The sequence below is a fragment of the Dyella japonica genome (genome assembly GCF_040545895.1).
Classification (GTDB): domain Bacteria; phylum Pseudomonadota; class Gammaproteobacteria; order Xanthomonadales; family Rhodanobacteraceae; genus Dyella; species Dyella japonica_D.
In genome coordinates, this window is sequence record NZ_JBEPMU010000002.1 from 170,410 (window position 1) to 227,338 (window position 56,929).

Consider the following 56,929-nt stretch of genomic DNA (forward strand, 5'->3'; position numbering starts at 1 on the left):
GCGGGTCAAAACAGGGGTCCAAAACGGGGGTCTGAGTGGACCTTTATAAAGTGCACTCTGACCCCTGTTTTGCCCTTGGTGGAGATATCTTCCAAAATTCGACTGGTATTCTTCCGTCGTCACCAGGGCAGGTTTGGTATGAGGCGGACATTGGCCTAACTAACACGATGTCCCGCTCGAACCAGCTTGGTACCAGGCTTTTGTATTCAAATGATGGCTTGTTGTACGTGACGCCTGACCACTATCAAACTGTGTTCCCCATTGGTACTTGGAAGTAAGTTGGAGATTTGCATGAATGTTTCTATTGATGGCGCATTTATCCGAAGTGAGGCTGATTTTCATGCAGTGCTCGCCGAAGAATTAGGCCTTCCAAGCCACTACGGGAGGAATCTTGACGCAATGTGGGATGTGTTAAGTACCGATGTCGAAAGGCCCGTCGTTTTGGTTTGGAAAAATTCAAGGCTTTCATCTGATGCTCTCGGAGGAAAGTTCGCCCAGATCGTTGGAATCTTGGAGCGGGTCAAAGCTCAAGATGCTGCTTGGAATTTGCCCGAGCGATTCGACTATTTTCTTGAATAGTTCACATATTTGTCGTTCCAAACACGGAAACACCCATCGTCAATGATGTTTTGGATCAAAAACGGGGTCAGGTTCACTTCCTACATTCTCCGGAACTGAACCTGACCCCGTTTTCCGCACAAGGGATTCTGAAAAAACAGGGGTCGGAGTGGAATTTTCAGGCAAGTAAAGAAGCTGCTGACTGATGCTCCGTCAGCTTGGGACTGATCAAACTATCGGCTTTCCATGAGGCGCATTCATCGTCACTCGCAACGGCGATTTCGACCCAAACGTCTCGTTTACTCAGCACGTAACAGATTTTCTTAAAGGGAACATAAGAAGGGTATGAATTACAAAAAGGGACTTCTCGTTGGTGTTTCGACACTGCTTCTGGCCAGCTGCAGCAGCCAGCCCGTTCAGACTAACAAGCAGGCCATGAGCTGTGCGGAGCACATGCAGTTCGCACAGAAAGCAAATGACTTCGCGTCGCGAAATTTCACCAAGGCCTATGCGAATGATGTGAAGGGTGCCGAGGCACAGCTTTTCCTGATCCAGGAAAAGGGTCCCGGTAGTTTCTCGGTCAACTACAACGCCGCCGAGCAGGACTATGCCGATAACTTTCATGCCGCGAACGCCGCGGGATGCGACACGAGCGGCTATCCCTTGTCACCGATTGACGAGTTCAAACAGCGCCTTGACCAATTGAAGGCCGCACACCCCTGACTTTTGATCTCGCATCTTCCGTGACGATGGCAAGTTATTGCACGCTTATTTGCACCGCCGTGCAGGACTTTCCTAAGCGGAGATATTCATTCCCTCTGCGCAAGGACGCACCATGAGAAAGACCTCCATTGCGGCGCTCGCCATGCTCGCAACTGCGGCTCACGCAGCCGAGCCGAAATGCGCCAGCCAAACGATCAATGGGCATGTCAGCGAACTCTGTGTTACGTCCGCACCATTTCAGCACGACTATTACGCACTCAAGGTAGATCGTGCGTTGATCTTTGTGTTGCCGGATGACTACGTCGAAGACATCACGCTGACCCATGCAATGCCCGTAGATGCGGCGATCGAGTTTCCACTCTCTATTCAAGGGACACCCACCGTGAAGATCACGGGCGGGTGCACCCCGGTGACCGAGAAGCAGCAGCTTAATGGCAAGACTATCCATGTCGAAACGGGCCGTAGTTGCTCGTTTAAATGGGGCAACGTCGACATCCTGAATGCCTTGAAAGTTACCAGCGAATGATGTTCGCGATCACCTCTGTTCACCCGTTAACTATTTTCCGGATACTCCCATGATTCGTTTCGCTGCACCCGCTGCCGGCCTCCTTATGATGTTGGGCGTCAGCACATCGTGCTTCGCGTATGAATGCACTGATTCCGAAAGCTATCGAGCCGGACTGCAGGAGCTGAAATTGGCGCGTGAGGCAACTACCGCCCATCTCAGCGTAGCGGTTGAATATCTTCAGAAACACAAGAGCCTCGATCTCAACACGGCACTTCGGCAGGTCATGCAGGCTGGGTCACCTGAGCAGAAGCAGATCTTCGACCAACAGTTGAACGATCTCGGCGAGCAGATGAAGTTGGCGAAGCGGGATTCGCCAGAGGCTTGCCAGGCACTGATTGCGTTGGCACGCAAGCACGCTGCAGTGGGTGAGCAGAAGATCGAGTACATCGTTAAATCAGTCACCGGCGACGACAGCACACCGCCCGTCATCCCGAACTGATTTGAAAAAGGCAGGGCTCTGCTTGGAACTTTCAGGCGAATGAAAAGGACTGCAGCTGATGCCCCGTCAGCGGCGGCCCGATCAAACTATCAGCGTCTCCTGGCGATCGATTATGCCTCGTCAACCACGCACTGACTTCTCACCGCGCTGCATTTGCCCCCCCCTACCCGAATCGGATCCTCTAGATGAGTTCTTGTTACCGACCCACCATTTTATTTGCGCTGATCACGCTCCTCGCTTGCGGCCCCGCCATGAGCTCAGATAACCACTCTGCTTCTTCGAGTGGTGAGGAAACCTCGATTTCAGCAGAGGGTTCGTTGCTAAAAGCACTGCTTACCTGTGATGGCGAGTTTTTCGCGTATGCCGCCACCTGATCCCCAACGCACTCAACCCCGCCCGGCTCGCCCGCCGCAGCGGCATACCCGCCACCCACATCAAAGCCTTCATCGCCGACCCCCACCCCATCACGCCCAAGATCGCCATCCGCCTCGCCTTTGCCTTCGACACCACCGCCTTTTACTGGCTGGCACTTCAAGCGCGCTACGATTTGGAGAAGGCCAAGCCCGTGGTTCGTGCCTATCGTCCGCTCGTGGATTAAGCGCGTTTTCGCAAGCGGAGTTCGCGCGGGTGCAACGCATGTAAAGCCCCGTAAGAGTGGATTTTTTCAGGCAGATGAAGAAGCTGCCGACGGACATCGCGGTCGCCGCGATTCGATCAAACTGTCGCCCCCGATGAAGAGCGGCCCTGCCCCATCAAGGAAGATCATGATGCATGTGTGGCTGAAACAGTTCGTCGTCGGCGTTGTCTTTTTGGCAACGCTCACCGGTTGCAGCGGGAGCGAAAATGCACCGGCCTCCGCCGCCACACCCGCGTCTCCCGTTAGCACGGCGCCGAGTGCGCCGGCAGCGGACATACATCTCAAGATCAATCCGAAGGGCGACGCGCTTGTTTTCGATGTGGGTGGCGAGCCACGAACCTTCACCCTCCAGCAATTGTTTGATGATCGTGCAACCCGCATCGAAGACGTGAAGCTCATGGGTCAGGAAATCACCTCTTCGCGCACTGACCTCATGTTGCGAGTAGAAAGTCATTCGCTTGCGCAAAAAGGTGATGCCCTTTGTGCCAGCGGTCGCGAAGTTGTTGCTCTCATCTACGCGGAAGATACCGACACCGGCAATCAGGGGTCCCAGGTCAACGTGCTGGAATCGTGCAAGCAGCGCATCCGCATCGTCTCGCAGAGACAGAATCCCCAAGGCGTACTGGAGATCGAACAGGAGCAGAGCAACGGCCAGTCATCGCCGTGGGGTATCCACTTGATGCTGGATACTCGCCACCCGGGCAGCAGCATAGGGCTTTAACACCACTGATCAGCTCTATTGAGTCGCCTCAAAAAGCGGAAGCCGGGCTCGACTTTTCAGCTAAGGAAAAAGTCTGCCGGTTGGCAGTCCATCAGTCGGGTATATGACCCTTCCCTCGGCTTGAATCTCGGCGCCCTCCGTCAGTCGTGCCGCATCCACGTGGCCCTTTCCGAGAATATGAAACACGGGCTGATCTCTGGCGATCAGGTAATCGGCAATGATGCGCCGATGGCATCGCCACCAGACAGCCTCCGAGCACATGATGGCGCAGCGGCGCTTGCGACCTTCGGCGATCAGATGCTCGAGGCCGGTGCGGAAATTTTCTGAAAGCGCGTAATCCGCGTAATTGTGAAAGCTCAGGTTGGTCCAGAACCCGTTGATCTCGGCTGGAACGGGAGTCGCCTTGCTGCGTCGGCCGCCGAGCGCCGCCAGGTGTTCGTAGGAGAGACCGAAGGCCGAGAGTGCGTCGGGCAACGTCGATTCGTTGAACTGCGGGTTGGTCCGCGATCTCGGAAAGGCACGGACGTCCACCACACGTTCGACGCCGGCATCACCCAACAACGCGATGAATTCGTCGAGGCTGCGGTTTGAATGGCCGATGGTGAAGAACGGAAGCGTCACGGCATGTCGTCGGCGCGATACCGGTGAAGCGCGGCACCTTTGTGGGCAGCGATGTGATCGGTCTTGTCGCTCTTGATCTCGTACTGCGGGTCGTCTTCCGAGGCGTGATGCGTATAACCCTTGAAGTCGAAATCCCGCGAGTGAACGGCAATGATCGTTCCGCTCACCCAGCCGGCTTCGGAATTCCAGCGGACGTGGTCACCTAACTTGAATGTCTTGGTCATCGCGTGACTCCTGCGGAAGTTTGCCCCTGCCCTCCCGTCTGCCTGGTCAAGATCCGTCCCGATTCGGAAGCGGATCATTCGGATATGGAACACGTCTCGCTATCGCCAACGCGTGAAGCCGCCGGTTGAAAGGGCCTTTGTGGCTGCCAGGCGGACACGTCCTCCCGATACGGATGGCGCCACGCGCACCCGCCAATAAAGCTGCCCACGAACCCAAAGAAAAAGGCCGCATCAGCGGCCTTTTTCGCATCACGCATCGAGCATCGCGTCAGGACGGCAGTCGACGAATCTTTGCGCCGAGCACGCCGAGTTTTTCCTCGATGTTTTCGTAGCCGCGATCGATGTGATACACGCGATCCACCGTGGTGTCGCCTTCGGCCACCAGGCCGGCAAGCACGAGGCAGGCGGAGGCGCGAAGGTCGGTGGCCATGATGGGCGCGCCGCTCATCTTTTCCACGCCCTTGATGATGGCGGTGTTGCCTTCCAGGCGGATGTCGGCGCCGAGGCGCTGCAGTTCCAATGCGTGCATGAAGCGGTTTTCGAACACCGTCTCGGTGATCACGCCCACGCCCTCGGCCACGCAGTTGAGCGCGGTGAACTGCGCCTGCATGTCGGTGGGGAATGCCGGGTACGGTGCCGTGGTGATGTTCACCGCCTTGGGGCGGCGGCCACGCATGTCCAGCTCGATCCAGTCGGGGCCGGTGGAAATGTGCGCGCCGGCTTCTTCCAGCTTGGCGAGCACGGCATCGAGCGTGTCGGCACGCGCGTTGCGTGCGCGCACCTTGCCGCCGGTCATCGCGGCGCCCACCAGGAAGGTGCCGGTTTCGATGCGATCGGGCAGCACTTCGTATTCGGCGCCGTGCAGGCGCTCCACGCCGTGGATGGTGAGCGTGGAGGTGCCGGCGCCTTCGATCTGCGCACCCATGGCGATCAGGCAGTGCGCCAGGTCGACCACTTCCGGTTCCTGCGCGGCGTTCTCGATAATGGTGGTGCCCTGCGCAAGCGCGGCGGCCATCATGATGTTCTCGGTGCCGGTCACGGTGACCATGTCCATCGAGATGCGCGCGCCCTTCAGGCGCTTGGCCCTGGCCTTGATGTAGCCGTTCTCCACGACCACCTCGGCGCCCAGCGCCTGCAGGCCGCGGATGTGCTGGTCGACCGGACGCGAGCCGATGGCACAGCCGCCCGGCAACGACACTTCGGCCTCGCCGAAGCGAGCCACCAGCGGGCCCAGCACCAGGATGGACGCACGCATGGTGCGCACCAGGTCGTACGGGGCGAAGTGGCGGTCGGTGGTGCGCGGGTCGACGTGCATCTTCATGCGGTCGTCCAGCACCAGCTGCGTGCCCATCTGGCCCAGCAGCTCGATGAAGGTGGTGACATCGTGCAGGTGGGGCACGTTGCTGATCGCCACCGGCTCGTCGGCCAGTAGGCAGGAAGCGAGGATCGGGAGTACGGCGTTCTTGGCGCCCGAAATACCCACCTCACCGTGGAGCGGCTCGCCGCCACTGATCAGGATCTTGGCCATCAAAAGTCCTTGCGAAGGGTTTGCTTGGGAGTGCGGCGCGGCCTCAACGGCGCGCAGCAACTTCCGCGGGGGTCAGCGTCTTCAGGGCCAACGCGTGGATCGCACCGCCCATGAGATCGCCAAGCGTGGCGTAAACCAGGCGGTGCCGCGCCAGCGGCAGCTTGCCGGCGAACTGTTCCGCCACCACTTGGGCTTCGAAGTGCACGCCGTCATCGCCACTGACGGAAGCCTGAGCACCGGGCAGGCCTTGTTCGATCATTGCCTGGATGGTGGCAGCGTCCATGGTTTTTCCACTTGCTAAGTTGGGTCAGCGCCGCCGATCCGGTGAGGAACCGAACCCAATGGCAGCGACTATGACGTTAAAATGCGAATATGCCATGTTAATGGAAAACCTCTGTCGCAGAAACGACACGTGAGGTCGGCGCCCTCCCCCGTTGGGCCGTTGACCGCCAACAACATAATGATTCAGAGGAATTTTCCTCTACCAGCCGCCCATTCAGGGTTATGACGGAAATCCGGCAGACTTTCGAGGACGCATGAACGCCCACGTCGCCACAGCCAACCCGCACGCGATCAACGCCGATGCCATCGTGCAGAGCGCGCGCACCGTGATCGCCACCGAGGCGGCCACCATCCGTGCCCTTGAACCGCGCATCGGACCCGAGTTCGTGGAAGCCTGCCGGCTGATCATGGGCTGCGCCGGCCGCGTGGTCGTCACCGGCATGGGCAAGTCGGGCCATGTGGCCCGCAAGATCGCCGCCACGCTGGCTTCCACCGGCACGCCGGCTTTCTTCGTGCATCCGGGCGAGGCCAGCCATGGCGACCTCGGCATGATCCTGCCGCAGGACATCGTGCTCGCGCTGTCCAACTCGGGCGAAACCGACGAGGTGCTGTTCATCCTGCCGGTGATCAAGCGCCAGGGCATTCCGCTCATCGCCATCACGGGCAACGCCCATTCCTCGCTGGCCGACCAGGCCAACGTGCACCTGGACGCCAGCATTGCCGCCGAAGCCTGCCCGCTGGGGCTGGCGCCCACCGCCAGCACCACGGCCGCGCTGGTGATGGGCGACGCGCTCGCCATCGCCTTGCTGGAGGCACGCGGCTTCACGTCGGAAGATTTCGCCCGCTCGCATCCGGCGGGCAGCCTTGGCCGTCGCTTGTTGCTGCACATCAGCGACGTGATGCACACCGGCGAAGGCATCCCGGCCGTGCCGCCGAATGCCTCGCTCACCACGGCGCTGATGGAAATGACGCGCAAGCACCTGGGCATGACCGCCGTGGTCGATGCCGACCATCGTCTGCTCGGCGTGTTCACCGACGGCGACCTTCGCCGCGCGCTGGACGACGACGACCTGGACCTGCGCGGCGCCACCGTGGCCGAACTGATGACGCGCGGCCCCAAGACCATCGGCGCGGACAAGCTGGCCATCGAAGCCGCCCAGTTGATGGAAAAGCACCAGATTCATGCGCTGCTGGTGGTTAACGACCAGCAGCAGGTGGTGGGAGCGCTTAACATTCACGATCTGCTCCGCGCCCGTGTGGTCTGATCGAAAGGCTCGGCTGCTATCTCTTATTGCGTCCACCGACTGCGCCGCGCGGCGTTTGACGGTGGCGCCCTTCCCTTTTGCCGACGGCTCCCATGTATCTGGCTGACCTCCCCGCTGACGTGCTCGCCCGTGCCGCCAAGATCCGCCTCGTCGTGTTCGACGTGGACGGCACCCTGACCGACGGGCGCCTGTGGTACGCCGAGGACGGCCACGAAACCAAGGTGTTCCACGTGCATGACGGCCTGGGCCTGAAGCTGCTGATGGCGCACGGCGTACACGTGGCCATCATTTCGGCCCGCATCAGCCATCCGGTGGCGCTGCGTGCGGAAGAGCTGGATATCGCCCACGTCTACCAGGGCCAGGGCGACAAGCGCGCCTGCCTGGAGCAACTGCTGGAGGCGCTCAACCTGGCGCCGGAACAGGCGGCCTTCGTGGGTGACGACCTGCCCGACCTGCCCGCCATGCGCATCGCCGGCCTGGCCGTGGCGGTGGCCAACGCCCATCCCTGGGTGGCGGAACAATCCCATTGGCGCACCCGCCTGTGCGGCGGCCAGGGCGCGGCCCGCGAGGTCTGCGACATGGTGTTGCACGCCCAGGGCAAGTCGGACGCCGAGCGGGAGCGCTGGAAGTGAGCTTTCGCAGTTACCTGCGCGACCGGGGCCTCCCGGTGGCGATCGTCCTTATCGGCCTGGCCACGGGCGCGGCCCAGTTGCTGTACTGGTGGCTGGCACCGGCACCGAAGGTGAGCGAGTTCGTGGGTCCCCCGCGTTCGGGCTACACCCTGACCAATTTCCAGCTCTGGTCGTATGACGTGGACGGGCTGCCCAGTTTCGAGATGGTCGCCCCGCACCTGGAGCGCCGCGAGAACGACGAGTCGCTGTACATCAACACGCCTGACTTCACCTTGCCGTCCAACGAGGCCGGCGTGCCGCCGTGGCTGGGCAAGTCGCTGTACGCCTGGGTCGACAAGAGCGGCACCCTGCTCAAGCTCCAAGGGCCGGTCTACATGCACCGGGCGGCCTTTGCCCAGACCGATGCGGCCGAAATGCACACCTCCGACGTCACCGCCTGGCCAAAAGAAAACCGCATGGTGACGGATGCCCCAGCGCATATGGTGCAAGGCCCACGTACACTTAACGGGGTGGGCATGCGTGCCAACCTCAACACCAATCATCTGGAGCTGTTCGATGAAGTCACCGGCTCGTTTCCGCCGCGACCCAAGAAGTCTCAAGCTGCCCCTCGCCCTGCTGGGCCTGGGACTGCTCATCCTGCAGCCGGCACTGGCCAAGCAGGATGACCGCAACCAGCCGATGAACTTCTCGTCCAAGTCCATGGACGGGTTCAACGCGCCCAATACCGTCACCACGCTGACGGGCAACGTCGTGGCCACCCAGGGCACGATGAAGCTCACCGGTGCCCTGGCCAAGCTGTATCTGGATGCCGACACCCAGGTGGCGCGCGCCGTGGTGACGGGCAGCCCCGCCCACATCGAGCAGCTGGACGACAACAACAACCTGATGCAGGGCGACGCCGCCCAGCTCGACTACGACAACATCAACGGCATTGCGGTGCTCACCGGCAATGCGGTCGTGCGCCAGCAGGGTCGTGGCGAATTCCACGGCGACAAGCTCACCTACAACACGCAGTCCTCGCTGATCACCGGTGAAGCCGGTGGCGATGGCCTGGTGCACGGCGTGATCCTGCCCAAGCAGAAGCCGGCCACGCCCACCGCCACGCCGCCGAAGTCGGGCACGCCGCCACCGGCGCCGCAACCGGCCACCAAGCCGGCCGAGGGCCATTGATCGATGCTTTCTGCTGAAGGTCTGCAAAAAAGTTTCAAGGCGCGCCAGGTCGTGCGCGACTTCGCGTTTTCCATTCGCGAAGGTGAAGTGGTGGGTCTGCTCGGACCCAACGGCGCGGGCAAGACCACGTGCTTCTACATGGTGGTGGGCCTGATCGAAGCCGACGCCGGCATCATCAAGCTGGACAAGCAGGACATCACCGGCCTGCCGATGCACCAGCGCGCCAAGCTCGGCATCGGCTACCTGCCGCAGGAAGCCTCGGTGTTCCGTCGCCTTACGGTGGCCGACAACATCATGGCCGTGCTGGAACTGCGCGAAGGCTGGGATGAAAAGCGCCGCACCAACGAACTGGAAAGCCTGCTGGACGAACTGAAGATCGCGCACATCGCCGACCAGAAAGGCATCAGCCTTTCCGGTGGCGAACGCCGCCGCGTGGAAATTGCGCGCGCGCTGGCCGCGCATCCCCGCTACATGCTGCTGGACGAACCGTTCGCGGGCGTGGACCCGATTTCGGTCGGCGAAATCCAGCGCATCGTGCGCCATCTCAAGGAACGCGGCATCGGCGTGCTCATCACCGACCACAATGTGCGCGAGACGCTGGGCATTTGTGACCGCGCATACATCCTCAACGATGGTGAAGTGCTATCGCGTGGCACGCCTGCGCACATCCTTGCCGACGAGAAGGTCCGCGAGGTCTACCTGGGTCGCGAATTCCGCCTGTAACGGCGGCGGAACAGGCTGCCGTCAGGGCTAAATCTGAGGTAGTACGCGATTTCGCCTTCGACCTATGGCTGCTCCCGAGGTCAGGAGTTAGGATGACCGCACATTCTTCCTGACCGGCTGGCATGAAACCCGGACTGCAGTTTCGCCTCAATCAACAGCTCACGCTGACACCACAGTTGCAGCAGGCCATCCGCCTCCTGCAGTTGTCGCAGCTTGAGCTGGAGGCTGAGCTGCGTCAGATCGCCGAAAGCAATCCGCTGCTCGAGTTTGCCGACGACAATCCGGAGAACGTGGACGGCGACGAACGCGAGGCGCCCGAGCCGCTGGATGCGATTCCCTCCAGCTCGTCCAGCACCACCACCAGCGACACCGTCGACAACGCCGAAGCGCCCGAATGGGGCGATGCGGATGTCGACAACAGCAGCGACGACCCGATCGATTTTTCGGCCGGCAGCAGCTCGTCGCGCAACAACAATCCCGACGAAGACGGCTTCGAGCCGCAGAGCGCCGCGCAGGAAACCCTGCAGGAACATCTGCTGTGGCAGCTCAACCTCACGCACATGAGTGCGCGTGATCGCACCATCGCCACCGTGCTGATCGACGCGCTCAACGCGGACGGCTATCTCACCGAAAGCATGGAGTCGCTGATCACCGCCCTGCCCACCGACGTCAAGGCGACTGAGGCGGAAGTGGAGCATGTGCGACGCATGCTGCAGCGATTCGATCCCACCGGCATTGCCAGCGTCGACTTGCGCGATTGCCTGCGCGTGCAGCTGGAGCAGTTCGATCCCGATACGCCGCAGCGCGAACTTGCGCTGCGCATCGTGGATGCCGAACTGGAACTGCTTGCGCGCAACGACATCGCCCGCCTCGCACGCAAATTGCGCGCGAGCGAAGACGACACCGCTGCCGCCGCCGTGTTGATCCGCAGCCTGGATCCGCGCCCCGGCGCCGCGCTCGACGTGACGCCCGTCGAATACGTCGCGCCCGACGTGTATGCGCGCAAGGATGCGGGCCGCTGGCGCGTCAGCCTCAATCCCGATTGCCAGCCGCGCCTGGGGCTCAACCAGCATTACTGCGGCCTCATCGCGCAGGCGCGTGGCACTGATGCAAGCTGGATGCGCGGCCAGTTGCAGGAGGCGCGCTGGCTCATCAAGAGCCTGGAATCGCGCGCCGAAACCCTGCTGAAGGTGGCCGAGGCCATCGTGCGCCGGCAGAGCGCCTTCCTCGATTACGGCCCCGAAGCCATGCACCCGCTGGTGCTGCGTGAAGTGGCCGAGGAAGTGGGCATGCACGAATCGACCATTTCACGTGTAACTACCCGCAAGTACATCCATACGCCGCGGGGCACGTTCGAACTCAAGCACTTCTTCTCCAGCGGCGTGTCCACCGAAGACGGTGGCAGCGCGTCGGCCACCGCCATCCAGGCCATGCTGCGCAAGCTGGTGGATGCCGAGGACCCGCGCAAGCCGCTGTCCGACCAGGCCATCGCGGAGGAGCTGCATCGCAAGGGCATTCAGGTTGCCCGACGCACCGTCGCCAAGTACCGCGAAGCCATGCGTATTCCCAGTTCCAGCGAGCGCCAGCGCGCTGGCTGAACAAGCTTGCCCGCACTGTGGCAAAGCGCCCCGGGAACTTGGCGGCAAAAAAGACGTCCCCATACATATGGCTGAGACGATGCGAAAGGAAACCTGTCATGTCCGAGGCGTGAAGGTCTTCCTAACGCGAGCACATCGTCAGAGGTGCATAGTGACTATCCCGACTTGGTGAGGAGGCCGGAGAAAAACCTTCGCAATACCGGAGTTTTCAAAGGTGTGTCGTTCACGACAGTAGCGACCGGCGCATCGATTCCAGCCGCGTCCGCGGCAAGTACCAGAGGAGGCGCAACATGCAAGTTCAGCTCAGCGGTCAGCAGATTGAAGTCACCCCGGCCCTCCGGGACCACGTGAACAGCCGGCTTGACCGCCTCACCCGCCTCGATGAACGCATTCTCAGCCTGAGCGTCGTTCTCTCCGTGAACAAACTCCAGCAGCGCGCCGAAGGCACGCTCTACGTCACGGGCAGCACCCTGCACGCCGAAGCGCTTGAGAACGACATGTACGTCTCCATCGACGTGCTCTTCGACAAGCTGGTGACCCAGTTGCGCAAGCACCGCGAGAAGATCTGCGACAAGCATCAGCGCGCCGTCCGGGACGAGCGCCTGTACGGCTGATCTCTCCCAGGCCCGCCCGGCTCCGGGCGGGCCTTCCGCCTCACTTTCCACCGTTTCCAAGGCGTCCGCCGGTGCGAACTGGCACAATGTCCATGTAGCCGCCCTTTTTCGGTGGCGCAAAGGACAAGGCTTGGACCGGCTCTCCGCCCGACAACTCTATGACAGCGTTCACGAGCGCATGGCCTTGCGCTGGGTGTCCGGCATGCGCGGCGAATCGCGTGTGCTCGAACAGGCCGCGACCACCACGCGCCGCCCCTCGTTGATCGGCTATCTCAACGTCATCTATCCGAACAAGATCCAGATCATCGGCACCGAGGAACTGAATTTCCTCGACAGCCTCGATTCGCGCCAGCGCTGGGAAGCGATCAACAAGATCGCCGCCTACCAGCCCGTGGCGATGATCGTGACCAAGGATCAACCTATCCCCACCGACCTGCGCGAGGTGGCGGAAGAAACCAATACGCCGCTGTGGATCAGTTCCAAGCGCGGCCACGAGCTGCTGACCTGGATGCAGTACCACCTGGCGCGGATGCTGGCGCCCAAGGTCACGCTGCATGGCGTGTTCCTGGAGGTGTTTTCCATCGGCGTGCTGATCACCGGCGAGTCGGGCTCGGGCAAGAGCGAGCTGGCGCTGGAACTGATCAGTCGCGGTCACCGGCTGGTGGCCGACGACGCCACCGAGTTCACCCTGATCGCGCCGGACGTGATCGACGGCACCTGCCCCGAGCTGCTGCAGGACCTGCTGGAAGTACGCGGGCTGGGCGTGTTGAACGTGCGCGAGATGTTCGGTCACACCGCCGTCAAGCCGTCGAAATACCTTCGCCTGGTGATACACCTCAAACCGTTGCGCGAAGGGGAAGACACCGATGGACTCACGCGCCTCACCGGCGATATCGGCCATCGCGAAATCTTCGAGGTGCCCGTGCCCATGATGACGATTCCTGTCGCGCCCGGCCGCAACCTTGCGGTGCTGGTGGAAGCGGCGGTGCGCAACCATGTGCTCAAGAGCAAGGGCATCGACCCGGCACAGACTTTCATCGATCGCCAGGCGCACCAGATGCGCCGGCTGCCTCCGTGGTGACCCATGAGCGAAAGCACAACCACCAACACGCTCAAACGCACTGACCCGATCAACCTGATCGTGCTCACCGGCATGTCCGGCGGCGGCAAGACCGTTGCCTTGCGCGCGCTGGAAGACCTGGACTTCTATTGCGTCGACAACCTGCCCACCGCCTTGCTGCCGCAGCTCGTCGCAGCGGTGAGCGGCAACGTGGAGGGCAAGCGCCGCCACGTGGCCGTGGGCGTGGACGTGCGCAATCCCGGGGAAGACCTCAAGCGCATGCCGGCCATCCTGTCGGAGCTGGCAGCCAAGGGCGTGAAGGCGCACCTGATCTTCCTCGACTGCCGCGACGACGTACTGATCAAGCGCTACTCGGAAACGCGCCGCCGCCATCCGCTCTCGTGGCAGGGCCTGTCGCTGGCCGATGCCATCGCCGAGGAACGCCGCGTGCTGCGTCCGCTCTCGGCCATCTCGGACAAGGTGATCGATTCGAGCGAACTGAACGTGCACCAGCTGCGCCGCCTGATCGCCACCGGTTATGCCGAGGCCACCGAAGGCCTCACGCTGATGTTCCAGTCGTTCGCCTTCCGCCGCGGCCTGCCGCTGGATGCGGACTTCGTCTTCGATGCACGCTGCCTGCCGAACCCGCACTGGGACCCCACCCTGCGCCCGCTTTCGGGCAAGGACGCGGCCGTGCGCGATTATCTGGACGCGCAACCCCTGGTGGCCGAGTACTACGCCGACACCGCACGCTGGCTCGATACCTGGCTGCCGCGCTTCGAAGCGGACGACCGCAGCTACGTCACCATTGCCATCGGTTGCACGGGCGGTCGACACCGCTCGGTGTACCTGGTGGAAAAGCTTGCTGCCCATTACCGCGCGCTACGCAATGGCGTGCTTACCTTCCATCGCGAACTCGAGTGATAGCCATGCTTGCCAAACCTATGAAGCGGACTGGCACGCCGTCATGAGCGTCGGTGTGTTGTTGATGACGCACGAAGCCGTCGGGCAGGCCTTGATCTCCGCCTCCCACCACGTGCTGCCCAAGCTGCCGCTGCGCGTGGAGGCCGTGGAGGTTCCACCGCACGCGGACCCGGACGTGATGCGCACACTCACCGCCAAACACGCACGCGAGCTGGACGAAGGCGACGGTGTGCTGGTGCTCGCGGATCTGTACGGCGCCACGCCCTGCAACATCGGCCTGTCGCTCGGCGCGCTGGGTGTCCGCTTGCGCTGCGTGTCGGGCCTCAACCTCCCGATGCTGCTGCGCGTGCTCAATTACGCAGAAAAACCGTTGGACGAGCTGGCGGAAATCGCCGCCAGTGGTGGCCGCGGAGGAATCTTCATCGACCATGCTTGAGAAAGAGATCGTCGTTTCGAACAAACTGGGCCTGCATGCCCGCGCCTCGGCCAAGCTCGTGCAGCTGGTGCAGGGCTTCAAGTCCACCGTGTGGCTGGTAAGCAAGGGCCGCGAGGTGAATGCACAGAGCATCATGGGCGTGATGATGCTGGCCGCCGGCATCGGCACGCCGCTCACCGTTCGCGCCGATGGGCCGGACGAGCAATCGGCCATCGACGCCGTGGTGGCGCTGTTCGACCGCAAGTTCGACGAAGGAGCCTGAGTGGGGAAAAACTTCGCACGCGCGTCTCGACCTGAGGCCGTATTCACGGCCCGGTTTGCTGCGTCGTGCGATCTTCCCCTTTCAGCATTCGACGCGTTGGCCGGATGCCGACGTCACGCATGGCCGGGCCGGCCGCTCCACCATGGAAGGCATTCATGAGACAGGTACTGACAGGCACCACGGCAGCGAAAGGCATGGCCCTCGGCCGCGCCCGCCTGGTGCAGCCCAGTCGCTACCTGGTCGATACGCGCCCGCTCAACGAAGACGAAGTCGAGAGCGAGCTGGCACGCCTGCATCGCGCGCTGGACACCGCACGCCAGGAACTGCGCGAACTGCGCGGCAAGCTGCACGGCGCGCTCGCGCGCGAGGTGAACGAGTTCATCGATGCGCACAGCCTGCTGCTCGATGATCCGGAACTGCTGCGCGGCCTGGACGATCTGGTGCGCATCGGCCATTACCGCCCCGGCGCCGCTCTTAAAAAACAACGCGACCGCCTTGCCGCCGTGTTCGAGGCGATGGACGATCCCTACCTGCGTTCGCGCAAGGAAGACGTCGACCAAGTGATCAGCCGCGTAATCTCCGCGCTGCAGCGCCAGACCAGCCGTGAAGAACGCAAGCTGGCCGCACGCGTTGGCGAGATCCTCATTGCCGACACCATCGCCCCGGCCGACATGGCGCACCTCGCAGGCGCCGGATTGCTCGGCGTTGTCGCCAGTTCCGGCAGCCCGTATTCGCACAGCGCCATCCTGGCGCGCAGCCTGGACCTGCCGATGCTTGTGGGCGCGCGTGATGCGTTGTCCACCATCCACGACGACGACCTGATCCTGCTCGATGCCGAACGCGGCGAAGCCGTGGTGCATCCCACCGCGCAGGACCTGGCCCACTACCGCGCCTGGCAGCGCGAGGCAGCGGCGGAAGGCCGTCGTCTCGCCACCTTGGCCAACGCACCGACGCGCACGCGCGATGGCGTGGACATCCGCCTGTTCGCCAACGCGGAGATGCCCGCCGACATTGCCATGGCCCGCGCGCGTGGCGCCGATGGCGTGGGCCTGTATCGCACCGAATTCCTGTTCCTGCGCCAGAAGGGCTTGCCCACCGAAGACGAGCAGTTCATCGCCTATCGCGACCTGGTGCTTGGCATGGGCGGCCTGCCGGTCACCATTCGCACGCTGGATCTCGGCGCCGACAAGGCCGATGCCGCGGGCCTCGTACTGCGCGGCGAGGACAACCCCGCGCTGGGCGTGCGCGGCGTGCGCCTCTCGCTGCGCTATCCCGCCGTGTTCACCACGCAGATTCGCGCCATCCTTCGCGCCGCCTGCTACGGGCCGGTTCGCGTGCTCGTGCCGATGATCACGCAGCCCGACGAACTCATTGCCGTGCGCACGCTGTTCAAGCTCGCACGACAGGAGTTGAAGCGCGAGAACATCGACCTGCCGGAGAAACTGCAGCTCGGCGCGATGATCGAAGTGCCGGCGGCGGCCATCAATGTACGCGCGCTGCTGGAGCACGCCGACTTCCTCGCCATCGGCACCAACGATCTTGCGCAGTACGTGCTCGCCGCCGATCGCGGCAACGATGCGCTGGACAACATCTACAACCCGCTGCAGCCGGCGCTGCTGCGCCTGCTTGCCTACGTCATTTCCGAAGGCCGCCGCGCCAAGAAGGGCGTGAGCCTGTGCGGCGAAATCGGCGGCGACGCGAACTTTACCGGCCTGCTACTGGCACTGGGCCTGTGCGAGTTCAGCATGCACCCCAGCCAGCTGCTGCACGTGCGCGATCGTCTCGCCTCGCTCGATCATGGCGTATTGCGCGCGCATGCGCCGCGCATTCTTCGCGCACGCACGCATGAAGAAGCGGAAGCCATGCTGGCCAAGCTCACCGCCTGATTCCGCGCGCAGCGCCTATCCCGCGCTGCCCAGAAACGCCTCGATCAACGCGCCGCGATAGCGCTGCCGATGCAGCACCAATGACAGCTTGCGATGCAGGTCGAGGAACGGTGTGCGCAGCACTTTCAATCGTCCGGCCTCCACTGCGTCGATGATGGCCACTTCCGGAATACAGGCGATGCCTAGGCCGGCGATCACGGCCTGCTTGATCGCTTCGGCCTGATCCAGCTCCAGCACGGTTTCGCCTGCGGGCAAGCTGGAAAGCGCACGTTCGCTCAGGCTGCGCGTGGCCGAACCCGGTTCGCGCAACACCCATCGCGCACCCGCGAAATCCTCGGGCTCCAGCCGCCGTTTGCGTGCCAGCGGATGATCGGGCGATGCGCACACCACCAACGCATCATCGCGCCACGGACGCACCTCCAGCGACGGATGCGCCACCGGCCCTTCCACGCAGCCCAGTTCCAGTGCGTGATCGAGCATGGCCGCCACGATTTCCGAGGTGTTCGATACACGCAGGCGCACGGAGACGTGCGGATGGGCGCGCACAAACTCTCCCAGCAATTCGCCCACGCGGTAATTGCCCACGGTGTTGCTTGCGCCTACCCGCAGCTCGCCGCCGAGTTCATCGGCGCCGCCTGTGCCCACGCGGCCGAATTCCGCGTAACGCTCCAACAGTTCCTGCGCCAGCGGCAGCAATTCGCGGCCACGGGTGTTGAGGCGCAAACGGCCGCGCTCGCGGGCGAATACGGGAGCCTCCAATTGCCGCTCCATTTCCGCCAGCGCCATGCTCGCCGCCGGTTGCGTGAGATGAAGTGTCTCGGCGGCGGCGCGCACGCTGCCGAGGCGTGCGATCTGCACGAACACCTCCAACTGGCGCGGGCTGATGTTGATCATCAGCTTATCTTATAACAACGATCAATAATTCAAAGTTTTATTGATGGCTGGCGAGGCGGAGAATGCCGCCATTGCAGGAGAACGCCATGAACGCCGCCGTCGCCATACCCGCCGCCCCCACCCCTTCCCGCCTTCCCGGCTTGCTGTTGTCCGTGGCGATTGCCCTGGTGGCACTGGGGTTGGGCAAGGTGGCGCCGCTGATCGGCGGCCCGGTGTTCGGCATCGTGCTGGGCATCCTGGTGCGCAATACGACGGCCCCGAGCGGCACCTATACGCCGGGCATCCAATTCGCGGGCAAGCAGGTGCTGCAGTGGTCGATCATCGCGCTGGGCTTCGGGCTGAGCCTGGACCAGGTCGCCAAGACGGGACTGGAATCGCTCTCGGTCACCCTGGTGACCATGACGGTCGCTTTCCTCGCAGCCTGGGGACTGGGCCGCGTGCTCAAGGTGCATGACAAACTGAAGATCCTGATCGGCGTCGGCACGGCCATCTGCGGTGGCTCGGCGATTGCGGCGGTCACGCCCATCATCAAGCCCGACGAACACGACACCGCGTTCGCCATCTCCACCATCTTCCTGTTCAACCTGGTCGCCGTGCTGCTGTTTCCGCTGCTTGGCCACGTGCTTCACCTTTCCGATCTCGGCTTTGGATTGTGGGCAGGCACCGCGATCAACGACACCTCGTCGGTGGTCGCCGCGGGCTACAGCTTCAGCAAGCAGGCCGGCGACTACGCCACCATCGTCAAGCTCACCCGCGCCACGCTGATCATTCCGATCTGCCTGATCCTGGCCTTCGCCACGGCGTGGAAGCAGAAGAAGCAGGGCGCCAGCGATTTCAGCCTCGCCCGCATCTTCCCCTGGTTCATCCTGTGGTTCCTGGTGGCGTCGGGTGTGCGTACGGCGGGCCTGGTACCCGCGGCCATCCAACCCGCGCTGCATCTTGCGGCCGAGTTCCTGATCATCGTGGCACTCACGGCCATCGGGCTCTCGGCCAACCTGCGCAAGATGGCTTCCACCGGTGCGCGTCCGATCCTGCTGGGGCTGGGTGTGTGGGCGGCGGTAGCGGTGAGCAGCCTGTTGGTGCAGATGGTGATCGGACAGTTGTAAGTCGCTCGATCGATTACGCTTGGCGTTCCCTGCCACGCGGATAACGGACGCCACCATGCAGCTCCAGGGCCAGTGCCACTGCGGAAACATCGCCTACACGCTCGACTGGGAACCCGACCCCACGGAAATTCCCGCCCGCGCCTGCGATTGTTCCTTCTGCACGAAGCACGGAGGCGTTTGGACGTCCCATCCCGACGGCGAATTGCGCGTCACTATCCGCAACCTCGAGCAGGTCCATCGCTACGCCTTCGGCACGGGCACGGCGGATTTCCATATCTGCAGGGAATGCGGAGTCGTTCCGTTGGTGACCTGCACCGTGGACGGCCGTATCTATGCCGTGGTCAACGTCAACACGTTCGACAACGTCGATCCCGGCCTGCTTCAGCACCGGCCGGCGAGTTTCAGCGAAGAAAGCGTGGCCTCGAAGCTCGCGCGGCGACAGGCGAACTGGATTGCGAACGTGAGCTTCGTCGAACGCGCGGCCTGATCAGGCCGCCGGTTCCGACGCGATCTGCTTCAACAGCGCCAGCGGGCCGGCGAGATTCGCCGCCATGGCGTCGGGCAATCCGTGGCGGGCAATGATGTATTCCGGCGCGTTGCAGGCAATCCACGTCGCGCCCTGCCCGTCGTCCCACACCAGCGCCTTGAGCGGCAGGTCCAGCCCGGCGCGCGGTTCTTTCTGCATCAACGGCGTGCCGCCCTTGGGGTTGCCGAAGATCAGCATCTGCTCGGCCTGCATGGTGAGACCAGCGCGCGCCGCGTCGCCGCTGAAATCGAGATGCGCGAAGACGGCGATGCCATGCGCTTGCAGCGCATCGCGAATTTTCCCGATGGTCGTCGCCACGTCGAAGGGCGAGCGAAATTGCACGATGCCGTTATCGGAGGGGCTGGACATCGACATGCCTTGTCGCTTGAGAGTGACTGGCGATCATCTTCCCAGCAACGTCAATCCGACGCATGCAAAAAAAACGCACCCCGGTTCACACCGGGGTGCGCGAGACAGCGTTAGGCGATAGATCAGCGCATGCCGCCGCCGGCGTAGAGCTGTTCGCCGGTGAGCCAGTAGGAGTCGCTGGAAGCCAGGAAGGTCACGATGGATGCGATGTCGTCCGGCTGGCCGATGCGACCCAGCGGAGTCTGCGCGACCGCGTGGTGATTGAAGTCCGAACCGATGAAGCCGGCCGCATGCGTGCCTTCGGTCTCGACCATGCCCGGGTTCACCGCATTGACGCGGATGTTGCGCGGGCCCAGCTCGCGCGACAGCACGCCGGTGATGGCGTCCACTGCACCCTTGGTACCGGTGTACACGGCGCTTTCCGGCGGCACGATGCGCGACACCAGCGAGCCGATGTTGATGATGCTGCCGCCGTCCTTCATGTGGCGCGCGGCCGCCTGCGTGGTCAGCAGCAGGCCGAGCACGTTGACGTTGAACTGCTTGTGGAAGTGTTCCTCGGTGATGGCGTCGAGCGCGCCGAACTCATACACGCCCGAGTTGTTCACCAGGATGTCCAGGCGACCGAAATTCGACACCGCGGCATCGGCCAGGCCCTTGGCGTCAGCTGCCTTGGAAACGTCGCCGCCCACGGCGACGGCCTTGCCGCCGGCCTTGGTGATCTCGGCCACCACGGCGTCCGCGCCAGCCTTGCTGGAGGCGTAATTGACCACCACGGAGGCACCTTCGGCCGCCAGCGACTTGGCGATGGCGGCACCAATGCCCTTGGATGCGCCGGTAACAACAGCCACTTTACCTTTGAGCTTGCTCATGACGAGACCTGTTCAGGTTGGGGAGGAAAAAGCGGTAGGAGTTCTTACTCCAATAGTTCGTAACATACGAACTTAAGAACTAGTTTTCAAGTGCTGCTAAAATGGACATATGAGGCCCCTGACCCACCCCTCCATCGACGACGTCACCGTGGAAGGCATCCTGCATGCCCTCTCCGATCCTGTGCGCGCCACCATCTATTGGCAACTGTCCTGTGCGGACAGCGCCAACAGCTGTTCCGTCTTCCTCAAGCTGGAAAACCGCTGCATCCCCAAATCCACCCTGTCGCAGCATTTTCGTGCGCTGCGTGAGGCTGGCCTGATCCGCAGCGAGCGCCGCGGCGTGGAAATGCTCAACACCACGCGTTGTGCCGAGATCGAAGAGCGTTTCCCCGGCCTGCTTCCCGCCATCAAGAATGCGCAGAGCATCCAGTGCGCTGCACGCAGGCAAGATGCCGAGTTGAATTCCGCCATCAAGGTGGGCGCAGAAGGCTGACGCCTGGCGAGTTGTCGTCGCGACAACACAGCAAGCGCACGATGTGGCGCTCGCTGGAATGACATCGCAAGAATCCACGGCGCGCACGCACGATGCAGCCCGCCGTGTTCGAGGTTCACCGCAGAGGCATCAGGCCTTGCCCTGCTCCACCAGCGTCAACGCCACCTTGTCGCGCAGATACACCGGCAACGCATGTTCCGGCGCCGCCGCATGGCCCGCCGCAAACTCGCGCGCAGCCAGCTCGGCCACATGACGTGCCTGCGGATAACGCGTGCCATCGGCCGACAGCAGTTCGCCGGTGAGATGCCCACGCAGCACATCCGCATACGTCGTCCAGCCCGTACCGACCACATGCCATGCCGATGACGGCGAGAGCGTGAGCGCATCAGGCAGGCACACGCGTTCGTCATCGAGCGCGATCAGCCCGCCGTTGTCGTCGCGGCGATAACTCGCGGCGTAGATCTCGCCCATGCGGGCGTCGATCACGGCGAGGATGGTGGCCTCGTCTTCCGGTGCTTCCAACGCCAGCGCGGCAAGCGAGGACACCGTCACCACCGGCACATCGAGCGCCAGCGCCATGCCTTGCGCCAGCGAAATGCCGAGACGCACGCCGGTGAATGCGCCAGGGCCACGACCCACGGCGATCACATCGAGCGCATGACGTCCCAGGCCGGCTTCGGCCAACAAGGCGTCGGCCATGGGCAAGACCAGCTCGGCGTGGCGACGCGGCGCGACTTCGCTGCGTGCGATCACTTCGTCGCCGTGGACGAGGGCAACGGAGCAGGCTTCCGTGGAGGTTTCGATGGCTAGCAGATTCATGGCTGCTCCATGATAGCCGGGCCGGCCGTCGCAGGCATGCTCGCATACCAGTCGATGCGACGCGTGAGATACATGAGCAGGGCGACGGTGAGCACCAGCACGATGGCACCGATCAGCAACGCATACGCCTCGGCCGCCAGCACCACGTAGAGCATGGCGTAGACCAACGCCAGCGAGCCGCCGAGCAACAGCCCTGCACGCCGAGCCCCGAGCACCGCCATCGCATAACCGCCAACGATGGCCACCACCGAGCCTGCCGCCACGCTGTAGGCGAGTCCAAAGCCGAGTTGTTCGGACAAGGCCAGCAGCAACACGTAGAACGACGTGAGCGCCGCACCCACCAGCAGGTATTGCACGGGATGCACGCGCAGCCGCTTGAGCACCTCGAACAGGAAGAACGCCACGAAGGTCATCGTGATGAACAGCAGTCCGTACTTTCCCGCGCGTACATTGCGCTGATACACGTCCACCGGCTGAAACAGCGCCACGCCGAATGCCGCGTCGTGTACTGCAGCATCGATGCGCGCATCGCTCGCATGCCATGACTGGCCGAACTTTCGGTTGAGATCCAGCATATGCCAGCGTGCCGAAAAACCCTGGGCATTCACCGTGCGCTCCAGCGGCAAGGCCGCCCCGATGAAACTCGGATCGGGCCATGGCGCATGCATCGTCACGTCCGTGGTGCGCGCCAGTGGCAGTAACTGCAGCGATTGCGTGCCCGCCAAGTGCAGCTTCGCGGAAAACTCGATCGGCTGTCCGTTCAACGCGTCCAGATCCAGCGGCACGACGACCGTGGACGACGTACCACCGAACGTCGCCGCCGATGAGGCAAAGCGTTTCGGCTTGCCATTGACGAGCAACTCCGTCACTTCCTGAAGACCGCGCAGATCGCCCAGCACCAAACGCAATTCCGCCTTGCCACCCTGCCAGGCGGCGGTATCCAACTGTCGTTGCAGCGCGACGTCGTCTGCCGCGAATCGGCCATGCAGCTCCACCGTCGAAGCGAACACGGGCGCCTCGTAGATGCCGTAACGACGCTTGTCCACCGCCATGCCGATGCTCATCTCGACGGTATCGGGAAGCACCAGCGTCGTATCGGCCACATCGCGCAGCTCACCGCCGGCCATAGCCATCTGCTCGTGCGTCGGCACCGCGAGCACCAGGCCGCCGAGCACCTGCTCGCCGCCCCAACCCTGTGCGATCTGATCGATGGCCGCCTGCCGCATCCCTTGCCGTTCTTCCACCAGCGACTGCACTTTCCACAACGGCAACAACATCAGCAGCGCCAGCAGTCCCACGCCAATCACCTTGGCGGTCCAGCCCTTCATCCAGTGTCCCATGGCCCAATCCCTTGTCTCGGAGCGTGCAGGAAAACAGGCGCATGGGCGAACTGGCGGGCACGTCGCGGCCGATCCGCCAGCGACTTGTGGCAGAACCGTGACTCAACCCGCTACCCGCGAGGCCGTCGCTTCCGTGCGATGTGGCCGTGGGAACGCACGCCTGAGGTCAGGCCGGCGGCTGCCAGAGTTCGATGCGCGTGCCTTCCGGATCCATGATCCAGCTGAAGCGGCCGAACTCGCTTTCTTCGATGCGACCGTCGACGTCCACGCCATCCGCCTTCAACTGCGCGAGCAATCCGTCCAGATCGTCCACGCGGAGATTGAGCATGTAGGGCTGCGTGCTGGGCGCGAAATAGGTGGTGTCGGCGGCGAACGGCGTCCACACGAGGTAGCCCGGTCGCGAGGCATCGTCATCGAATCGCGCCCCGCCCCAGTCCTCCAACGGGAAGCCGAGATGCCGCGCGTACCACTCACCCAGTGCGCCAGGATCGCGCGCCTTGAAGAAGATGCCGCCAAAACCGGTGACCTTGGCCATGTCCGAGCCCTCGTTGGAGTGACAGCGCGTATCGTTGTGCCTTCAGCGAGCAGAATCCAGTGCCGCCGGTGAACTCAGGCGGGCGCGGATACTTCGTCGTCGAAGAACGCTTTCACCTGCGCCAGCTCCTTGGTGCGCGGCATGGCGGGAAGGCTGTTGAGGAACAGGCGTCCATAACCCTTGCTGGTAAGGCGCGGATCGCACAGCACCAGCACGCCGCGATCGTGCACGTCGCGGATCAGCCGCCCCGCACCCTGCTTGAGCGCAATGACGGCGCTGGGCACCTGCCAACCCATGAAGGGATTGATGCCGGCCTGCTCCAACGCTTCGAGCCGCGCCTGCAGTACCGGATCATCCGGCGAGGCGAACGGCAGCTTGTCGATCACCACCACGCTCAGCGCTTCGCCCGCCACGTCCACGCCTTCCCAGAAACTGGCGGCGCCCAGCAACACGCCGTGACCGCTCTGGCGGAAATCCTCGAGCAACTGGTGACGCGGTGCCGTGCCTTGCACGAACAGCGGCCATGGCACGCGCTCCTGCAACAGCTCCGCCGCGCGGCGCAATGCGCGGTGCGAGGTGAACAGCAGGAAGGCACGTCCGTGTGAGGCGTGCAGCACGGGCAGCACGGCTTCGATCACGCGGTCGGTGTAGTCGCGCGCGGATGGATCGGGCAAGCCGGCCGGCAAGTAACACAGGGCCTGCTTCGCATAATCGAAGGGACTTTCGACATGCAGCGTCTGCGGATCGTCCAGGCCCAGCTGGCGCGCAAAGTGATCGAAGCTGGACGACACCGACAGCGTGGCCGACGTGTAGATCCACGCCGCCTGCGTCTGCTCGCGCATGGCACGCAATGGCGCGGCGAGATCCAGCGGCGTCGCGTGCAGCGCAAAGCCGCGCGGGAACAGTTCGTACCAGCGCACGTCGCGTTCGCTGTCGCGCTCGGCGATGCGGTCGAGACGCTCGCTCAACAAGGCGGCGCGTTCGTGCGCATTGGCAAACCCGCGCGAGCGCTCTGCCTGCGAAGCGAGCACATCCGTCAGCGCCGCCAGTACTTCGCGCAATTCGTGCAAGGCGCCGTCGGTCTCGCCCTTGGTTTCCAGTTGATGGAAGGGCCCGCGTTCCGGCAACGCATCCATCGCCAGCCGCAGCTTGCGCGCGGCATCCTGCACGGCTTCCGCCGGCTCCAGCACCAGTCCGATCGCGCCGGTGACGCCATTGCATTCGCTCAGGCTGTCCTGCGCCAGATCGGAAAGCTGGCGCGCGCTGATGCTTTGCGAGAAGAACTGGCCGGCGAGTTCGGGAATCTGATGTGCTTCGTCCAGGATGAAGGCGTTCGCGCCCGGCAGGATTTCGCCAAAACCTTCCTGCTTGAGCGCCAGGTCAGCGAACAGCAGGTGATGGTTGACCACCACCAGGTCGGCTTCCTGCGCTTCGCGTCGCGCCTTGATCACATGGCAGTCGTCGTAGAACGGACACTCCACGCCCAGGCAGTTTTCCGGCGTGGAGGTGACGCGCGGCCACAGCGGCGATTCTTCCGGCACTTCGGCCAGTTCCATGCGGTCGCCGCGTCGCGTGCGCGCCGACCAGGCGCGAATGGCCGCCAGTTGCGAGGCCTGCGTGCGGTCGAAGGTGGCGCCTTCGCGCACGGTCTGGTCGAGTCGATACAAGCACAGGTAGTTGGAGCGCCCCTTCAGCAGCGCCGTCTTGAGGCGTGCATCCAGCACGGAGCGCACGCGCGGCAGATCGCGGAAGTACAGCTGATCCTGCAGCGCCTTGGTGCCGGTGGACACAATCACGCGCTCACCCGAGAGCAAGGCGGGCACCAGATACGCGAAGGTCTTGCCGGTACCGGTGCCGGCCTCGGCAATCAAGGTCTCGCGCTCGGCGATGGCGTGCTGCACCGCGCGCGCCATCGCCTGCTGGGCGGCGCGCGGGGCGAAATTGGGGAGCTCGCGGGCGAATGGGCCTTCCGTGCCCAGCAGCGCGGCAACGTCCTCGTGATCGATCATCCGCCAAGTATCGCCGACCGGAGACGCATCCGCGAATGTCCTAGACTGTCGCCTTCCCCACCGTGGAGCGCTGTCATGTCCTCACGGATCACCGGCATCGGCCAGGTCGCTGTCACCGTCAGCGATGTCGATGCGGCGCTGTCGTTCTATCGCGACATCCTCGAACTGCCCTTCCTGTTCCGGCCGGCCACGAACCTGGCATTTCTCGATGCCTGCGGCGTGCGGATCATGCTCTCCACGCCGCAGGGCCACGGCAGCGTGGGCGGCAATTCCATCCTGTACTTCAAGGTGGGAGACATCGAGCACACGTTCCGCGCGCTGCTCGATCACGGCGCCGTGGGGGAACGCGAACCGCAGGCGACGGCCGAGCTGTCCGACCACACGCTGTGGCTGGCTTTCCTGCGTGACCCGGATGGAAACCTGGTGGGGCTGATGGAAGAGCGAAAGCGCTAGCCTTCGCTCTTCACGCGAGCAGCTCAGTAGCGCTGCATGCCTTCCACGTGGCACTGACCGACGCTCTTGCTGGCGTTGGCGGCACCGGCGTCGTCGCCCGCGTGGCGGCGCAGCTCGGCGATGGTCTGCCAGTTGCGCGCGCACAACGGCCCGAGCTTCGGACCCAGATCCCACGAGCGATGCGCGAGCTGCTCGGCGTTGGCGTAATCCTTCAGGCGGATGGCCACTTCCGCGCGGTCCTGCAGCAGGTCCGGCGAATTGGGGCTGATCTTCAGCGCCTGGTCGAGCTTGGTGGCCGCATCGCTGTACTTGCCCACGCGCAGGTCGCCTTCGGCCGCATCCTGCAACGCTGCCACGCCCGGATCGCGCAACGGGTTCACGTCGATGGCGGATTTTTCCTTGTCGCCGGCCGCATGGATGGAGGCCAGCATCTGGTCGTCGGATACGGTCGGGCGCGTGGCCTGCGAGGGAGCCGACGGTTGGCTGCACGCCGCAAGCAACAACACGGCCAGCGAGGCGGGCGCAGCGGAAAGACGAAGGGCACGACGAAACATGATCAATCCCGGCTGGGGGCGGAGGAAGCTGGCGCAGGGGACGCGTCACCGCCGCTGAAGAAATTGCCGACGTGCTGCCAGAAACAGCCCTCGGCATCCTGTGACAGTGTACCGGCGACCACCGGCACCTGACGCGCTCCTTCGCAGCCCTCTTCCGACCGCTTGCCGTCGGCAGTGTTGATCCACGCCATCTCCAGGCCCTGGCCCGGCGCCGCCGGCAGCGGACGCGTGGGCAACTTCTTGAACAGCTCCTGCCAGGCGCGCAGGCTGCCGGTGGCGCCGTACATGCCGCTGGGCTTGTTGTCGTCGCGGCCCATCCAGAACACGGCGAGATGGTCGCCGGTGAAGCCGGCAAACCAGCTGTCGCGCATGTCGTTGCTGGTGCCGGTCTTGCCGGCCGCATTGAGGTAGGCCAGGCCCGAGCTGCCGATGGACGCGGCCGTGCCCGAGCGCGTCACCTGCTGCATGGCCCAGGTCACCAGGCGCACGGCCGGCTGGTATTCGCCGGCACCGGTCTTCACTTCGTAGCGCTTGATGGTCTGGCCGCGCGCATCCACCACGCCACGCACCGCCAGCGGCGGCAGCGCGTGGCCATCGGCGGCGATGTATTGATAGAGCTGCGTGGCCTGCAGCGGCGACATGTCGACGGCGCCGATCAGCAACGAAGGACTCGGGTTGACGTTCGTCAGGCCGAACGATTCCAGGAAGGCCTTGATGCGCGACACGCCAATGTTCATGCCCAGGTTGATCGTGGCGAGGTTCCACGAATGCACCAACGCATCGACCATCGGCACCGAACCGTGTACGTCGCCTTCGTCGTTCTTTGGCGTCCAGAAGCTGCCGTCGGGCTGGCGCAGGCTGATCGGCGAATCTTCCACCGGGCTGGCCAGGTTCCAGCGTTCCGGATTGGTGAGCGCCACCAGATAGACCAGCGGCTTCACCAGCGAACCGATCTGACGCTTCGCATCGAGCGCGCGATTGAAACCCTGGTCGCCGGGCACCTTGCTGCCGACGATGGCCAGCACGGCGCCGGTCTGCGCTTCGGTCACCACGGCGGCGGCCTGCGCCGCTTCGCCACGCTTGCCGAGCCCGCCGAGCGTGGTGGTGATGGCCTGTTCGGCATACACCTGGGCGGCCGGGTCCAGCGTGGTGAAGATGCTCAGGTTGCCCTGGGAAAGCGTGTCGTCGTCGAAGTCCGAGGTGATCTGCAGACGCACCAGGTCCATGAACGCCGGGAAGCGGTTGTGCGGCAGCTGGCCATTGCTCACGATGCCCAGCGGCGTCGCCTTGAAACCGTTGGCCTGCTCCGCCGTGATGAGGCCGGTCTCGGCGAACTGGTCGATCACCAGGTTGCGGCGCGACAGCGCGCGATCCGGATAGCGGCGCGGGTCGTAGTAACTCGGCCCCTTCACCATGCCGATCAGCAGCGCCATCTCCTGCGGCTTGAGGTCTTCCACGCGGCGTCCGAAGTAGAACTCCGACGCCGCGGCAAAACCGTGCACCGCCTGTCCGCCCTGCTGGCCGAGGAACACTTCGTTGACGTACGCCTCGAGGATGCGGCTCTTGTCGTAATGCGCTTCGATGAGGATGGACATCAGCGCTTCGTTCAACTTGCGCGACACATGCTGCTCGCGATCGAGGAACAGGTTGCGCACCAGCTGCTGCGTGAGCGTGGAACCGCCCTGCACAGTGTGCCCCGCGCGCAAGTTGGCGAAAGACGCGCGCAGGATGGCCGTGAGGTCGATGCCGAAGTGATGCTTGAAGTCGCGGTCTTCCACCGCCTGCAGGCCGGAGAGCAGCAGCGGCGGCACATCGGTGAGGCGCACGATGCGGCGCTCTTCCTGCTGCGAGCCGTACACCGTGGCGATGCGCGCCGGGTCGAGGTGCGTCGTCTCGATGGGCTTGCCGTTGGCCAGATCCTTCACGCTGGCCACCTGCCCCTTGCCCAGCGCGACACGGATGCGCTTGGGCACTTCGCCACCATCCGGCCCGGCGTAGCCGCGCGAGGCGATGGTGTAGGTGCTGCCGTCCTTGGCCCAGGTGCCGGCCACATCGGCATGGCCATCGTTGCTATAGCCGGCAAAGGTCAGCTCGAGCTCGAGCGTCGAGGGCGTCATCGGCGTGCCCGCCGACAGCGGCAGCGGCCGCGCGTACACGCGGGTGGGCACGGCGAATACCAGATCGTTGAAGCGGTCCTGCACACGCTTGTTGAGGATCAGCGTGTACGGCAGCACGAAGCCGAACAGCAGTCCCATGCAGACCCAGAACGGAATGCGGACCCAGGGCCAGACGGCACTGAAGATCGAGCGGAGACGGGTCATGAAGTCCAAGTAGGGGGAATCCTGAACAGGAAGGCTCCGGGATCATAGGGCCTGCTTCCCGGCGGGCATCTGAACGCGTCCGGCGATTTGTGGCGGGGATAGGGCGTCGCCAGGGCATCCAGCGGATGCACCCTCACGCGATCAAGGGACCAGCCGATCGCGACGGCACCCTGCCCGCCCTCGCGTTCAAAGGGGTTCCTGAGGGACCCAGCAAGCCGCGTCGGGCTGGAACGGACGCGGCGAAATGCCCAGCAGGCGCTGCAATTCGCTGTTGTCGGCAATCAGGTTGGCTTCCAGCCGGGTAAGCGGCCCCCGCAGGCGCGGCACCGCGTGGCGCCCGGCACGCAGCAGCGCCGCGGGAATCGGCACCGGCACCGTGGGCGTAGTAAGGCTGCGGCGGACGCGGGAAAACATCTCACCTGCCGTGAGCCGTTCGCCACCACCCAGCGGAAGGATGCGCCCCGCCGCTTCCGGATGATCGAGCGCCGCCACCACGGCCGCCGCGATGTCGTCCGCATGCACCGGCTGGCGCAGCCCGCTCCCGGCCGGTAGCGGAAACACATGCAGGCGGCTGGCGCGACGCGCGATGGGCGAGAGGCTCTTGTCGATGCCGGCACCGTAGATGAGCGTCGGCCTGAAGATGGTCCAGGCCATGCCGCGGCTATCGCAGGCAGAGGCCACGGCCGCTTCGCCATCACGCAGCGTCTGCGAGAGCTCGCGCTCGGCGGGTACGTCCGAAGCCTGCTTGGACTCCGCGCTCATCGAGCTGGTGGCAATGACACGCGTGGACGAGGCCAACCCTGCCGAGGCCAGCCAGCGCGCGAATGCATTGAGCGGACCAAAATTGATCACCGCCGTGGGCTGTCCCAGGTCGGGAACCTGATCGTGCAGGTCGCCTTGCAACCAGCGCACGCCGGCCTGCTCCAGCCGCGGCTTGCGACTCAGCGCGATGATGGGTTCGCCACGCGCGCGCAGCCGCGGCAGCAGGAAATGGCCAATCTGGCTGCTGGCACCGAACACGACGACCGTCATGTCACCCGCCAGATTGCAGACGCGCCATCAACGTCGCGAGGCGCGGGTTGCCGGGTGCGAGCTTGCGGGCACTGTCCAGCGCCTGCGCCGCGTTGGCGCGATCGCCGTTCTGCAGATCCTGTTCGGCCTGGTCCATCCATGCGCCCGCGAGGCGCGAGCGCAGCTCGCCCTGGTTGGCGTTGCCGGGCGAGAGATCGGCCACGTCGGCCAGGCGATTGCCCGCCGCCGAGAGATTGCCGCTGGCCAGCGCCTGGTTGAACTGGCTGATGGCGAGCGTGGGCAGCGTTTCCAAACCATGGCGCGCGGCTTCGTTATTGCCGTCCATCGCCAGCGCCTGACGGTAGAGGTCGTACGCGCTTTCGCCGGGCGGCAGCATCAGGTTGCCCTGCCGTGCAGCGGCATCGGCGCGCTGCACGGTGCGCGCCAGCTCCGCGCTCTGTTGCGGCGTGAGCGGCGGATGCTGCAGGTTGTCGCTGTTGTCTGCGGCGGCATCGCTGGCGATGTCGTTGACCACCTGCGCTGCGTTGGTCTTGCGTGCGCCACCGAGGCGGGCACGCGCCGCGGCAAGGTCGGCCGAGTGCGGTGCAATGGCGGCCGCCTGATCCAGCAACTGGCGTGCATGGGCGTTGTCCGCATTGTCGAGCGCGGCGTTGGCCTGCACGATCAGCGCCTGCGCGACCTGACCCATGCCGGCCTTGGCGTCGCCGTTGTCGGGATCGATCGCCAGCGCCGCCTTGAAATGCGCCAGCGCGGTATCGTCGCCCGGGCCCACGATGCGGCCATCACGCAGCGCATCCTGGCCCTGCTTGATCGCATCGGTGAGAGCGGTGTTGTCGTGCTGGTCCACCTGCACCAGGGCGGCGCGCAGCGCCGGCAGCTCCGCGTAATTGGGCAACAGCACGGCAAGGCGATCGACCAGCGCCGAGGCCGTCGCGCGGTCGCCGGCGTCCAGTGCCTTGTGCACCTGGCCGGCCAACGCGTCGCCCACTTGCTCCAGGCCATGCTTGGCGACAGCGTTGTTGGGATCGGCCGCCAGCACGCGGCGATAGAGTTCGCCTGCGCCATCGTCGCCCTGCAACTTGCCCGCGTCGAAGGCCTGTTGGGCCTGCTCGACCAGATGATCGGTGGGCACCTTGCCATTGCGTGCAGCGGCCAAGGCCTGGCTCAGGCGATCGACGTCGCTGCCGCCACCGAGCAGTTCGCGCGCCGCGGTGAGCGCCTGGTCGGCCTCGTCCAGCTTGCCGGCCTGCAAGGCGGCATCGGCGCGGGCGATCTCGGCCTGCCCCACGTTGCGCAGGCCGTCGCGGGCGCGATCGTTGTCGGGCTGCAATGCGCGCGCCGCTTCGAACAATTCGCGTGCGCTGGAACCATCGTTGCCATCGAGATGCCCCTGTTGCAGCGCCGTTTCCGCGCGACCCAGGATGCCGTCGAGTTCGGTGTTCGGCACCAGGCCGCGCAGCCGGTCCTGCCCGATCCACAGCGAGGTGCCGACGCCGATGGCGATCAGCACCGCCAGCGGCACCAGCCACCCACGGCGCTTGGGCCGATGTACCGACGGACGCGCGGAGCCGCCGCGACGGAGGTCAGGATCCAGCGTGAACGTGGGCAGCCCGTCGTCGCTCCGGGACTTGGGCGCGGGCCCGTCCAGGTTGTCGAGATTGCCGAGGGTGGGCTCGGTGCGGCCCGACGACCCGTGGTCGTGCTGGTCTTTGCGTCCGTTCATGGGTTCACGAGGGTGGGGTCAACGTTGGCAGCTTAACATCGCGCCGTATCAGCTCCCTGCCGGTAACGCACGTCGTTCAGGCGCCGCTGACGCGACGCGCATCCACCACGTTGGGCAGCGCCGCCAGCCGGCTGAGCAGGCCGGACAACTGTTCGAAGTCGCGAACGCGCAGGGTGAAACGCATCTCCACCTCGCCGGTGTGCGCAAACACGCGGCTGGACGAGGCAATGATGTGCGTGCCCATGTTGCTGATCAGGCTGGTGACGTCCTTCTGCAAGCCCTTGCGATCATAGCCGCGCAGTTCGATGTCCACCTCGTATGCCTGGGCGGCAGCCTTGCCCCACTCCACCTCGATCACGCGATCTGGATCGCGTCGCGCCAGGCGCGCCAGGCTCGCGCAGTCGGCGCGATGCACGGACACGCCACGCCCCCGCGTCACAAAGCCACGCACGGGATCGCCCGGCAACGGCTGGCAGCAACGTGCCAGCGTGGTGAGCAGGTTGCCCACGCCTTCGATGCTGAGCGCGCTGTGATCGCGCAATGCCTGTCGTGCCTGCGCGGCCGCGGACGGCGGTGGCGCCGCCGGTGCGGGCGCGGAGGCTTCCTGCAAGACGCGCGCGATCTGGCCCGGCGCCACTTCGCCCAGCGCCAGCGCCACCAGCAGTTCGTCGTGCGTCTTCAGATGGAAGTGCGCAGGCAGCTTGCCGATGTCGGCGGCGGGAAGTGCCAGCCGCTTGATCTCCTTTTCGAAGATCGCGCGCCCCGCGGCGAGATTGGCGTCGTGCGCAATGCGGCGGAACCACGTGCGCACTTTTTCCTTGGCGCGCGAGGTATGCAGATAGCCGTGGTGCGTCGACAGCCAGTCGCGACTGGGTTCGGCCACTTTCGCGGTGAGCACTTCGATGCGGTCGCCGCTGGAAGGCTGGAACGTCAACGGCACGATGCGCCCGTTGACCTTCGCGCCGCGGCAGCGATGACCCACTTCAGTGTGCACGTGGTACGCGAAATCCAGCACCGTGGCGCCGTGCGGCAGGTCCACCACTTCGCCCTTGGGCGTGAGCACGTAGACGCGATCTTCGAGCAGCTCGGTGTGCAGTTCCGCGGCGAGATCGTTTTCGCTGTCGGGGCGCGGCTCCAGCAGGCGGCGCATCCAGGCGATCTTGGCCTCGAATTCGCTGTCGCCCGCACCGCCCTCCTTGTAACGCCAGTGCGCAGCCACGCCCAGTTCGTTGATGCGATGCATCTCGTGCGTGCGGATCTGCACTTCCAACGTCTTGCCGCGCGGGCCCACCACCGCCGTATGCAGCGAGCGATAGTCGTTGCCCTTGGGGCGCGCGATGTAATCGTCGAACTCACCCGGCAGATGCGGCCACAAGGTATGCACCACGCCGAGCGCGCCGTAGCAGTCGCCGATGGAATCGACCAGCACGCGCACGGCACGGATGTCGTAGAGATCGGAAAACTCCAGCGACTTGCGCTGCATTTTTTTCCAGATCGAGTAGATGTGTTTCGGACGTCCGGCCAGTTCCGCGCGAATGCCCGCCGCTTCCAGCGAGCGCTGCAACGCGCCCAGCGTTTCGCGGATGAAATCCTCGCGATCCACGCGCCTTTCATCGAGCAGGCGTGCGATGCGCTTGTAGGTGTCCGGTTGCAGGTAGCGGAAGCTCAGGTCTTCCAGTTCCCACTTCAATTGCCAGATGCCGAGACGGTTGGCGAGCGGCGCGTGGATGTCCTGCGTGAGGCGCGCCAGCGGCTGGCGTTCGCTGTCGGGCAATGCGTTCGCCGCGCGCATGCGCGCCAGCTGGCGCGCGAGCAGGATGAACACCACGCGCAGGTCGCGGATGATCGCCAGCAGCAGGCGTCGCAAGCCTTCCGCGCCGCGGTCCGCACCGTGCTGCGCATGGAGTGCCCACACCTTCTCGGCGGCCACCTGCCCGCCGACCAGTCGCTGCAGGTCGGGCGGCAGCGTGGGTTCGCGCAGCGCCCACAAGGCCGGATCGATGCGCGACACCTCGAACCACAAGGCGGCCGCCTGGGTCTGCGTGTCGCAGCCGAGCATGGCCAGCAGGTCCAGCACGTCCACGCATTCGGCCTGGTTCATCGGCAGCACCGCGCACGTATCCAGCGCCTCGCCCAGCACGGGCGGCACGCTGCCGGCGCGTTCGCGCCACTCGGCGAGACCCGAGCTTGCGTTGAGTGCGGCTTGAACCATGAGCGCCATTCTAATGCAGTCACAGGCCCGACCGCCCTCGCATGAACCGGCGGTTCATGCCGTGTATGCTGCGCCAGCAACGTTCAAGCCATTAGAGCCTGTTCAAGATCGGTGCGTCGCGCAGAGACCTTGGACGGGTTCTTACACCCGAGAGGATTACCCCATGCGTCTGGCCCGCCCGCTGCTGTTGCTGTTGAGTGTCGCCCTTGCCGTTCCCCTCGGCGCCTTCGCTGCCGACCAGTACGTGCCGCTGCAGCAGCGCATGACGCCGGAGGAGTTCAAGGCCGCCGGCCTGGACAAGCTCTCGGCGAATGAACTGAAGAATCTGGACAACTGGCTGAGCGGTCACGGCAAGGTCGTCACCAAGGTGGTCGACCAGGAAGGCAAGCCGGTGTTCTACCCCACCAGCGAGAAGGCCGGCCCCGTGCAGGCGCACGTGCAGGGTTCCTTCACCGGCTTCAGCGGCCACACCCAGCTCACCCTGGACAATGGCCAGGTGTGGCAACAGGCAGACAGTACGCAGGTGTCCTGCCTGTCCAGCCAGAACCCCAAGGTCATCGTTCGCCGCTCGCTGATGGGCAACTGGATGGCGGCCGTCGATGGCTGCAACGACACCGCGCCGATCACGCGCGTGAAGTAAGCCTCGCGTGCATGAGCGCACCGCCGGTGCGCTCATGCACGGAGGGCATCAGGCGAGATTTTCCAGCGCGCGCGTGAGGCGCTTGGCCGAGACGGGTTCGGGCGTTTTCAGTTCCTGTGCGAACAGCGACACGCGCCATTCCTCGATCAGCCAACGCAACTCGTCCAGGCCTTCCGTGCCGGCCGCGCGATGCTTGAGATACTCGCGCCAGAACGGCAGCACTTGCAGCAGGCGCTGCTGGTCCTTGGCCGGATCCTGCCGCAAACGCTCGGCGCGCAAGCGCATCGCCTTGAGGTAGCGCGGATAGTGCGCCAGCCGCGAGGTGGGCAACTCGCGCAGGAAACCCGGGGTAAGCAACGCATCGAGCTGCTCGCGCAGATCGTCGTAGCTCGCGCGTGCAAAACCCATCAGGGGCGGTTGCAGCCACGGCTTCAGATCGGCCTGCGCCTCGATGATCGGTTCGGCCAGCTTCAGCCGCTCCACCGCCGCGCCGAACAGTTCGCGCGCCGCCTGCGTATGCAGCGCCTCGAAGGTGCCTGCGGTGCGCACATCGAGCGCGTAACGCGCCAGCAGATCGTGGAAGCCGCCTTCGACCAGATCCTCGCGCAAACCATCCACGCCACCGAGCGGCGCATATTTCAGGGCGAGCGGATTGCCCACCGGCAAGCGCCGACGCGCCTGCTTCATGTCGCTGGCCAGCGCGTTGCGCAACAAACGTATGACGCCTTGCACGTGCGCTTCGCGCGCCTCGTCGCTGCGTTCGAACACACGCAACGCCACCGCGTCGCCCAGGTCAACCAGTGCGGGGAACGCGAGCAGTCCGCCCGCCGAACGCACTTGCGCGGGAATCTCCTCGAAATCCCAGCTGGCGATGTTTTCGCGGGTGAGCTCAATGTCGGTCTTTCGCGAAAATGCCTCGCGCGCCTGGCCTTCCCATTGCGCACGGATGGCCGCCAGGTCGCGTCCGGTCGCCAGCGTCTTGCCGTTTTCGTCGTGCAGGCGATAGCGCATGCGGAAGTGCGCAGGCAATTCCACCGATTCGAATTCGGCGGCCGACACCTCCACGCCCGTGGCGCGCTTGAGGAACGTCGCCAGCGCCTTGGTCAGCGACTCGTCGCGTGGCGCCTCGGCTTCCGCGAAGGCACGTGCGAAATCCGGCGCGGGCACGAAGTTGCGTCGCAGCGCCTTGGGCAGTCCGCGAATCAGCTCGGCCACTTTCTCCGCCAGAAGTCCGGGCACCAGCCACTCGCAGCGCGCGGCAGGCAGCGCGTTCAACATGGCCAGCGGCAGATGCAACGTAACGCCATCCGCATCGTCGCCAGGAACGAAGCGGTATTCGAGGCGATATTTCTGCGGTGGCAGATCCAGCGATGCGGGGAAGGCCTTCGGATCCAGCCCGGCGCCACCGCTCATCACGTCGTCGAGCGACCAGCGCAGTGCGGCCTGCTCTGCCGGGCGCGCCTTGCGATACCACGCGTCGAGCGCACGGCTATCGGCGATGTCCTGCGGCAGCTTGCCTTCGAAGAAGCCGACGAGTTCGTCTTCGTGACGCAGCAGTCCTTCGCGACGCTGCTTGGCTTCGATGCCGCGCGCATCTTCCAGCACGCGCTGGTTCGCGCGTATGAAATCGGCACGCGCGTCGATGTCGCCGCGTGCCAGCGCTTCGCGCAGGAAAATCTGATGCGCGAGCGCGGGATCCTGCTTCTGGAAGGTGACCGGGCGACGCTCCACCAGCGTGAGCCCGAACAGGCTGACCTGCTCGTAGGCCACCACATGGCCGCGCTTGCGCGACCAATGGGCATCGCGGCACGAGGAACGCAACAGATGCGCGGCCTGCTGTTCGATCCACAGTGGCTCAACGCGCGCGTTCATCATGCCCCACACGCGGCCGCCGACATCGAGGATCTGCGCCGCGAAGATCCAGTTGGGCGGCACCTTGGAAAGCGACGAGCCAGGAAACACCTGGAAGCGACGCTCGCGCGTGCTGCGATAGACGCCCTTCTCGTCCTTGTGGCCCACTTGCGTGGGGAGGCCGGCGAGCAGGCTGCGGTGGATCGCTTCGTATTGCTTCGAGGCCTCATCGTCGCCATTACTCCCTCTCCCCCCTGGGGAGAGGGTTGGGGTGAGGGGCGGGTGCTCGTGGGAGCCTTGCCCACCATGCCTCCTTTCGACGGCAACAGCCTGTGCCTTTGCAGCGCCTCGCAGGGTCGCCCCCTCACCCCGACCCTCTCCCCGCAGGGGAGAGGGAGAAGTGATGGCTTCTCGCGATGACGCTGCATCCAGCTTCCACCCCAACTCCTGCACCACCAGCAGCAACTGCCGGTGCAGCTCACGCCATTCGCGCATGCGCATGAAGCTCAGGAAGTGACGCGAACACCAGTCGCGCAGCTTCGACTGCGTGAGGTCTTCGTGCGCCTTGCCGTACTCGCGCCAGAGATTGAGCACGCCGACGAAATCGGATTTCGGATCGGCAAATGCCGCATGTGCCGCATCGGCCTGCTGGCGCGCATCCGCCGGGCGCTCGCGCGGGTCTTGAATACTCAGGAACGACACGATGGCCAGCACGTCGCGCAGGCTTTGCAGTTGCTGCGCTTCCACCAGCATGCGGGCCAGCTGCACGTCGATCGGCAGCTTGGCCACCGTGCGGCCGATGGGCGTCAGACGGCGCGCGTCGTCGATGGCGGAAATTTCCGCAAGGCGGCGATAGCCATCGGCCACCACGCGCGGATCAGGCGCTTCGAGAAAGGGAAACTCGTCCACTTCGCCCAACTGCAGCGCGAGCATGCGCAGGATCACGTTGGCGAGCGAGGATCGCAGCAATTCCGGATCGGTATAGGCGGCGCGGCTTTCGTAATCGGCCTCGTCGTAGAGGCGATAGCAGATGCCCGGACCCACGCGGCCGCAACGGCCCTTGCGCTGGTCGGCGGCGGCGCGCGAAATCGGCTCCACATGCAGGCGTTCGAGCTGGCTGCGCTGGCTGTAGCGCTTCACGCGCGCCTGGCCCGAATCGATCACGTAACGGATGCGCGGTACCGTAAGCGAGGTTTCCGCCACGTTGGTGGCTAGCACCACGCGGCGCTTGTTGCCGGGCTTGAACACGCGATCCTGATCGCCCGCCGATAGACGCGCGTACAACGGCATCACTTCGGTCTCGCGGTACTGGCGCCGCGACAGCAGCAGATGCGCGTCGCGGATTTCGCGCTCGCCGGGGAGGAAGATCAACACGTCGCCGCGCGGGTCGTCATGCGTGATTTCATCGAGCACGGCGGCCACGTGATCGGCACCGCCCTGCTGCAGATCGCCCGCGCGTTGTCCGCGTCGCGCAGCGACGTCGTCCACCGAACGCCAGCGCACTTCCACCGGATACGTGCGGCCTTCCACCGACACGATGGGGGCGCCGCTGAAATGCTCGGCAAAGCGCTCGGTGTCGATGGTGGCGGAGGTGACGATGATCTTCAGCGACGGCCGCTTCACCGCCAGTCGCTTCAGATAGCCAAGCAGGAAGTCGATGTTGAGGCTGCGCTCGTGCGCCTCGTCGATGATGATGGTGTCGTATGCGCTCAGCCATGGATCACCCTGCGTCTCGGCGAGCAGGATGCCGTCGGTCATGAACTTCACCAGCGTGCGGTCGGACACCTGGTCGTTGAAGCGCACCTGGAAGCCAACCTGCTCGCCCAGCGGCGTGGCCAGTTCTTCGGCCACGCGACGCGCGACGGAACGCGCTGCCAGCCGGCGCGGCTGGGTGCAGCCGATCATGCCCGCCTCGCCGCGCCCCGCGGCCAGGCACAGCTTGGGCAATTGCGTGGTCTTGCCCGAACCGGTTTCGCCGGCAATCACCACCACCTGGTGCTTGCGGATCAGCTCGACGATTTCATCGGCACGTGCCGTGATGGGCAGCGATTCGTCGAGGCGAATGGCGGGCTTGGCCTCGGCGCGCGCCTTGCGCTTCGCTGCGGACGCTTCGATGTCGGCGCTCAGCGAGACCAGTTTCTTTTCGTCGAAACGGCGCGACAGCTCGCGCCACCGGCCGAGCAGGCGGCCGTAGTCGCGGCTGGTCACGTCGTCGAGCGCCTGGCGCAGCGGACGCAGTCGCGCGTCGGTGGAGGCGGCGTTGGATGCAGTCGGGGTCATCGGACCGCAGATGATAGCCGCTGATGGGCTTGCGAGTACGAGGCTGTCGATAGCTGCGGGCTATCGCCGGCATCGGGAGGATTCATTTCACCGCGCGCACCCCGCTTACTAAGCTGGCTCCAGGTTTCACTCCATCACGCTTCCAAGGAGCAGCACATGGCCATTTCCATCGGCATCGCCAAGAAGGATCGGGAACAGATCGGTGACCAGTTGTCCAAGCTGCTGGCCGACACGTATTCGCTGTACCTGAAGACGCACAGCTTCCACTGGAACATCACCGGCCCGCAGTTCAACAGCCTGCACACCATGTTCGAGACCCAGTACAACGAACTGTGGCTGGCTGCCGACGAGGTCGCCGAACGCATCCGCACGCTGGACGTGTTCGCGCCCGGCTCGTACAGCCAGTTCGGCAAGCTCACCTCGATCAAGGAAGAAGCCGGTGTGCCCGACTGGAAGGACATGGTGGGCCAGTTGGTCGAAGGCCACGAAATCGCGGCCCACACGGCCCGCCAGGTGATCAAGGTGGCCGACGGCGCCGGCGACGAGGGGACGGCCGACATGGTGACCGGCCGCCTGAAGGAACACGAGAAGACTGCGTGGATGCTGCGTTCGCTGTTGAAATAATCGGCACGACACACCCGCTCCGGCAAGGAGAGGGTGTGTCGACGAGCATGAGCGCCACGCTCAGGGCCGCGCCTCCAGCACGATGTTGAACGGCGTTTCCGCCGCACGGCGGAAGCGCTGGAAGCCGCCGCCATCCACTACCACTTCGCGCAGCTTCGCCTCACCGGCCTGGGCTCCCAGCGCCGGGCCGTGCCGGGCCAGCGATACCGGCACGCAGATCTGCGCCGATGCGCCGAAATAGACACGCCCCACCGGGTTGAGGTTGTCCTGCACGCTGTTGCCGGCGAACGGCTCCACGATCATGCAGTTGCCGTCGGACTTGAGCGCATCGCGCGCGTGCCTGGCCACGCCCACCGGATCGCCCATGTCGTGCAGGCAATCGAAGAAGGCGATGAGGTCGAAGTCCTTGCCCTTGTAGCCGGTGGCGTCAGCCACTTCGAACGAGGCGTTGACCACGCCCGCTTCGGCGGCGCGTTCGCGCGCCACGTCGATGGACGGCGCGTGATAGTCGTAGCCCACGAACTGCGTCGCGGGAAACGACTTGGCCATCAGGATCGTGCTGGCGCCATGCCCGCAGCCGACATCGGCGGCCCGGCCACCCTTGCTCAATTTGTCCACCACGCCATCCAGCGCCGGCAGCCACGCACCGATCAGGTTGGCGTTGTATCCCGCGCGGAAGAAGCGTTCGGTGCCGTGGAAAAGACAGGGATGGTGCTCGCCCCATTCCATGCCCTCGCCGTTGCGGAAGTGTTCCAGCGTGCGTTCCTTGGCGTGGAACATGGCCTCGATAATGGCGTACGCGCCGGGCACGTCCACCGGACCATGCGGGTCGGCCAGGCACAGCGCCTGTTCCTCGCTCAGGCCGTAGCGGCCGGACGATTGGTCGTATTCCACATACCCGCCCGCTGCCTGGTTGCCCAGCCATTCGCGCACGTAGCGCTCGTAGGTGCCAGTGCGCTCGGCCAGTTCGGCCGGCGTGAGGCGCTCCTTCGCCAGCGCCTTGTAGAAGCCCAGCTCATCGCCGATCTGGATCAGCGTGGCGCTGATGGCGGCGCCCAGGTCGCTGACGGCGCGGCCCAGGAAAGCGTGAAGTCTTTGTTCATCGATAGCCATGAAGTGCTCCGCGACACCGCCCTTCAGGACGGTGGAGTAGGATGGAACTTCCTGCATACGCTGCCGGCGGCGGACCCGCCTGTCCCATTCTGGACAGCGCGAAAGCACTAGGCCGGTAGCGGGAGTCCGTCATGTCACGCCCGCGTGGACGTTCATCTGCAGGGGAAGCTCGCGTGCCCACGGCGCGCGACGGCGGCGCGCACGCCACGTTGCTGCAGCAGTTGCTCGATCAGTTGCTGATCGGCGTGATCCTGGTGGACGCACAGGCCCGACCGTCGTTCGTCAATCGCCAGGGGCGCGATCTGCTGGCGCGGCACGATGGCCTGATCGACGGCTCCACCGGCCTCAAGGCAGCCACGGCCGCCGATACCCGCCGCCTTCGCCACGCCGTGGCGCTGATGGCGGCATCGGCAGACATCGACGATGCCCCAGCCCTTGCCCGCTATCTCGGCCTGCCGCGACGCTCGCGTCGCGCCGCCCCGTTGTTGCTGCGCCTGTCGCCGCTGCCCGGGCCGCCGCCCGAGGTGGTGGTACTCGTCACGACGCCTGAACATCTACGACCCGTGCCGCCGGAAGCCTTGGCCGCTGCCTTTGGGCTCACGCCTCGGGAAGCCGCCTTGGCCGGCATGCTTGCCGATGGCCACGAGCTGCGCGACTGCGCCCGCCTGCTTGCGATGGGCGAAGGAACGGCGCGCAACCACCTCAAGCATGTCTTCGAAAAAACGGTCAAGCACAGCCAGGCCACCCTGGTGGCAGCGCTGTGCCGGATGGCCGCTCCCTGCCGATAGCCAGCGCCCCCGCAAGCAACGGCCTGACCTTGCGCTGACCATCCGGCCCTCTTTCGATTGAGACAAATGCCCTCCATGGTTAAGCTTCCAATGCTTTTCGGCCTCGTGTGAGGCAGCCACGGGGATCGTTTTGAGCAACGCATCAACCAACCACGACAGTCGGCACCCGCTGCTTGCAGCCATTTTGCTCGCCCTGATCGTGGCGGCCATGAACATCGGCCTGTGGTGGTGGAGCAACCTGCCGCACGGCCCGGAAGACTGGAACGGCCCCATCGGCGGCTTCGCCTTGTCGGCCTTCCAGCGCTACCAGAACCCGCTGAAGAACGACTTCCCGTCCGACGACGAGATCGACAGCGACCTGAAGCTGCTCAAGCGCTACACCTCGCGCATCCGCACCTACTCCACGCTGCAGAACCCGCAGGTGTATCGCCTGGCGGAGAAGGAAGGCCTGCAGGTGATGGCCGGTGCATGGGTCGACCGGCGCCTGGACAACAACGAGAAGGAAATCGACACGCTGATCGCGCAGGCGCGTCGCTATCCCAACTCGATCAACCGCGTGATCGTGGGCAACGAGGTGCTGTTCCGCAACGACATTCCGCCGGAACAGTTGATGGCGTATGCCGACCGCGTGCGCGCGGCGATCCACCAGCCAGTGACGATTGCCGAGCCCTGGCACATCTGGGCCAAGTATCCGGAGCTGGCCGAGCACGTCGACTTCATCACCGTGCATCTGTTCCCCTACTGGAACGGCATTGCCGTCACTGGCCAGGGCCGCGGCCTCGAAGCCTTTCCGGCGGTGAGCGATGCGTTGGGCAGCTACGACGCTCTCAAGAAGATGTTCCCGAACAAGCCCATCGTGATCGGTGAAATCGGCTGGCCGTCCAACGGCGACCGCTTCAAGTACGCCGACCCGTCGGTGTCGAATGAAGCGATCTTCCTGCGCACGTGGTTCAACGAAGCGAAGAAGCGCAACATCGACTACTACGTGATGGAAGCGTTCGACCAGCCCTGGAAGGAAGCGCTGTCGGGCCGCACCGAAGCGTACTGGGGCATGTTCAACGCCGATCGCCAGCCGAAGTTCCCGTTCACCGGTCCGGTGACCGAAGACACCGCGTGGCCGTGGAAGGCGCTGGGCGCCAGCCTGCTCGCGTTGATTCCGATGATCTGGTTCGCGCGCCGCTACAGCCGCTTCAAGCTAACGGGCCGTTTCTTCTTCTGCGCGCTGATCCAGCTGGCCTGCGGCCTGGTGACGTGGTCGGCCACGCTGCCGTTCAACTTCTACCTGAGCTGGATCGACTGGACGATGCTGGTGCTGCTGTTCCCGGCACAGATCGCCATCCTCGCCATCCTGCTGATCAACGGCTTCGAATTCACCGAGGTGCTGTGGCGCCGCGGCTGGGTGCGCCATGCCGGCCTGCTGCCGCCCGATCCGGTGGAGAAGCAGCCGTTCGTGTCCATCCACCTGGCCTGCTACAACGAGCCGCCGGAGATGGTCATCATCACGCTCGATTCGCTGGCCGCGCTCAAGTACGAGAACTACGAAGTCCTGGTGATCGACAACAACACCAAGGACCCGGCGATCTGGAAACCGGTGCAGGAATACTGCGAAAAGCTGGGCAGCAAGTTCCGCTTCTTCCATCTGGAACCGTGGCCGGGCTTCAAGGCCGGCGCGCTGAATTTCGGCCTGAAGGAAACCGACCCGCGCGCCGACGCGGTGGCGGTGATCGACGCCGACTACACCGTGCGCGAAGACTGGCTGGCCGCGCTCACCGGTTATTTCCACGACCCGAAGGTGGCCGTGGTGCAGTGCCCGCAGGCGCATCGTGACTATGAGCACAATCGCTTCCGCCGCATGACGGCGTGGGAGTACGACGGCTTCTTCCGCATCGGCATGCACCATCGCAACGAGCGCAACGCCATCATCCAGCACGGCACCATGACCATGGTGCGTCGCTCCGCGCTGGAAGGCACTGGCGGCTGGTCGGAATGGACCATCTGCGAAGACGCCGAACTCGGCCTGCGCCTGATGCATGCGGGCTACGAACTGGTCTACGTCGACGAACTGATGGGCAAGGGCCTCACGCCGGCGGACTTCAAGGCATACAAGAGCCAGCGTTATCGCTGGGCGTTCGGTGCCATGCAGATCCTCAAGGGCCGCTGGGACTGGATGACCAAGCGCGGCCCCTTGAGCTCCGGCCAGCGCTTCCACTTCCTCACCGGCTGGTTCAGCTGGTTCGCCGATGCGCTGCACCTCATCTTCACGATGATGGCGATCTTCTGGACCGCGGGCATGGTGGCCTTCCCCACCCTCTTCAACTTGCCGATGCAGTTGTTCCTGATCCCGGTGATCGGCTTCTTCTTCGCCAAGGCCATCTTCGGCATCGTGCTGTACCGCGTGCGCGTGCCATGCAGCTGGTACGACACCCTGATGGCGTCGCTGGCCAGCATGAGCCTGTCGCATGCAATCGCCCGCGGCATCCTGCACGGCCTCACGCGCGAGAAGACCTCGTTCGTGGTGACCGCCAAGAGCCGGCGCCTGGGCGGCAGCAACTTCGCCGCGTTTGCCCCGGTGCGCGAGGAATTGCTCATGGCCATCGCGCTGGTGAGCTGCATCGTGGGCATGGGGATGCGCTTCGGCACGCACTACGTGGAAGGCACGCTGTGGATGTTCATCCTCGGTGCGCAGTCGATTCCGTACGTATCGGCCGTGATCGGCGCATGGATTGCGCACAAGGCCGGCGACAAGGCGGGTTGAAAACCCTCGACGCGTCGACGCGACGTTCATGAGGTCGCGCCGACCGATCGGCTAAGCTTGGACGGCACGCGTTTCTTGGCGCGTGCACGCCGACCTTTCCAGGATGGAATCAGGAGCGCATGCGCCGACTTCGACGCCTCATGCTGTTGCCCCTGTTGCTGGCCCCGTGGCTGGCGCACGCAGGCGTGCAGCTGGTGGTGGATGGTGTGGAAGACCCGCTCAAGCTCGCCGTGAGCTCGGGCGTGGATCTGTCCGAATACGCCAATCGCGACGTCACCGAGGCGCAGGTGCGCCGCCTCTACGAGCAGTCGCTGGACCAGGCCAAGACGGCCCTGGAACCTTACGGCTACTACGAAGCCAAGGTGCAGGGGCAGCTCGAACCGGTGGGCAACGACTGGCGCGTCACGCTGCACGTCACGCCTGGAGCGCCAGTGACGGTGACGTCGGTGGACGTGAAGCTCGATGCCACGGCCGCGAAAATCCCGGCCATCCGCCGCGCCCAGCGCGCCATCGAGAACCTCAAGGGCCAGACGCTCAACCACGGCGACTACGATGCCGATCGCGACACGCTGAGCGCCACGCTCACCGCCAACGGCTTTCTCGACGCACGACTGGTCACGCACCGCGTGGACGTCAACCGCGGCGAACGCAGCGCCGCCATCCACCTCGAATGGCAGGCGGGCCAGCGCTACAAGTTCGGCGAGGTGCATTTCGAAGGCTCACAGTTCAAGGAAGGTTTCCTGCAGCGCTACGTGCCGTTCAAGGCCGGCGAGTACTTCGCGCAGGACAAACTGTTGCAGCTTCAGCAGGCGTTGAACGGCGCGGACTACTTCTCCGTGGTGAACGTGCTGCCCGACGTGGACGACAAGAAGAACGGCGTGGTCGACGTGAAGGTGGAACTGGCGCCGGCCAAGCGCACCATCTACACCGGCGGCCCCTTCATCGGCACCGATACCGGCTTCGGCGTGCGCCTGGGCATGGAGCGCCGCTGGGTGAACCGCAGCGGTCACAAGTGGAAGAACGAGCTGATCGTGGCGCAGAACCTCAAGACGCTGTCGACGCTGTACACCGTGCCGCTGCCCGGCCCCAACCAGCGCAGCTTCAACTACGGCGCCACGTATCGCGATTCCAATACCGACACGTCCAAATCCAAGACGCTGGAACTCGTCGCCAACGAAACGCGCGAGTGGCACGGCTGGGTGCGCACCATCGGTATCCATGCGCTGGATGGCACCTTCACCGTGGGCCAGAAACCCGGCGAAGCGGACAACGTGGAAGGTCTGGAACACGGCCAGAGCAACCTGTTCTATCCCGAAGTTTCGCTATCGCGCAAATCGGGCGACAACCCCATCTTCGTGCGCACTGGCTGGTCGCTGGTGTTCACCGCGCGCACCACGGTGGGCTCGCTGCTCTCCGACGCGAGCTTCAGCCAGGTGACCGCCGACGGCAAATGGATCACCACGTTCTGGGGCAACAACCGCTTCATCGTGCGCGGCTCCGCCGGCGCCACCTGGACCGACAACTTCGATGACCTGCCGCCGCAGCTGCGCTTCTTCGCCGGTGGCGACCGCTCGGTACGCGGCTACAGCTACCAGAGCATCGGTCCGAAAAATTCGTTCGGCCGTGTGATCGGCGGCAAGAACCTGTTGGTGGGCAGCACGGAGGTCGAGCACTACTTCACGCGGCAATGGGGCATGGCGGCCTTCATCGACGCAGGCAACGCGTTCAACGGCACCGATTACCGTCCGAAGATCGGCGCGGGCCTGGGCGTACGCTGGCTTTCGCCGGTGGGTATGATCCGCGTGGATCTGGGCACGCCGGTGCACAACCCCGATGAGCACGGCGTGGAACTGCACGTCGTGATCGGTCCGGATCTGTGAGTGACGATGGCATGACAGATACGACCGCCCCTGCTCCCGCGCCTCGCCCACGCCGCCACTGGCTGCGCTGGACGCTGCTGTCGTTGCTTGCGCTGCTGTTGGTGTTGCTTGCCTTCGTCGCGTGGCTGCTGGGTACAGTACCGGGCCTGCGCTTTGCATTGGCACGTGCGGAAGGCTTCACGCATGGACAGCTCACCGTGCAATCGGCGGATGGTCGCCTCGTCGGCCCACTCGACGTGGCGGGGTTGCGCTATGCCGATGGCAAGGGACTGGACGTGAAGGTCGCCAGGGCGCATCTGGATCTGCGCGTGCCCGCACTCTTCCGCGAGCGACTGCACGTGCTCGACCTCCAGGCCGATGGCGTCGACGTGGCGTTGCCTCCCAGCGAGCCTGAGTCACCCGAAAGCGAAAGCGGCTTCTCGTGGAAGCCACCGTTCGACATGCTGCTGGATCGCGCGCACGTTGGCTCGGTGAAGATCACGCAGGCTGGACAATCCGTCTTCGCTTCCGACTCGCTCGACGTTGCCGGCAGCTGGACCAACCGTCGCGGCATCGAACTTCGCCAGCTCGCACTGCGTGCGCCGGAAGGCCATGCCGATCTCACCGGCAACATCGTCGTGGGCAGCAAATACCAGGGCGACAGCAAGGCCAGCTTCGCGTGGACCCTGGGCGGCACCGAATACGCCGGTGAACTCGCCGCACGCGGCGACGGCAAGCAGGCACACGTCGACCTGCAACTCACGCAGCCCACCGCTGTGCGGCTTCAACTGGAACTGGCACAAGGCGGCAACTACGCATGGTCGGCCAAACTGGATGCACCGCGCTTCGATCCCAAGCCCTTGCTCGGCGAAAGTTCGCTCACCGGCCTGTCCGTAGCGCTCACCGGCAGCGGCGATCGCCGCAGCGGCACGCTCAACGGCGAGCTGGGTCTCAACGACTACCAACTGCATGTGCAGCCACTGACCGCACGCTTCAGCGACGACCTCAACACGTTGACGATCGAACAACTCGGCATCGCCTCGCCGCAGTTCACGGGTGGCGTTGGCGTGCACGGCGTCGTGCAACTGGCAGCGAAGCCGCTTGCCGCGGACGTCACCGTCGAATGGAAAGACGTGGTGCTGCCCGAACAGATGGCAGGACAGACGCTGCTCAGCCACGGCAGTCTCACCGCCAAGGGCAGCCCGAACCAGTTCCACGCCGAAAGCACGCTCGCCATCGGCCCGGCTGGCAAGCTCGCCGATGTCACGCTCGATCTCGATGGCACGCAGAAGCTCATCAACCTGCACGCGCTCACCATCAAGCAACCGCAGGGCGACCTGCAGGCGAAAGGTACGCTGGACCTGCAACCGGCATTGGGCTGGCAATTGGAAGCCGTCGCGCACCGGTTCGATCCGGGTCATCTGCTGGCGAAGTGGAACGGCTCGCTGGATTTCGACGTCGCCTCGCAAGGCACGCTGCCGCAAGACCATCCCGACGTCACGCTGGAGATCAGGCAATTCGACGGCCGCCTGCGCGACCGTACCGTGCACGGCGATGGCAAGCTTCATCTGCCGCCCGAAGGCGTGGTCGACGGCAAGCTGCATCTCGTCTCGGGCGGCAGCGACGCGCAGATCGACGCCAGGCCGGGCAACGCGAACGACATCACCATCAAGCTCGCGGTGACGTCGCTGGGCGATTGGCTGCCCGACGCTGCGGGCCGCCTGCAGGGCACTATCCAGGTACGCGGCAAATATCCCCGGCTTGCGGTCGATGCCAACCTGCAGGGCAGCGCGCTGAGTTACGCGGACCAGCACGTCGATACGCTGCGCCTGCTCGCCAACGCGCCGGACATCAGTCATCCCGGCGGCAAGCTCGATTTGCAGACGAGCGGCGTGACGGCCGGCGGCCTCGCGTTCACGCAGGTCAACGTGCGCGGCGATGGCACGGCCGAACGCCACAACCTCACGCTGACCGCACACGGCTCGCCACTGTCGACCGATCTCGCGCTGAGCGGCAGCCTCAAGGGTTCGTCGTGGAATGGCGCGCTGTCCACGCTCAACGTGGACTTCGCTGGCCTGCCGCGTTGGCGACTGCAACAGTCGACCTCGCTTTCCTATAACGATGGCGCGCTCAATCTCTCCGAGCTTTGCCTCACCGCGGGCGAACCGCTGTTGTGCGCGGCCGCCAAACAGGACAAGGCGGGCAATCTCGATGCCAGCTATCGCCTGCACAACCTGCCCATCGCGCTGATCATGAGCGCGGTAAGCACCAGCAAGATCCCGATGCGCGTGGAAGGCTCGCTCGATGGCAGCGGCAGCCTGCGTCGCAACACGGCAGGCGCGCTGACGGGCAACGCATCGATCACCTCGCCGCGCGGCTCCGTGGCTTACGCCGATCGCGCGGACCAGCCGCTGGTGACCTACGACAATCTCGCGCTCACGGCGCAACTGAGTCCATCGAACCAGCAGATCGAACTGCATGCGGGGTTGACCAACAACGGACGCATCGATGGCCAGGTCAGCATCAGTGGAGCGCAGCAATCGCTCGGTGGGCACGTGGGCATCCATGTGAGCAACCTCAGGCTGCTGGAGATCTTCACCACCGAAGTGGTCAATCCCAAGGGCGCCATGAACGGCGACTTCAACCTGGCCGGCACGCTGTCGCAACCGGCCATCAGCGGGCAGGCCAACCTCACCGATCTCTCGGCGGAAATTCCCGGCATGGGGCTCAAGCTCAATCAGGGGCGCGTCACCATCGGCACCACCGATGCGCGGCATTTCCGCATCGATGGCACGCTGCATTCGGGCGATGGCAATGTCGTGCTTGCAGGCACCGCGGCGCTCGGCGCTGACGCGCAAAGCGTGTTGTCGGTCAAGGGCAGCAACTTCAAGGCGATCGACATTCCGGCCGCCAAGGTGGCCATATCGCCCGACCTTGCCGTGCGCCACGACGACAAGGGCCTGGACATCACCGGCAGCGTCACGCTGGACAGCGCCGATGTGAATCTCGACAAGTTGCCCGGCGCCGGCGCCACCAAGGCCTCACCGGATGTCGTGGTGGTCGACGAAAAACAGCAGGAGGACACCGCCAGCCGGACGCCCATCTCCGCCACGATCACGGTGAACCTGGGCAAGAAGACGCACCTCGTGGGCATGGGCCTGGACGGCACGCTGCGCGGCCAGCTGGTGGTGAGCGAGCGACCGGGACGAGCCACCACGGGCCAAGGCCAGATCGATGTGGCGGGCACATACAAGGCCTATGGCCAAACCCTGCAGATCGACCGCGGACAGTTGCTGTTCGCCAGCACGCCCATCGACAACCCGGGCCTCAACATCCGCGCCGTTCGCAAACTCAACCCCAACGCCACCATCGACGATGGCCAGCAGGTAGGCCTCAACATCGCAGGCACCGCGCAGCGACCGGTGCTCACCGTGTTCTCGCAACCGCCGATGGAACAGTCCGATGCGCTCTCCTACCTCATCACCGGCAAGCCGCTGTCGCAGGTGAAGGGCGGCGAAGGCAACATGGTGGGCGCGGCGGCGCAGGCGCTTGGCTCGGCGACCGGCAACCTGCTGGCCAAGAGCATCGGCGCACGCCTGGGTGTGGACGACATCGGCGTGAGCAGCAACGATGCACTCAACGGCGGCTCCGCCTTCACCGTGGGCAAGTACCTCTCGCCACGCCTGTACATCAGCTACGGCGTGGGCCTGTTCGAACCGGGACAGGTCATCACCCTGCGCTACCACTTCAACGCGCGCTGGAACTTCGAAGCGCAGAGCGCGACGGACTTCAACCGCGCCTCGCTCAACTATCGCATCGAGCGTTAGCCCGCGGCGCGCCACGCGGGCCCCTCCAGGCCGTAGCCCAGAAGTCATGCCCGCGACAGTGGAATGAGGGATTATCGTTGGTGCTTTCCCTCATCTGGAGACGGCCCATGCGGCAACTTCGTTGGATTTTCACGGCCGCGGCGCTCACCAGCACCTGCGCCATGGCAGCGACGGCGACCCAGCCGGCCCCATCCCACGCGGCCACGCGTGGCCCCAGCGGCATCGATGTGGCCGCCATCGACCACAGCGTGTTGCCGGGCAACGATTTCGACAACTATGCGAACGGCACTTGGAAGAAGACGGTCGAGATTCCGGCCGATCGCTCCAGCACCAGCATCTTCCTGGAAGTGTTCCAGAAGGCCGAGAAGCGCAACGCCGAGCTGATCCAGGCCGCGGGCAAGGAAAAGGCGGCCGCGGGCTCCAACGAGCGCAAGATCGCCGACTATTACGCCGCCTTCATGGATGAGGCCGGCATCGAAAAGCGTGGCCTCGAACCGCTGCAACCGGAACTGAAGTCCATCAATGCCATCGGCAACCAGGGCGATCTCGCCCGTGTGCTCGGCGACGGCCTTCGTGCCGACGTGGATCCGGTCAACGCCACCAACTTCCACACTGAACGCCTGTTCGGCCTGTTCGTGTCGCACGGCCTGGAAGATGCCTCGCGCAACATTCCGTATCTGCTGCAGGGTGGCCTGGGCATGCCCACGCGCGACTATTACCTGTCCGACGACAAGGCGATGGTGGAGACGCGCGGCAAGTACCAGACGTACATCGCGGCGCTGCTGAAGCAGGCGAACATGGCCGATGCCGACGCGAAGGCCAAGGCGATCCTCGACCTGGAAACCAAGATCGCCAAGGCGCAGGTCGACATCGTCGACAGCCAGGACATCCACAAGGCCAACAATCCGTGGCCGCTGGCCTCGTTCGCCAAGAACGCACCCGGCCTCGACTGGAATGCCTATTTCAAGGCGGCCGGCCTCGACCAGCAGAAGGTGGTCGATGTATGGCAGGTGCCGGCCATCAAGGCACTCTCCGCGCTGACCGCCAGCGAGCCGCTGCAGACCTGGAAGGACTACCTCACCTTCCACGCGCTCAACCAAAGCGCCTCGCTGCTGCCCAAGGCCTATGCCGACCTCAGCTTCGGCTTCTACGGCCAGGCGCTGTCGGGCACGCCTAAGCAGCGCGATCGCTGGAAACGCGGCGTTGCCAGCACCAATGTCGCGCTAGGCGACGCGGTCGGCCAGATCTACGTGAAGAAATACTTCCCTGCCTCGTCCAGGCAACAGGTCGAGCAGATGGTGAAGAACATCCTCGCGGCCTTCGATGAGCGCGTCAATCACATCGACTGGATGACGCCCGCCACGCGTGCGAAGGCCAAGGCCAAGATCGCCAGCATCCGCGTGAGCGTGGGGTACCCGGACACCTGGCGTGACTACGGCACGCTGGAGATCCGGGCCGACGACGCACTGGGCAACCAGCAGCGCGCCGAGAAGTACGAGTACGAGCACCAGCTCGCCAAGCTCGGCCAGCCGGTGGATCGCGGCGAATGGTGGATGACGCCGCAAACGGTGAACGCGGTGAACCTGCCGCTGCAGAACGCACTGAACTTCCCGGCGGCCATTCTCGAAGCGCCGTTCTTCGACCCGAAGGCAGACCCCGCGGCGAACTACGGTGCCATCGGCGCCGTGATCGGCCACGAAATCAGCCACAGCTTCGACAACCTCGGCGCGGAGTTCGACGCGCAGGGCAACCTCGCCAACTGGTGGACGCCCGACGACCAGGCGCACTTCAAGGCCGCCGGCCAGAAACTGGTCGAGCAGTTCAACGCCTATGAAGCCCTGCCGGGCCTGCACGTGAACGGTCAGCAGACGCTGGGCGAAAACATTGCCGACGTCTCGGGCCTCACCATTGCCTATATCGCCTATCACAAGTCGCTGGGCGGCAAGCCGGCGCCGGTGATCAGTGGCCTCACGGGTGACCAGCGTTTCTTCCTGGCCTACGCCCAGACCTGGCGCGAAAAGATCCGCGATGCCGCGATGCGCCAGCGCGTGATCGGCAACGAGCACGCACCGGGCCGCTTCCGTGCACAGACGGTGCGCAACCTCGACGGCTGGTACGACGCCTTCCAGCCTAAGGCGGGCGAAACGCTGTATCTCGCACCGGCGGATCGCGTGAAGATCTGGTAACGCGCTCGCCGCGACGGAACAAGGCCACGCTTCGCGAGAGGCGTGGCCTTGTTGTTTACGCCGTTCGCATCGTCGCGCGTGGCGTAAGCAGTGCCAGTACGATGGCGGCAATGAATAGCGCAGGCACGTCGCCTATCAAGTGCCCCATGTGGTCCGGATGCATGAACGATTGCGCCGCCATGATCGCGGCATGCACCAGGCTCGACCACACGGTGAACCAGATGAGGCTGAGGTTGGCGAGTGGATCGCGCGACGCGCGTATCAGGAATACGCCCAGCGTGGCGTAGACACCCACGATCATCAGTGGATAGTCCGAATAACCCTCATGCCACCGCCAGCCCGATGGCCACCACTCCATCAGCGGATAAAGCAGCAGGCAGACGATGCCCAGCAATACCAACGCAATGCGAAGAAGCTTGAGGCGCTGCACGTCGCTCATGGCTGCCCTTCCGTTTGGTTCGGCCGCGGCAGTCTATGCCCCGGCGCAAGGCTTTGGTGCCCGACAAACGATCTAGAGCGTTCGCGTCATGAAAACGCTGTACGTATCTTCGCGATAGTCGCCAAATGGTTGGCAGAACGTGAAACCAAACCGCGCATACAACTGCCGCGCCGGCTCGAACGCGGCCGGCGAACCGGTCTCCAGGCTCAGGCGCCGATAACCACGCTGCGCGGCTTCATCAAGGATGTGCTGCAACATGACCGCGGCCACACCCTTGCGGCGGTGACGATATGACGTGCGCATCGACTTGATTTCGCCATGCGTGGCATCGAGTTGCCGGATGGCGCCGCACCCGACCAGCTCATCGTTTTGCCACACGGTCCAGAAGGTGATTTCCGGGCGCCGCAGCCGCTCCAGATCCAACGCGTGGATGCTTTCCGGCGGAGAGTACTTGGCCATCTCGTCGAGATGTTCCTGCAGCAGCGCAGCGACTTCGGGTCCGCGCAGATCGTCGACACGAATTTCAAACGCGGCAGTCATGGCGGCCTCTCAGTGGATACCCAGTCCTTCAATGCCGATGATGTCATGCGCATTGAAACCCGCCATCTCGGCGAAATGCCGGCCGCGGTCGGCGTAGTCGTGGAATTGGTCGAAGCTTGGCGCGCCCGGCGAAAGCAGGATGGTGCCGCCGTCAGGCGTCACGGTGCGGGCATGTGCCACGGCAGCGGCCAGATCGGTGCGTTCTTCCACGGCGGCGCCAACGTCACGCAAGGTGCGCGCAATGCGCGGGCCGTTGGCACCCTGCGCCACGATGGCGTGTGGTGCGTGCGCTTTCATTTCGGCGACGAAATCCTGCCAGTCCAGGCCGCGATCATGGCCACCGACAATCACGGTGACGGCGCGGCCTTCCAGCGTGTGCAACGCCGCCAGTGTGGCCTGCGGCGTGGTGCTGATGGAATCGTTGATCCACTGGAACCCATCGTGCTCGCCCAGCGGCTGCAGGCGATGGGGCAAGGGGCGAAACTCCGCCAATGATGGCGCGGCCTTCAATGCATCGAAGCCCATGATGTCCAGCGCGCTCAGCGCCGCACATGCGTTGAGTGCATTGTGCTCGCCGGGTGCGCGCAAGTTCGCGATGGGAAACACGACCTGGGTGCCGCGACGAATGGAGCCATCGGCGATGTGCCAGCCTTGGACGTTGCCGAACGCGAGGCGATGCGGATGCTGCGCGGTGCGCTCCAGCAACGACGGCTGCGTGGCATTGACCAGCAACTGTTTGGACACGTCGGCAAGCTTGAGCTTGTCCTCGATATAACGCTCACGCGAGCCGTGCCAGTCGAGATGTTCCTCGTACAGGCTGGTGAAGACGCCCAACTCGACCGGCCCCGCTTCGCCGGTCTGGAAACTCGACAGTTCGATGGCCCACAGCTCGGCCGACTCGTCGACCAGTTCAAGCAACGGCATGCCGATATTGCCTGCCAACGCCGTGCGCACGCCAAGGCTGCGTGCGAGATGCGCAAGCAGCGCCGTGGTCGTGCTCTTTCCCTTGGTGCCGGTCACCGCAACGATACGCGCATCGGGCTTCTCGGCGAACCACAGCGCCGTGCCCGAGGTCACGCGAATGCCTGCTTCATGGGCGGCAAGCAGCGCGGGCTTGTATGCCGAAATACCCGGCGACTTCACCACCACGTCGAACATGGCCAGCGCCGTGGCATCGGGCTCCTCGCCGCGCACGCTCAGCGCTGCATCGAACGCCTTGGCGACTGCGACTTCCGCATCGCTGCAGAACAGCGTGAGCGACAGGCCGGGCAAGCGCGAGCGGATGGCCGCGATCGCTGCCTTGCCTTCGCGTCCAAAACCCCAGATCGCCACACGCTTGTCGGCGAGATCGGCGATGCGCAGCGGCGACCATGCTTTCACGCGAAGAACGCCAGTGCCGGCAGCACGCGCTTGGCAATGCGCTGTTCGGTCGACGGTTGCAGCCACGGTTCCAGCGCCAGCTCCTTCACGTCGAGCTGCGACAGGATCTCGCGGATGAAGCGCGCGACCAGCGCGTCTTCCTGCCATTCCGAGCGCTGGCTCAGCGCATACATTGCCGCGCGCGCTTCGGCGCCCTCACCCACGCATTCGAATGGCTTGTGATCCTGGTATTCCAGCAACGCATCGAAGCCGGGCGCGAGGTTCTCATCGTCCAGCAGGTTGCGACCGAAGATGGAAAGCAGGCGCGGCTTGGGCAGGAAAGGCGCCAGCGCCAGGAACACGAAGTGGCACTTCGGGCACTGGCCGCACCAGCGATCCGCCGGCTTGGGCCCGAGGATCTTGAAGTTGCGGTTGCAACTGGAGAACACGTCGAAATACGGCGTGAGCTTGGCGAACGCGCGCGTCACCGCCAGTTCGGAGAACGGGCGCAGCAACGAGAAATAATCGAGATCGGAAGCAACGTGCTGATGCAGCCAGTCACCCAGCAACCGCTCGAACGCATAGCCCTTGCTCCACTGATGGTTCACCTGCTGGCCTTCGTATTCCAGCGTGGCGGCGGAAGCGGAGCGCTCGTTGGCGAAGGCGATGCTGTCAAAGCCATACAGGATGGCAGCCACGGCGAGGATGGCGGAGTTCACCGCCGTCACCGGGATATGGCCGTTCCACGCACCCAGGCGATTGAGTTCGAACAAGCCGGGCGCGAGTTCGCGCTGGATGTTGAGCGTCGGCAGGCCGGTACGTTCGGCGCACGCGGCGATCAGCGGCGAATTGCCCACCCATACTGCCGTAGCCTCGCCGCCGATGGACTTGATGGCTTCGACGGCGACCAGCGAATCCTTGCCGCCTCCAATGGGTACCAGCGTGCGATGCGGCAAGCCAAGCGCCTTCGCTTCGGGCTGCGTCGAACCACCGCGCGAACTTGCCTTTTCGCTTCCCGCGCCAAGGCGCGGGAAGTTGATGCGACCACGCAGGTCCAGCCCGTTGCGGTAAGCGAACTCGGCCAGGCCGTGCAGATAAAGCTCATCCAGCAGGTTCGCCGTGGCGTCATCGAGCGGACCATCCGCCACGTCGATGCGCGGCGGCACGCCCGCCTTGTAGTAACTGACGCCGGCGATGAGATGCAGCAGCTTCAAAGCCTGGTCGAAGGCTGCCTGATGGCTTGACGGCAATGCAGGCGCATGGGGAAAGCGCACGCGCTCGATCAGCTCCTCGCCGTGGTCGAACGCATACACCAGCTCGGCCACGCCATCGGCGTAGCTGCACCGCACGAAGCGGAATACCTGGGTCAGGCGGGGGTTGATGTTGGTGCTCACTCTCAAGTCTCCGTCGACGCTACTCCCTCTCCCCTTTGGAGAGAGGGTTGGGGCATTGCCACCTTTACGGTGGTGAGGGGCCGGCCTTGCCAAAGCCTCCTGAATCACCTCAAGAACGCCTTGTACGTTCTTCAGGACATCATTGTTCCAGAAACGCAGCACGCGATAGCCCTGTTCCCCAAGCTTTTTTGTTCGTGCTTCGTCATAAATCAGCTGATCGCCATGTTGACCACCGTCAAGCTCCACGATCAGGCCGGCATCCGGACAGACAAAATCAACGACATAGAGCCCGATCTCGTTCTGACGGCGGAATTTCCAGCCCTGGAGGCGGCGATTTCGCAAGTGATGCCACAGCAACTGCCCGGCATCTGTCTGACTGACGCGCAGGCGGCGTGCTCTATCTACGCTCAAACGCTTCATCCATGAGCGTTCTTTTTGGAAAGTTACCGCGAGCACCCGCCCCTCACCACCGTAAAGGTGGCAATGCCCCGGCCCTCTCCCCGTCGGGGAGAGGGCGAAGTGTGGATTGACGCTCTAGTCGAGAATCACTTCCTCGGCCTCCTCGCGCAGGTTGTACGGCGAGGACATCACCTTGCCGTACGCACCGGCCTGGGCCACCAGCATCACGTCGCCTTCCTGCGGCTCCGGCAGGCGGCGATCGGTGCCCAGCACGTCGCCGCTTTCGCAGATCGGGCCCACCACCTGGAACAGGCCGGTGGCGGGTTCGTCGAGTCGCGTCAGGTTGACGATTTCGTGCCAGGCCTCGTAGAGCGCGGGGCGGATCAGGCTGTTCATGCCGGTATCCACGCCGAGGTAGCGGATCTGGCCGTTGCCCTTGCCCTTGGTCTGGGTGACCTTGGTGATCAGCACGCCCGCGTCGGCAACCAGATAGCGGCCCGGCTCCATCCACAGCTTGTAGTGCGAATAGGCCGCCTTCACCTCGCGCAGCACCTTGTCGAGCGCAGCGATATCCAGTCGCGCCTCGCCTGGGTGAGACGGCACGCCAAGGCCGCCGCCGATGTCCAGGAAGGTGACGCTGCCGATGCGCTCGGCCAAGCTGGCGAGCTGGCCGTACACCTCGCCCCAGTGGCTGTCGTCGAGGATGCCCGAGCCCAGGTGCGCATGCAGGCCACGCACCGTCACGCCGT

At 64.6% G+C, this 56,929-nt stretch carries 52 protein-coding genes and 1 pseudogene (1 of these 53 cut by a window edge); 29 read left to right on the top strand and 24 right to left on the bottom strand.

Annotation, left to right across the window (positions count from 1 at the left end; genetic code table 11):
- Window positions 1-291: 291 nt before the first annotated feature.
- From ABIC75_RS07475 to ABIC75_RS07500, 6 genes are all read left to right on the top strand, one after another.
- Window positions 292-579 carry a barstar family protein gene (locus ABIC75_RS07475; RefSeq protein WP_354013223.1) on the top strand — a complete coding sequence of 96 codons (288 nt, stop codon included), beginning with the start codon at window positions 292-294 and terminating at the stop codon, window positions 577-579.
- A gap of 324 nt (window positions 580-903) precedes the next feature.
- Entirely contained in the window at window positions 904-1,281 is a 378-nt protein-coding gene (locus ABIC75_RS07480) for a hypothetical protein (protein WP_354013224.1), read from the top strand.
- Between the two features lie 112 nt (window positions 1,282-1,393).
- A complete protein-coding gene (locus ABIC75_RS07485) occupies window positions 1,394-1,807 on the top strand; it encodes a hypothetical protein (protein WP_354013225.1) in 414 nt (137 codons plus the stop codon).
- 49 nt (window positions 1,808-1,856) lie between these two features.
- The gene (locus ABIC75_RS07490; protein ID WP_354013226.1) at window positions 1,857-2,288 is read left to right on the top strand and encodes a hypothetical protein; all 432 of its coding nucleotides are present in this window, start codon (window positions 1,857-1,859) and stop codon (window positions 2,286-2,288) included.
- A 433-nt stretch (window positions 2,289-2,721) separates the two neighbouring features.
- Entirely contained in the window at window positions 2,722-2,886 is a 165-nt protein-coding gene (locus tag ABIC75_RS07495; RefSeq protein WP_354013721.1) for a helix-turn-helix transcriptional regulator, read from the top strand.
- 166 nt (window positions 2,887-3,052) lie between these two features.
- Window positions 3,053-3,646, top strand: coding sequence for a hypothetical protein (locus tag ABIC75_RS07500; protein WP_354013227.1), 594 nt, complete (start codon window positions 3,053-3,055; stop codon window positions 3,644-3,646).
- A 60-nt stretch (window positions 3,647-3,706) separates the two neighbouring features.
- Here ABIC75_RS07500 and ABIC75_RS07505 read toward each other — a convergent pair whose 3' ends face one another.
- The 4 genes from ABIC75_RS07505 to ABIC75_RS07520 all read right to left on the bottom strand — a co-directional run bounded on the left by ABIC75_RS07505 (window position 3,707) and on the right by ABIC75_RS07520 (window position 6,302).
- Entirely contained in the window at window positions 3,707-4,267 is a 561-nt protein-coding gene (locus ABIC75_RS07505; protein ID WP_354013228.1) for a DUF488 domain-containing protein, read from the bottom strand.
- The gene (locus ABIC75_RS07510; RefSeq protein ID WP_354013229.1) at window positions 4,264-4,491 is read right to left on the bottom strand and encodes a DUF2945 domain-containing protein; all 228 of its coding nucleotides are present in this window, start codon (window positions 4,489-4,491) and stop codon (window positions 4,264-4,266) included. The genes ABIC75_RS07505 and ABIC75_RS07510 overlap by 4 nt, the downstream gene beginning before the upstream one ends.
- Before the next feature lie 268 nt (window positions 4,492-4,759).
- Window positions 4,760-6,019: a UDP-N-acetylglucosamine 1-carboxyvinyltransferase gene (gene murA, locus ABIC75_RS07515; RefSeq protein WP_354013230.1), complete on the bottom strand. Its 1,260-nt coding sequence runs from the start codon at window positions 6,017-6,019 to the stop codon at window positions 4,760-4,762.
- 43 nt (window positions 6,020-6,062) lie between these two features.
- A complete protein-coding gene (locus ABIC75_RS07520; RefSeq protein ID WP_046973279.1) occupies window positions 6,063-6,302 on the bottom strand; it encodes a BolA family protein in 240 nt (79 codons plus the stop codon).
- A 253-nt stretch (window positions 6,303-6,555) separates the two neighbouring features.
- Between ABIC75_RS07520 and ABIC75_RS07525 the strand changes: the two genes are divergently transcribed.
- The 12 genes from ABIC75_RS07525 (at window position 6,556) to ptsP (ending at window position 16,871) form a co-directional block, all read left to right on the top strand.
- A complete protein-coding gene (locus tag ABIC75_RS07525; RefSeq protein WP_354013231.1) occupies window positions 6,556-7,566 on the top strand; it encodes a KpsF/GutQ family sugar-phosphate isomerase in 1,011 nt (336 codons plus the stop codon).
- Between the two features lie 92 nt (window positions 7,567-7,658).
- A complete protein-coding gene (locus tag ABIC75_RS07530; protein ID WP_354013232.1) occupies window positions 7,659-8,198 on the top strand; it encodes a KdsC family phosphatase in 540 nt (179 codons plus the stop codon).
- The gene (gene lptC, locus ABIC75_RS07535; RefSeq protein WP_354013233.1) at window positions 8,195-8,863 is read left to right on the top strand and encodes an LPS export ABC transporter periplasmic protein LptC; all 669 of its coding nucleotides are present in this window, start codon (window positions 8,195-8,197) and stop codon (window positions 8,861-8,863) included. The genes ABIC75_RS07530 and lptC overlap by 4 nt, the downstream gene beginning before the upstream one ends.
- Window positions 8,864-8,876: 13 nt before the next feature.
- A complete protein-coding gene (lptA, locus tag ABIC75_RS07540) occupies window positions 8,877-9,368 on the top strand; it encodes a lipopolysaccharide transport periplasmic protein LptA (RefSeq protein ID WP_354013234.1) in 492 nt (163 codons plus the stop codon).
- A gap of 3 nt (window positions 9,369-9,371) precedes the next feature.
- Window positions 9,372-10,091, top strand: a complete 720-nt coding sequence (gene lptB / locus ABIC75_RS07545) for an LPS export ABC transporter ATP-binding protein (protein ID WP_109124029.1) — start codon at window positions 9,372-9,374, stop codon at window positions 10,089-10,091.
- Between the two features lie 122 nt (window positions 10,092-10,213).
- On the top strand, window positions 10,214-11,689 hold the full coding sequence (locus ABIC75_RS07550) for an RNA polymerase factor sigma-54 (RefSeq protein WP_354013235.1): 1,476 nt from the start codon (window positions 10,214-10,216) through the stop codon (window positions 11,687-11,689).
- Window positions 11,690-11,979: 290 nt separating this feature from the next.
- Window positions 11,980-12,303, top strand: a complete 324-nt coding sequence (hpf, locus tag ABIC75_RS07555) for a ribosome hibernation-promoting factor, HPF/YfiA family (protein ID WP_354013236.1) — start codon at window positions 11,980-11,982, stop codon at window positions 12,301-12,303.
- Window positions 12,304-12,433: 130 nt separating this feature from the next.
- A complete protein-coding gene (gene hprK, locus ABIC75_RS07560) occupies window positions 12,434-13,384 on the top strand; it encodes an HPr(Ser) kinase/phosphatase (RefSeq protein WP_354013237.1) in 951 nt (316 codons plus the stop codon).
- A gap of 3 nt (window positions 13,385-13,387) precedes the next feature.
- Window positions 13,388-14,287 (top strand): RNase adapter RapZ, encoded by a 900-nt coding sequence (rapZ, locus tag ABIC75_RS07565; protein WP_354013238.1) that lies wholly within the window; start codon window positions 13,388-13,390, stop codon window positions 14,285-14,287.
- 43 nt (window positions 14,288-14,330) lie between these two features.
- The gene (locus ABIC75_RS07570; RefSeq protein ID WP_354013239.1) at window positions 14,331-14,723 is read left to right on the top strand and encodes a PTS sugar transporter subunit IIA; all 393 of its coding nucleotides are present in this window, start codon (window positions 14,331-14,333) and stop codon (window positions 14,721-14,723) included.
- Window positions 14,716-14,985: an HPr family phosphocarrier protein gene (locus tag ABIC75_RS07575; protein ID WP_354013240.1), complete on the top strand. Its 270-nt coding sequence runs from the start codon at window positions 14,716-14,718 to the stop codon at window positions 14,983-14,985. The genes ABIC75_RS07570 and ABIC75_RS07575 overlap by 8 nt, the downstream gene beginning before the upstream one ends.
- Before the next feature lie 155 nt (window positions 14,986-15,140).
- The gene (gene ptsP / locus ABIC75_RS07580) at window positions 15,141-16,871 is read left to right on the top strand and encodes a phosphoenolpyruvate--protein phosphotransferase (RefSeq protein WP_354013241.1); all 1,731 of its coding nucleotides are present in this window, start codon (window positions 15,141-15,143) and stop codon (window positions 16,869-16,871) included.
- Between the two features lie 15 nt (window positions 16,872-16,886).
- Here the strand turns inward: ptsP and ABIC75_RS07585 are convergent, their stop codons facing one another.
- Window positions 16,887-17,765: a LysR family transcriptional regulator gene (locus ABIC75_RS07585; RefSeq protein WP_354013242.1), complete on the bottom strand. Its 879-nt coding sequence runs from the start codon at window positions 17,763-17,765 to the stop codon at window positions 16,887-16,889.
- Between the two features lie 86 nt (window positions 17,766-17,851).
- Between ABIC75_RS07585 and ABIC75_RS07590 the strand changes: the two genes are divergently transcribed.
- Both ABIC75_RS07590 and ABIC75_RS07595 read left to right on the top strand, forming a co-directional pair.
- Complete coding sequence (locus tag ABIC75_RS07590) at window positions 17,852-18,871, top strand: YeiH family protein (RefSeq protein ID WP_354013243.1); 1,020 nt, start codon at window positions 17,852-17,854, stop codon at window positions 18,869-18,871.
- 55 nt (window positions 18,872-18,926) lie between these two features.
- Complete coding sequence (locus ABIC75_RS07595) at window positions 18,927-19,358, top strand: GFA family protein (protein ID WP_354013244.1); 432 nt, start codon at window positions 18,927-18,929, stop codon at window positions 19,356-19,358.
- Here ABIC75_RS07595 and ABIC75_RS07600 read toward each other — a convergent pair whose 3' ends face one another.
- Both ABIC75_RS07600 and ABIC75_RS07605 read right to left on the bottom strand, forming a co-directional pair.
- Complete coding sequence (locus ABIC75_RS07600) at window positions 19,359-19,766, bottom strand: DUF302 domain-containing protein (RefSeq protein ID WP_354013245.1); 408 nt, start codon at window positions 19,764-19,766, stop codon at window positions 19,359-19,361. It lies immediately after the preceding gene.
- A gap of 122 nt (window positions 19,767-19,888) precedes the next feature.
- Complete coding sequence (locus tag ABIC75_RS07605; RefSeq protein WP_354013246.1) at window positions 19,889-20,635, bottom strand: glucose 1-dehydrogenase; 747 nt, start codon at window positions 20,633-20,635, stop codon at window positions 19,889-19,891.
- A 109-nt stretch (window positions 20,636-20,744) separates the two neighbouring features.
- Here ABIC75_RS07605 and ABIC75_RS07610 point away from each other — a divergent pair, with 109 nt between their 5' ends.
- Window positions 20,745-21,128 (top strand): ArsR/SmtB family transcription factor, encoded by a 384-nt coding sequence (locus tag ABIC75_RS07610; protein WP_354013247.1) that lies wholly within the window; start codon window positions 20,745-20,747, stop codon window positions 21,126-21,128.
- Between the two features lie 129 nt (window positions 21,129-21,257).
- Here the strand turns inward: ABIC75_RS07610 and tsaB are convergent, their stop codons facing one another.
- From tsaB to ABIC75_RS07630, 4 genes are all read right to left on the bottom strand, one after another.
- Window positions 21,258-21,947, bottom strand: a complete 690-nt coding sequence (gene tsaB / locus ABIC75_RS07615; protein WP_354013248.1) for a tRNA (adenosine(37)-N6)-threonylcarbamoyltransferase complex dimerization subunit type 1 TsaB — start codon at window positions 21,945-21,947, stop codon at window positions 21,258-21,260.
- A complete protein-coding gene (creD, locus tag ABIC75_RS07620; protein ID WP_354013249.1) occupies window positions 21,944-23,287 on the bottom strand; it encodes a cell envelope integrity protein CreD in 1,344 nt (447 codons plus the stop codon). The genes tsaB and creD overlap by 4 nt, the downstream gene beginning before the upstream one ends.
- A gap of 166 nt (window positions 23,288-23,453) precedes the next feature.
- Window positions 23,454-23,822: a VOC family protein gene (locus tag ABIC75_RS07625; protein ID WP_354013250.1), complete on the bottom strand. Its 369-nt coding sequence runs from the start codon at window positions 23,820-23,822 to the stop codon at window positions 23,454-23,456.
- Window positions 23,823-23,896: 74 nt separating this feature from the next.
- Window positions 23,897-25,831, bottom strand: coding sequence for an ATP-dependent DNA helicase (locus ABIC75_RS07630; protein ID WP_354013251.1), 1,935 nt, complete (start codon window positions 25,829-25,831; stop codon window positions 23,897-23,899).
- A gap of 75 nt (window positions 25,832-25,906) precedes the next feature.
- Between ABIC75_RS07630 and ABIC75_RS07635 the strand changes: the two genes are divergently transcribed.
- Window positions 25,907-26,284, top strand: coding sequence for a VOC family protein (locus tag ABIC75_RS07635; RefSeq protein ID WP_354013252.1), 378 nt, complete (start codon window positions 25,907-25,909; stop codon window positions 26,282-26,284).
- A 23-nt stretch (window positions 26,285-26,307) separates the two neighbouring features.
- Here ABIC75_RS07635 and ABIC75_RS07640 read toward each other — a convergent pair whose 3' ends face one another.
- From ABIC75_RS07640 to ABIC75_RS07660, 5 genes are all read right to left on the bottom strand, one after another.
- Window positions 26,308-26,838: a tetratricopeptide repeat protein gene (locus tag ABIC75_RS07640; protein ID WP_436407891.1), complete on the bottom strand. Its 531-nt coding sequence runs from the start codon at window positions 26,836-26,838 to the stop codon at window positions 26,308-26,310.
- A gap of 2 nt (window positions 26,839-26,840) precedes the next feature.
- Window positions 26,841-29,168, bottom strand: coding sequence for a penicillin-binding protein 1B (gene mrcB / locus ABIC75_RS07645; protein ID WP_436407892.1), 2,328 nt, complete (start codon window positions 29,166-29,168; stop codon window positions 26,841-26,843).
- Between the two features lie 177 nt (window positions 29,169-29,345).
- Window positions 29,346-30,191 (bottom strand): SDR family oxidoreductase, encoded by an 846-nt coding sequence (locus ABIC75_RS07650; RefSeq protein WP_354013255.1) that lies wholly within the window; start codon window positions 30,189-30,191, stop codon window positions 29,346-29,348.
- A gap of 1 nt (window position 30,192) precedes the next feature.
- Window positions 30,193-31,914, bottom strand: coding sequence for a hypothetical protein (locus tag ABIC75_RS07655; protein WP_354013256.1), 1,722 nt, complete (start codon window positions 31,912-31,914; stop codon window positions 30,193-30,195).
- 76 nt (window positions 31,915-31,990) lie between these two features.
- Window positions 31,991-34,126, bottom strand: coding sequence for a RelA/SpoT family protein (locus tag ABIC75_RS07660; protein ID WP_354013257.1), 2,136 nt, complete (start codon window positions 34,124-34,126; stop codon window positions 31,991-31,993).
- Between the two features lie 163 nt (window positions 34,127-34,289).
- Between ABIC75_RS07660 and ABIC75_RS07665 the strand changes: the two genes are divergently transcribed.
- On the top strand, window positions 34,290-34,766 hold the full coding sequence (locus tag ABIC75_RS07665; protein ID WP_354013258.1) for a hypothetical protein: 477 nt from the start codon (window positions 34,290-34,292) through the stop codon (window positions 34,764-34,766).
- Window positions 34,767-34,814: 48 nt separating this feature from the next.
- Here ABIC75_RS07665 and hrpA read toward each other — a convergent pair whose 3' ends face one another.
- Window positions 34,815-38,897, bottom strand: a complete 4,083-nt coding sequence (gene hrpA, locus ABIC75_RS07670) for an ATP-dependent RNA helicase HrpA (protein WP_354013259.1) — start codon at window positions 38,895-38,897, stop codon at window positions 34,815-34,817.
- Window positions 38,898-39,053: 156 nt separating this feature from the next.
- Here hrpA and ABIC75_RS07675 point away from each other — a divergent pair, with 156 nt between their 5' ends.
- Window positions 39,054-39,521: a Dps family protein gene (locus ABIC75_RS07675; protein ID WP_354013260.1), complete on the top strand. Its 468-nt coding sequence runs from the start codon at window positions 39,054-39,056 to the stop codon at window positions 39,519-39,521.
- Window positions 39,522-39,581: 60 nt separating this feature from the next.
- On the opposite strand, the gene ABIC75_RS07680 is transcribed toward ABIC75_RS07675, so the two are convergent.
- Entirely contained in the window at window positions 39,582-40,634 is a 1,053-nt protein-coding gene (locus ABIC75_RS07680) for a class I SAM-dependent methyltransferase (protein ID WP_354013261.1), read from the bottom strand.
- Between the two features lie 131 nt (window positions 40,635-40,765).
- On the opposite strand from ABIC75_RS07680, the gene ABIC75_RS07685 reads away from it, so the two are divergent.
- From ABIC75_RS07685 to ABIC75_RS07705, 5 genes are all read left to right on the top strand, one after another.
- On the top strand, window positions 40,766-41,422 hold the full coding sequence (locus tag ABIC75_RS07685; protein ID WP_354013262.1) for a helix-turn-helix transcriptional regulator: 657 nt from the start codon (window positions 40,766-40,768) through the stop codon (window positions 41,420-41,422).
- A gap of 208 nt (window positions 41,423-41,630) precedes the next feature.
- Window positions 41,631-44,177 carry a glycosyltransferase family 2 protein gene (locus ABIC75_RS07690; RefSeq protein ID WP_436407904.1) on the top strand — a complete coding sequence of 849 codons (2,547 nt, stop codon included), beginning with the start codon at window positions 41,631-41,633 and terminating at the stop codon, window positions 44,175-44,177.
- A 119-nt stretch (window positions 44,178-44,296) separates the two neighbouring features.
- Window positions 44,297-46,057, top strand: coding sequence for an autotransporter assembly complex protein TamA (locus tag ABIC75_RS07695; RefSeq protein WP_354013264.1), 1,761 nt, complete (start codon window positions 44,297-44,299; stop codon window positions 46,055-46,057).
- 11 nt (window positions 46,058-46,068) lie between these two features.
- Window positions 46,069-49,863 carry a translocation/assembly module TamB domain-containing protein gene (locus tag ABIC75_RS07700; RefSeq protein ID WP_354013265.1) on the top strand — a complete coding sequence of 1,265 codons (3,795 nt, stop codon included), beginning with the start codon at window positions 46,069-46,071 and terminating at the stop codon, window positions 49,861-49,863.
- 107 nt (window positions 49,864-49,970) lie between these two features.
- Complete coding sequence (locus ABIC75_RS07705) at window positions 49,971-52,049, top strand: M13 family metallopeptidase (RefSeq protein WP_354013266.1); 2,079 nt, start codon at window positions 49,971-49,973, stop codon at window positions 52,047-52,049.
- Between the two features lie 55 nt (window positions 52,050-52,104).
- Here the strand turns inward: ABIC75_RS07705 and ABIC75_RS07710 are convergent, their stop codons facing one another.
- The 6 genes and pseudogenes from ABIC75_RS07710 to ABIC75_RS07735 all read right to left on the bottom strand — a co-directional run.
- Window positions 52,105-52,488 (bottom strand): DUF6632 domain-containing protein, encoded by a 384-nt coding sequence (locus tag ABIC75_RS07710; RefSeq protein WP_354013267.1) that lies wholly within the window; start codon window positions 52,486-52,488, stop codon window positions 52,105-52,107.
- A gap of 72 nt (window positions 52,489-52,560) precedes the next feature.
- Window positions 52,561-53,028 carry a GNAT family N-acetyltransferase gene (locus ABIC75_RS07715; RefSeq protein ID WP_354013268.1) on the bottom strand — a complete coding sequence of 156 codons (468 nt, stop codon included), beginning with the start codon at window positions 53,026-53,028 and terminating at the stop codon, window positions 52,561-52,563.
- Between the two features lie 9 nt (window positions 53,029-53,037).
- Complete coding sequence (murD, locus tag ABIC75_RS07720; protein ID WP_354013722.1) at window positions 53,038-54,390, bottom strand: UDP-N-acetylmuramoyl-L-alanine--D-glutamate ligase; 1,353 nt, start codon at window positions 54,388-54,390, stop codon at window positions 53,038-53,040.
- A 14-nt stretch (window positions 54,391-54,404) separates the two neighbouring features.
- Window positions 54,405-55,781, bottom strand: a complete 1,377-nt coding sequence (gene murL, locus ABIC75_RS07725; protein ID WP_354013723.1) for a UDP-N-acetyl-alpha-D-muramoyl-L-alanyl-L-glutamate epimerase — start codon at window positions 55,779-55,781, stop codon at window positions 54,405-54,407.
- 150 nt (window positions 55,782-55,931) lie between these two features.
- A pseudogene (locus tag ABIC75_RS07730) lies at window positions 55,932-56,201 on the bottom strand (endonuclease domain-containing protein); the annotation flags it as partial.
- A 114-nt stretch (window positions 56,202-56,315) separates the two neighbouring features.
- Window positions 56,316-56,929: the end of a bifunctional aspartate kinase/diaminopimelate decarboxylase gene (locus ABIC75_RS07735; protein WP_354013269.1), read on the bottom strand. 2,005 nt of this gene lie beyond the right edge of the window; only the last 614 of its 2,619 coding nucleotides appear in the window; the start codon falls outside the window, past its right edge — the gene reads right to left on this strand; it ends in the stop codon at window positions 56,316-56,318.

Excerpts from the sequence above, each read along its gene's own strand:
- ABIC75_RS07660 (WP_354013257.1), bottom strand. The coding sequence starts at position 34,126 with ATGGTTCAAGCCGCACTCAACGCAAGCTCGGGTCTCGCCGAGTGGCGC.
- ABIC75_RS07710 (WP_354013267.1), bottom strand. The coding sequence starts at position 52,488 with ATGAGCGACGTGCAGCGCCTCAAGCTTCTTCGCATTGCGTTGGTATTG.
- ABIC75_RS07650 (WP_354013255.1), bottom strand. The coding sequence starts at position 30,191 with ATGACGGTCGTCGTGTTCGGTGCCAGCAGCCAGATTGGCCATTTCCTG.
- ABIC75_RS07500 (WP_354013227.1), top strand. The coding sequence starts at position 3,053 with ATGATGCATGTGTGGCTGAAACAGTTCGTCGTCGGCGTTGTCTTTTTG.
- hrpA (WP_354013259.1), bottom strand. The coding sequence starts at position 38,897 with ATGACCCCGACTGCATCCAACGCCGCCTCCACCGACGCGCGACTGCGT.
- ABIC75_RS07685 (WP_354013262.1), top strand. The coding sequence starts at position 40,766 with ATGTCACGCCCGCGTGGACGTTCATCTGCAGGGGAAGCTCGCGTGCCC.
- ABIC75_RS07690 (WP_436407904.1), top strand. The coding sequence starts at position 41,631 with ATGAACATCGGCCTGTGGTGGTGGAGCAACCTGCCGCACGGCCCGGAA.
- lptA (WP_354013234.1), top strand. The coding sequence starts at position 8,877 with ATGAACTTCTCGTCCAAGTCCATGGACGGGTTCAACGCGCCCAATACC.
- ABIC75_RS07525 (WP_354013231.1), top strand. The coding sequence starts at position 6,556 with ATGAACGCCCACGTCGCCACAGCCAACCCGCACGCGATCAACGCCGAT.
- ABIC75_RS07530 (WP_354013232.1), top strand. The coding sequence starts at position 7,659 with ATGTATCTGGCTGACCTCCCCGCTGACGTGCTCGCCCGTGCCGCCAAG.
- creD (WP_354013249.1), bottom strand. The coding sequence starts at position 23,287 with ATGGGACACTGGATGAAGGGCTGGACCGCCAAGGTGATTGGCGTGGGA.
- ABIC75_RS07715 (WP_354013268.1), bottom strand. The coding sequence starts at position 53,028 with ATGACTGCCGCGTTTGAAATTCGTGTCGACGATCTGCGCGGACCCGAA.
- ABIC75_RS07570 (WP_354013239.1), top strand. The coding sequence starts at position 14,331 with ATGAGCGTCGGTGTGTTGTTGATGACGCACGAAGCCGTCGGGCAGGCC.
- ABIC75_RS07510 (WP_354013229.1), bottom strand. The coding sequence starts at position 4,491 with ATGACCAAGACATTCAAGTTAGGTGACCACGTCCGCTGGAATTCCGAA.
- ABIC75_RS07675 (WP_354013260.1), top strand. The coding sequence starts at position 39,054 with ATGGCCATTTCCATCGGCATCGCCAAGAAGGATCGGGAACAGATCGGT.
- ABIC75_RS07630 (WP_354013251.1), bottom strand. The coding sequence starts at position 25,831 with ATGATCGATCACGAGGACGTTGCCGCGCTGCTGGGCACGGAAGGCCCA.
- ABIC75_RS07680 (WP_354013261.1), bottom strand. The coding sequence starts at position 40,634 with ATGGCTATCGATGAACAAAGACTTCACGCTTTCCTGGGCCGCGCCGTC.
- ABIC75_RS07575 (WP_354013240.1), top strand. The coding sequence starts at position 14,716 with ATGCTTGAGAAAGAGATCGTCGTTTCGAACAAACTGGGCCTGCATGCC.
- ABIC75_RS07590 (WP_354013243.1), top strand. The coding sequence starts at position 17,852 with ATGAACGCCGCCGTCGCCATACCCGCCGCCCCCACCCCTTCCCGCCTT.
- ABIC75_RS07640 (WP_436407891.1), bottom strand. The coding sequence starts at position 26,838 with ATGTTTCGTCGTGCCCTTCGTCTTTCCGCTGCGCCCGCCTCGCTGGCC.
- ABIC75_RS07600 (WP_354013245.1), bottom strand. The coding sequence starts at position 19,766 with ATGTCCAGCCCCTCCGATAACGGCATCGTGCAATTTCGCTCGCCCTTC.
- ABIC75_RS07595 (WP_354013244.1), top strand. The coding sequence starts at position 18,927 with ATGCAGCTCCAGGGCCAGTGCCACTGCGGAAACATCGCCTACACGCTC.
- ABIC75_RS07635 (WP_354013252.1), top strand. The coding sequence starts at position 25,907 with ATGTCCTCACGGATCACCGGCATCGGCCAGGTCGCTGTCACCGTCAGC.
- ABIC75_RS07665 (WP_354013258.1), top strand. The coding sequence starts at position 34,290 with ATGCGTCTGGCCCGCCCGCTGCTGTTGCTGTTGAGTGTCGCCCTTGCC.
- ABIC75_RS07475 (WP_354013223.1), top strand. The coding sequence starts at position 292 with ATGAATGTTTCTATTGATGGCGCATTTATCCGAAGTGAGGCTGATTTT.
- lptB (WP_109124029.1), top strand. The coding sequence starts at position 9,372 with ATGCTTTCTGCTGAAGGTCTGCAAAAAAGTTTCAAGGCGCGCCAGGTC.
- ABIC75_RS07705 (WP_354013266.1), top strand. The coding sequence starts at position 49,971 with ATGCGGCAACTTCGTTGGATTTTCACGGCCGCGGCGCTCACCAGCACC.
- rapZ (WP_354013238.1), top strand. The coding sequence starts at position 13,388 with ATGAGCGAAAGCACAACCACCAACACGCTCAAACGCACTGACCCGATC.
- ABIC75_RS07480 (WP_354013224.1), top strand. The coding sequence starts at position 904 with ATGAATTACAAAAAGGGACTTCTCGTTGGTGTTTCGACACTGCTTCTG.
- ABIC75_RS07695 (WP_354013264.1), top strand. The coding sequence starts at position 44,297 with ATGCGCCGACTTCGACGCCTCATGCTGTTGCCCCTGTTGCTGGCCCCG.
- ABIC75_RS07520 (WP_046973279.1), bottom strand. The coding sequence starts at position 6,302 with ATGGACGCTGCCACCATCCAGGCAATGATCGAACAAGGCCTGCCCGGT.
- ABIC75_RS07485 (WP_354013225.1), top strand. The coding sequence starts at position 1,394 with ATGAGAAAGACCTCCATTGCGGCGCTCGCCATGCTCGCAACTGCGGCT.
- ABIC75_RS07550 (WP_354013235.1), top strand. The coding sequence starts at position 10,214 with ATGAAACCCGGACTGCAGTTTCGCCTCAATCAACAGCTCACGCTGACA.
- ABIC75_RS07655 (WP_354013256.1), bottom strand. The coding sequence starts at position 31,914 with ATGAACGGACGCAAAGACCAGCACGACCACGGGTCGTCGGGCCGCACC.
- ABIC75_RS07605 (WP_354013246.1), bottom strand. The coding sequence starts at position 20,635 with ATGAGCAAGCTCAAAGGTAAAGTGGCTGTTGTTACCGGCGCATCCAAG.
- ptsP (WP_354013241.1), top strand. The coding sequence starts at position 15,141 with ATGAGACAGGTACTGACAGGCACCACGGCAGCGAAAGGCATGGCCCTC.
- hpf (WP_354013236.1), top strand. The coding sequence starts at position 11,980 with ATGCAAGTTCAGCTCAGCGGTCAGCAGATTGAAGTCACCCCGGCCCTC.
- ABIC75_RS07585 (WP_354013242.1), bottom strand. The coding sequence starts at position 17,765 with ATGATCAACATCAGCCCGCGCCAGTTGGAGGTGTTCGTGCAGATCGCA.
- ABIC75_RS07625 (WP_354013250.1), bottom strand. The coding sequence starts at position 23,822 with ATGGCCAAGGTCACCGGTTTTGGCGGCATCTTCTTCAAGGCGCGCGAT.
- ABIC75_RS07610 (WP_354013247.1), top strand. The coding sequence starts at position 20,745 with ATGAGGCCCCTGACCCACCCCTCCATCGACGACGTCACCGTGGAAGGC.
- ABIC75_RS07700 (WP_354013265.1), top strand. The coding sequence starts at position 46,069 with ATGACAGATACGACCGCCCCTGCTCCCGCGCCTCGCCCACGCCGCCAC.
- murA (WP_354013230.1), bottom strand. The coding sequence starts at position 6,019 with ATGGCCAAGATCCTGATCAGTGGCGGCGAGCCGCTCCACGGTGAGGTG.
- ABIC75_RS07490 (WP_354013226.1), top strand. The coding sequence starts at position 1,857 with ATGATTCGTTTCGCTGCACCCGCTGCCGGCCTCCTTATGATGTTGGGC.
- tsaB (WP_354013248.1), bottom strand. The coding sequence starts at position 21,947 with ATGAATCTGCTAGCCATCGAAACCTCCACGGAAGCCTGCTCCGTTGCC.